At 68.1% G+C, this 49356-nt stretch carries 34 protein-coding genes and 15 tRNA genes; 22 read left to right on the top strand and 27 right to left on the bottom strand.

All coding sequences use genetic code 11. The features are described from left to right. The first annotated feature begins 87 nt into the window (after positions 1-87). Entirely contained in the window at positions 88-1725 is a 1638-nt protein-coding gene (locus R5W23_RS23360) for a sensor histidine kinase (RefSeq protein WP_320688386.1), read from the top strand. Positions 1726-1821: 96 nt separating this feature from the next. Continuing rightward, positions 1822-3123 (top strand): hypothetical protein, encoded by a 1302-nt coding sequence (locus R5W23_RS23355; RefSeq protein WP_320688385.1) that lies wholly within the window; start codon positions 1822-1824, stop codon positions 3121-3123. On the opposite strand, the gene ribD is transcribed toward R5W23_RS23355, so the two are convergent. Beyond that, positions 3096-4205, bottom strand: coding sequence for a bifunctional diaminohydroxyphosphoribosylaminopyrimidine deaminase/5-amino-6-(5-phosphoribosylamino)uracil reductase RibD (gene ribD, locus R5W23_RS23350; protein WP_320688384.1), 1110 nt, complete (start codon positions 4203-4205; stop codon positions 3096-3098). The genes R5W23_RS23355 and ribD overlap by 28 nt on opposite strands. A gap of 148 nt (positions 4206-4353) precedes the next feature. Here ribD and R5W23_RS23345 point away from each other — a divergent pair, with 148 nt between their 5' ends. The 16 genes from R5W23_RS23345 (at position 4354) to R5W23_RS23270 (ending at position 6700) form a co-directional block, all read left to right on the top strand. Continuing rightward, on the top strand, positions 4354-4536 hold the full coding sequence (locus R5W23_RS23345; protein ID WP_320688382.1) for a hypothetical protein: 183 nt from the start codon (positions 4354-4356) through the stop codon (positions 4534-4536). A gap of 100 nt (positions 4537-4636) precedes the next feature. Next, a tRNA-Glu gene (locus R5W23_RS23340) sits at positions 4637-4709 on the top strand. 12 nt (positions 4710-4721) lie between these two features. Beyond that, a tRNA-Trp gene (locus R5W23_RS23335) sits at positions 4722-4801 on the top strand. A 21-nt stretch (positions 4802-4822) separates the two neighbouring features. Then, positions 4823-4895 (top strand) — tRNA-Asp (locus R5W23_RS23330). A 19-nt stretch (positions 4896-4914) separates the two neighbouring features. Further along, positions 4915-4988: transfer RNA gene (locus R5W23_RS23325), tRNA-Lys, on the top strand. Between the two features lie 11 nt (positions 4989-4999). After that, positions 5000-5071: transfer RNA gene (locus R5W23_RS23320), tRNA-Gly, on the top strand. A 27-nt stretch (positions 5072-5098) separates the two neighbouring features. Next, positions 5099-5169, top strand: a tRNA-Gly gene (locus tag R5W23_RS23315). Positions 5170-5225: 56 nt separating this feature from the next. Then, positions 5226-5296, top strand: a tRNA-Thr gene (locus R5W23_RS23310). Positions 5297-5391: 95 nt separating this feature from the next. Next, a tRNA-Leu gene (locus R5W23_RS23305) sits at positions 5392-5465 on the top strand. Between the two features lie 20 nt (positions 5466-5485). Continuing rightward, a tRNA-Tyr gene (locus tag R5W23_RS23300) sits at positions 5486-5570 on the top strand. 41 nt (positions 5571-5611) lie between these two features. Continuing rightward, a tRNA-Glu gene (locus R5W23_RS23295) sits at positions 5612-5684 on the top strand. 53 nt (positions 5685-5737) lie between these two features. Continuing rightward, positions 5738-5812, top strand: a tRNA-Leu gene (locus R5W23_RS23290). A 196-nt stretch (positions 5813-6008) separates the two neighbouring features. Continuing rightward, positions 6009-6090, top strand: a tRNA-Leu gene (locus tag R5W23_RS23285). 59 nt (positions 6091-6149) lie between these two features. Then, positions 6150-6231 (top strand) — tRNA-Leu (locus R5W23_RS23280). Between the two features lie 188 nt (positions 6232-6419). Next, positions 6420-6491 (top strand) — tRNA-Ala (locus R5W23_RS23275). A 120-nt stretch (positions 6492-6611) separates the two neighbouring features. Continuing rightward, positions 6612-6700, top strand: a tRNA-Ser gene (locus R5W23_RS23270). Between the two features lie 370 nt (positions 6701-7070). On the opposite strand, the gene R5W23_RS23265 is transcribed toward R5W23_RS23270, so the two are convergent. The 11 genes from R5W23_RS23265 to R5W23_RS23215 all read right to left on the bottom strand — a co-directional run bounded on the left by R5W23_RS23265 (position 7071) and on the right by R5W23_RS23215 (position 20951). After that, positions 7071-10625, bottom strand: a complete 3555-nt coding sequence (locus R5W23_RS23265) for a sigma-70 family RNA polymerase sigma factor (protein ID WP_320688379.1) — start codon at positions 10623-10625, stop codon at positions 7071-7073. A gap of 732 nt (positions 10626-11357) precedes the next feature. Beyond that, positions 11358-11750 (bottom strand): hypothetical protein, encoded by a 393-nt coding sequence (locus R5W23_RS23260; RefSeq protein ID WP_320688376.1) that lies wholly within the window; start codon positions 11748-11750, stop codon positions 11358-11360. A gap of 18 nt (positions 11751-11768) precedes the next feature. Next, on the bottom strand, positions 11769-12767 hold the full coding sequence (locus R5W23_RS23255) for a beta-ketoacyl-ACP synthase III (RefSeq protein ID WP_320688375.1): 999 nt from the start codon (positions 12765-12767) through the stop codon (positions 11769-11771). Between the two features lie 879 nt (positions 12768-13646). Continuing rightward, on the bottom strand, positions 13647-15056 hold the full coding sequence (locus tag R5W23_RS23250) for a 3' terminal RNA ribose 2'-O-methyltransferase Hen1 (protein WP_320688373.1): 1410 nt from the start codon (positions 15054-15056) through the stop codon (positions 13647-13649). A gap of 59 nt (positions 15057-15115) precedes the next feature. Then, on the bottom strand, positions 15116-16036 hold the full coding sequence (locus R5W23_RS23245; protein WP_320688372.1) for a hypothetical protein: 921 nt from the start codon (positions 16034-16036) through the stop codon (positions 15116-15118). Positions 16037-16038: 2 nt separating this feature from the next. Beyond that, a complete protein-coding gene (locus R5W23_RS23240; RefSeq protein WP_320688371.1) occupies positions 16039-16923 on the bottom strand; it encodes a DUF58 domain-containing protein in 885 nt (294 codons plus the stop codon). Between the two features lie 80 nt (positions 16924-17003). After that, entirely contained in the window at positions 17004-18533 is a 1530-nt protein-coding gene (glpK, locus tag R5W23_RS23235; RefSeq protein WP_320688370.1) for a glycerol kinase GlpK, read from the bottom strand. Between the two features lie 75 nt (positions 18534-18608). After that, positions 18609-19049: an SRPBCC family protein gene (locus R5W23_RS23230; protein WP_320688368.1), complete on the bottom strand. Its 441-nt coding sequence runs from the start codon at positions 19047-19049 to the stop codon at positions 18609-18611. Positions 19050-19643: 594 nt separating this feature from the next. Next, positions 19644-20294: a hypothetical protein gene (locus R5W23_RS23225; RefSeq protein WP_320688367.1), complete on the bottom strand. Its 651-nt coding sequence runs from the start codon at positions 20292-20294 to the stop codon at positions 19644-19646. A gap of 32 nt (positions 20295-20326) precedes the next feature. Further along, positions 20327-20566: a transposase gene (locus R5W23_RS23220; RefSeq protein WP_320688365.1), complete on the bottom strand. Its 240-nt coding sequence runs from the start codon at positions 20564-20566 to the stop codon at positions 20327-20329. Position 20567: 1 nt separating this feature from the next. Beyond that, complete coding sequence (locus R5W23_RS23215; protein WP_320688364.1) at positions 20568-20951, bottom strand: transposase; 384 nt, start codon at positions 20949-20951, stop codon at positions 20568-20570. Between the two features lie 427 nt (positions 20952-21378). On the opposite strand from R5W23_RS23215, the gene R5W23_RS23210 reads away from it, so the two are divergent. Beyond that, on the top strand, positions 21379-22623 hold the full coding sequence (locus tag R5W23_RS23210; RefSeq protein ID WP_320688363.1) for a serine/threonine-protein kinase: 1245 nt from the start codon (positions 21379-21381) through the stop codon (positions 22621-22623). Positions 22624-22709: 86 nt separating this feature from the next. Here R5W23_RS23210 and R5W23_RS23205 read toward each other — a convergent pair whose 3' ends face one another. From R5W23_RS23205 to nusA, 11 genes are all read right to left on the bottom strand, one after another. Further along, entirely contained in the window at positions 22710-25094 is a 2385-nt protein-coding gene (locus tag R5W23_RS23205; protein WP_261189917.1) for a tetratricopeptide repeat protein, read from the bottom strand. 85 nt (positions 25095-25179) lie between these two features. Next, positions 25180-26580 (bottom strand): transcription antitermination factor NusB, encoded by a 1401-nt coding sequence (locus R5W23_RS23200; RefSeq protein ID WP_320688362.1) that lies wholly within the window; start codon positions 26578-26580, stop codon positions 25180-25182. Then, the gene (gene fmt, locus R5W23_RS23195) at positions 26577-27572 is read right to left on the bottom strand and encodes a methionyl-tRNA formyltransferase (RefSeq protein WP_320688361.1); all 996 of its coding nucleotides are present in this window, start codon (positions 27570-27572) and stop codon (positions 26577-26579) included. Before fmt ends, R5W23_RS23200 begins: the two co-directional genes overlap by 4 nt. Before the next feature lie 98 nt (positions 27573-27670). After that, entirely contained in the window at positions 27671-28225 is a 555-nt protein-coding gene (def, locus tag R5W23_RS23190; protein ID WP_261189920.1) for a peptide deformylase, read from the bottom strand. Between the two features lie 125 nt (positions 28226-28350). Beyond that, entirely contained in the window at positions 28351-28677 is a 327-nt protein-coding gene (locus R5W23_RS23185) for a DMT family transporter (protein ID WP_261189921.1), read from the bottom strand. A 63-nt stretch (positions 28678-28740) separates the two neighbouring features. After that, positions 28741-29994, bottom strand: a complete 1254-nt coding sequence (locus R5W23_RS23180; RefSeq protein WP_320688360.1) for an aminotransferase class I/II-fold pyridoxal phosphate-dependent enzyme — start codon at positions 29992-29994, stop codon at positions 28741-28743. Between the two features lie 212 nt (positions 29995-30206). Then, positions 30207-31013 (bottom strand): endonuclease III domain-containing protein, encoded by an 807-nt coding sequence (locus R5W23_RS23175; protein ID WP_320688359.1) that lies wholly within the window; start codon positions 31011-31013, stop codon positions 30207-30209. Between the two features lie 72 nt (positions 31014-31085). Further along, positions 31086-31577, bottom strand: a complete 492-nt coding sequence (gene rbfA, locus R5W23_RS23170) for a 30S ribosome-binding factor RbfA (RefSeq protein ID WP_320688358.1) — start codon at positions 31575-31577, stop codon at positions 31086-31088. 108 nt (positions 31578-31685) lie between these two features. Next, positions 31686-31979 (bottom strand): DUF503 domain-containing protein, encoded by a 294-nt coding sequence (locus R5W23_RS23165; protein WP_320688356.1) that lies wholly within the window; start codon positions 31977-31979, stop codon positions 31686-31688. A 108-nt stretch (positions 31980-32087) separates the two neighbouring features. Then, positions 32088-35663, bottom strand: coding sequence for a translation initiation factor IF-2 (gene infB, locus R5W23_RS23160; RefSeq protein ID WP_320688354.1), 3576 nt, complete (start codon positions 35661-35663; stop codon positions 32088-32090). A 234-nt stretch (positions 35664-35897) separates the two neighbouring features. Continuing rightward, the gene (nusA, locus tag R5W23_RS23155; protein ID WP_320688353.1) at positions 35898-37391 is read right to left on the bottom strand and encodes a transcription termination factor NusA; all 1494 of its coding nucleotides are present in this window, start codon (positions 37389-37391) and stop codon (positions 35898-35900) included. A gap of 428 nt (positions 37392-37819) precedes the next feature. Here nusA and R5W23_RS23150 point away from each other — a divergent pair, with 428 nt between their 5' ends. Together R5W23_RS23150 and R5W23_RS23145 are read left to right on the top strand one after the other, a co-directional pair. Next, on the top strand, positions 37820-38953 hold the full coding sequence (locus R5W23_RS23150) for a WD40 repeat domain-containing protein (protein WP_320688352.1): 1134 nt from the start codon (positions 37820-37822) through the stop codon (positions 38951-38953). Positions 38954-39194: 241 nt separating this feature from the next. After that, the gene (locus R5W23_RS23145) at positions 39195-40673 is read left to right on the top strand and encodes a hypothetical protein (protein ID WP_320688351.1); all 1479 of its coding nucleotides are present in this window, start codon (positions 39195-39197) and stop codon (positions 40671-40673) included. Between the two features lie 800 nt (positions 40674-41473). Here R5W23_RS23145 and R5W23_RS23140 read toward each other — a convergent pair. From R5W23_RS23140 to R5W23_RS23130, 3 genes are all read right to left on the bottom strand, one after another. After that, complete coding sequence (locus tag R5W23_RS23140) at positions 41474-45106, bottom strand: efflux RND transporter permease subunit (RefSeq protein WP_320688349.1); 3633 nt, start codon at positions 45104-45106, stop codon at positions 41474-41476. After that, complete coding sequence (locus R5W23_RS23135) at positions 45103-46332, bottom strand: efflux RND transporter periplasmic adaptor subunit (RefSeq protein ID WP_320688347.1); 1230 nt, start codon at positions 46330-46332, stop codon at positions 45103-45105. The genes R5W23_RS23140 and R5W23_RS23135 overlap by 4 nt, the downstream gene beginning before the upstream one ends. 67 nt (positions 46333-46399) lie before the next feature. Then, positions 46400-47149, bottom strand: a complete 750-nt coding sequence (locus tag R5W23_RS23130) for a TetR/AcrR family transcriptional regulator (protein WP_320688346.1) — start codon at positions 47147-47149, stop codon at positions 46400-46402. Positions 47150-47397: 248 nt separating this feature from the next. On the opposite strand from R5W23_RS23130, the gene R5W23_RS23125 reads away from it, so the two are divergent. Beyond that, positions 47398-47916, top strand: a complete 519-nt coding sequence (locus R5W23_RS23125; protein WP_261188554.1) for a general stress protein — start codon at positions 47398-47400, stop codon at positions 47914-47916. Between the two features lie 87 nt (positions 47917-48003). Here R5W23_RS23125 and R5W23_RS23120 read toward each other — a convergent pair whose 3' ends face one another. Beyond that, entirely contained in the window at positions 48004-49221 is a 1218-nt protein-coding gene (locus R5W23_RS23120; protein WP_320688345.1) for a M20/M25/M40 family metallo-hydrolase, read from the bottom strand. Positions 49222-49356 lie beyond the last annotated feature (135 nt).

The following is a 49356-nucleotide window of genomic DNA, read 5'->3' as shown; positions in this document are numbered from 1 at the left end:
CGGGCGACCGCGGGCGGGTGGCGGGCACAAGCTGCTCGACTTGGACCGCTGCTGTATGCGGTCGTGTCCCGATCTGCGGAACATCCCATGCTCACGCTGACCATCAAGAACAACCTGGAGACGCAGCAGCTCACGCACCAGAGCGGGCCGCTGGAGCTGGGGCGCGGGCCGATGCGGTCCGGCGTCAGCCGGGTGGTGGTGCGCGACGCGTTCGTGTCCCGGGACCACATCCGGCTGGAGGAGCAGCCCGGGCGCAAGGTGAAGGTGGCGAACCTCAGCACCAAGGCGCCGGTCACGGTGGACAACCACGCGGTGCTGAACCCGGGGGCCGACTGCGACTATCTGCTGCCGGTGCGGCTCGCGATCGGCGAGACGGTCATCGACGTGGACTCGGGCGACTCGGAGCCGGTGTCGGTGAACGTGCCGAAGACCATCGCGGCGCCGGTGCGGGCCGTCGGCGCCGTCGGGTCCGGCACCCAGCCGGCGCTGATCGACCGCAGCGAGGGCGCCAAGCCCGAGGAGATCGTCGGCTGGCTCGAAACGGTGGTGAACGTCCAGAAGGCGGGCGAGCCGGACGCCTTCTACAAGCAGGCGGCGGCGGCGCTGGTCGAGCACATCGGCCTGGACACCGGCATCGTCCTGACCCGCGACGGGGACGCGTGGCGGGTGGTGGCGCAGGTGGTGCGCGACGAGAAGCAACCCGGGCGGGCGTTCAGCCACGCGCTGGTGAACCAGGCGCTGACCGAGAAGCGCACGTTCTACGTGGGCGCGGCGGCGGCCGGCGGGGGCGAGAGCCTGGTCGGGGTGCAGGGCGTGGTGGTGTCCCCGTTCTTCGACGGCAAGGACCGCGTGGTCGGGGTGGTGTACGGGAGCCGGATGCAGCGCGCCCGGGGCCGCGAGATCGGGCCGCTGGAGGCGCAGGTGGTGCAACTGCTCGCGACCGCGGTCGGGGCCGGCCTGCAGCGCCTGGAGAAGGACGACGAGACCAACCGGCTGCGGGTGGCCAAGGAGGCCGCCGAGGAGGCCGACCGCACCAAGAGCGGGTTCCTGGCGACGGTGAGCCACGAGCTGCGCACCCCGCTCACCACGATCATCGGCTACTCGGAAATGCTGCTCGAACAGGCCGCGGTGGACAACCTGCCGCAGTACACGGCCGACCTCCAGCAGGTCCACAGCGCGGGGCAGCACCTGCTGGCGCTCATCAACGACATCCTGGACTTCTCGAAGATCGAGGCGGGCAAGCTCGAGATCGCTAACGACCCGTACGCGCCCGCGAGCCTGATCCACGACCTGATGGTGTCGGTGGAGCCGCTGGCGAAGAAGAACAACAACCGGATCGAGCTGGACTGCCCGCCGGACCTGGGCCGCGCGATGGGCGACCCGACGCGCATCCGCCAGTGCGTGCTGAACCTGGTGGGCAACGCGTGCAAGTTCACGCGGGACGGGCTGGTGAAGGTGACCGCCCGGCGGGCGCCGGTGTCCGGGGTGGACTCGGTCCAGGTGGCGGTGTCCGACACCGGCATCGGCATGACCCCGGAGCAGGTGGGGCGGCTGTTCCAGGCGTTCACCCAGGTCGATTCGACGGCCGGGCGCAAGTTCGGCGGGACCGGGCTGGGGCTGGCGATCAGTCAGCGGCTGTGCGCCGCGATGGGCGGGCAGATCACCGTCCGGAGCGAGCCGGGAAAGGGCAGCACGTTCACCATGACCATCAAGGCCGTGCAGTGAGTGCGGAATTGCGTTTCGAACCGCGCACGATTCGGATACTATATCGGCCATGTGTCTGGCGGATCGTGGACGCAATCATTCCAACGGAGTGACGCCATGCGTATCTGTTGCGCGGCCGCGCTGCTGCTGCTGGCCGGGGCCGTTCGGCCCCTGGCACCGGTCCGGGGGGAGCTGCCGGCCAAAGCGAAGGACGATAAAGGCGAGTTGCACGTCGTCGGCATATATGAGGGGTTCACCAAGACGGACGGGAAGTTGCACGGCGGCAAGGCCCGGGTGCTGCTCGACCGCCCCAAGCAGCGCGTGACGCTCGTGCTCGTGACGTACGACCGGGTGACCTGGGAAGTCAGCGTCGGCGCCGACACCAAACTGGAGCGGGTGATCCTCGGCGGGGCCGATCGCGCGGACGTGAAAGGGCTGCCCGCGGGCGTCGAAGTGGTGGAAGGGTTCCGCGGCAGCAAGGACGCGACCGTGCCGTTTTGCGCGTACACGACCGAGGCGCCCGAGTACCACAGGCTCCTTGAGGGACTGGCCGACAAGTTCGGGCACAAACGGCTGGCGAGCTTCACCGGCACGTACCGGGCAAAAGCCGATGCACTGATCGAGGTGAACACGGTTCAGGCCGAAGACCGACTGTCGGTCGATTACCCCGTACCGGCCCCGGCCGCACACCTACCCAAGCTGTCGTTTTCGGCAGTTCACAGTACGTTCGGTAAGCACCCGCACGAGGTATCGCGCTCGTTCGGCGAGTTCACTCTGACCGGGCCGAAGGCGGACACGCTCAAGCCGCTTCCGCGCAATGTGTCGCGCGTTGTCTACGACCCAGTCGGCAAGAAGCACTACGGCATCGCCAGACACGCGCTCGCGGAGATCGATTTCGAGAAGCAAGAGGCTACAGAGATCGACATCGGGTTCGCCGTGCCGAAAATCAGTTGGCCGAACAACGTCACGTTCGACACCAAACGGAACCGGGTGCTGCTGACCACGTCCGGCGGCGGCGGCATCCTGTACTCGTACACGCCCAAGACGGGCAAGTGGGAGGCGCTGGCCGAGAAACCGCCAGCAGTGGTCACCTACCATCCCAAGACGGACGCACTGTACGGGCTGAAGGGCGATTTGCGCGGCCTCGACCCGGTCGAACTCCAAGAACTGAACGCCGCCGGAATTGTGGTCAACTCGGTGAAACTGGACGGCGCGTTCTTGCCCGGTACGCTGACCACCGGACCAGGAGTGACCGGGGTCCAGATGAGCGCGGCCGGCGATAAACTGGTTCTGCTACTCACGCCGGGCGAGCGGCTCAACAGTTCAGGGCAGCCCTCGAAGTGGTCGTACACGTATCTCGTTGACCAGAAGACCGGGAAGGCCCAACTGACTCATAAGGGTATGGTGGGCGAGAAGTAGACGGTCCGCCCCGGCGCGAACCCGTGGGCGTACACGTCCGCCCCGGACGACTCGAACGTGACCCCTTCGAGCGCCAGCGCCTCTGCCATTCGCGCGGCGCCCGTACCGCCGACGGGCGTCAGCGCCGCACTTCCGCCGACCACCTTTGGCGCGATAAACACGTGAAACTCGTCGATCGCGTCCGCATCCCGAGCCGCCCCCAATAGCCCCGCGCCGCCCTCCAGCAGCACGTTTGTGAAGCGCCGCCGGCCCAGATCCGCGAGAACGGCGTCGAGGGTCAGCTCACCGAAGCCGACCACCTCCGCACCGTCGGCGGCCCACCCGTCGAGCTTTCCGGGGTTGGCGGTGTACACCAGGACGGGCGCCTCGCGCGCGGTGGTGCGTAACTGGCACGCCGCCGGTAGCTCCCCGGACGCGGTCAGCACCACCCGCGCGGGCACGCGCGCGCCCGCGGGTCGGGCGGTCAGGAGCGGGTCGTCCGCGACGACCGTTCCGCGCCCCACGAGGATCGCGTCGAGCCGCCCGCGCAACTCGTGGACCCGCCGGCGTGACTCCGCCCCGCTGATCCATTTGGAGTCGCCGGTCCGGGCCGCGAGCTTGCCGTCGAGCGTCATGGCCCACTTCGCGTGGACCCACGGGCGCCCGGTGCTCAGCAACTTCAGGTACGGCGCGTTGAGCGCCCGCGCGTCCGCTTCGCACAACCCGACTTGAACGTCCACCCCGGCGGCGCGGAGGAGCGCGAGCCCCCCCCCGGCGACGCGCGGGAAGGGGTCGGCCATCGCCGCGACCACACGCGCCACACCGGCCCGCAGCACCGCATCGGTGCAGGGCGGCGTTTTTCCGTGGTGGCAGCACGGCTCGAGGGTGACGAAGAGCGTTCCGCCGCGGGCACGCGCGCCGGCCGCTTGGAGGGCGAACACCTCCGCGTGCGGGCCGCCGAACTTCTGGTGCCACCCCTCGCCGACCAACTTTCCGGCCGGGTCGAGCACCACCGCCCCGACCATCGGGTTCGGCTCGACGGCCCCGCGCCCCCGAGCCGCGAGCGTAAGGGCGTGTCGCATCCAGCGTTCCAACTCGCTCACCGTTCGGTTCCCAACACGGGGACAAAATAAAATCGGTTTCGTGCGAACCCGTTTATAGGTTCCGCGTCTATCTAGCGTACACCGCGAGTGAGGGACAACAATCCCCGCGGTCAACAACAACGGTTCACAACTTACACACGATACAACCATGACCCTCTGGCACACGAGTACCGAACTTCAAGCGACGGCTGATGCCGCCGCCGCGAAGGCGACGTATCTCGCGGCCGGTTGGGAAGCGGGTTATGCGTTAGGTCTGGGCCGTGATACGGCGACGTATCTTGAAGCCGAAGTTGAAGCGGCCCTGAGCGGTCTGAGCGATACGAGCGGATGAACCCCTGGCGAGCCATGTGAGTGGCGACCGCGCCGGCCGGGGGTACAAGCGACCCCCGGCCGGTTTCGTTTTGTGGCCGGGGCGCGAACGACACGGGAACGCCCCGTTCGACTTCCGGTGAGGTCGGCGGTCTTTCAAGCCGCTTAGGTCGGGTTCGACTCCCGCACGGGGCACTGGGAATTACAGGTGGTGAACGCGTCTGGGAACGCGCTCGGTCTCCAAAACCGACGGCTCCGTCCTGTGGGGTTCGATTCCTCCGCCACCTGCTGGTCGAAGTGACGTGTACGGTCCAGAAGCTCCGTTGGTAGAGCAGCCGCCTGTCGAGCGGAAGGGTGCGGGTTCGACTCCCGTGTGGACCGCTGCCCGCGAGGGCGAGCCGGAAGTGTGTCCGACGTTGGCTAGGGGCCTGCCTCTTAAGCAGGTGTACGTGGGTTCGATTCCCACCGCTTCCACTGGTTCGCGTGCGTCCGTGGTGTAGTCAGCAACACGCCACTTTGCCACGGTGGCGACGCGGGTGCGACTCCCGCCGGACGCTCTGGTTGATGACCTTGTGATGATAAACGCGCCCATGATGTAGCGGTAGCCTATCGCCTTGCCATGGCGGATGTGCGGGTTCGACTCCCGCTGGGCGCTCTTCCGAATTCGGAGCGAGGGGTTCGGAACATGAAGTTGAAGACGTGATATGTGCGGCCCTTGTGATGTAGTGGCAGCTTGCCGTTTTGGTATGACGGACGCGCGGGTTCGATTCCCGCCGAGGGCTTGGTGGGGCGGGTGTATCAGCGGAGCGAGCAGACCGGCGTCGTGTCCGAGTCCTTGGTTCCGAACTCCGCGTTCCGAATTTCGCAACGATCGTGTGGCACGGTACGCCAACCGGGAGTGCGGCCAAGCTCAAACCTTGGTGCGTGTGGGTTCGAATCCCTCCCGTGCTACTCCGACGACCGACGGTTACGCCTCCGGACGCGCGGTGGGCCGCCAGGCTGCCTGTAAAGCAGCCGTCCTCACGGACAATGTGGGTTCGATTCCCACCCGGGGCACTTGTGAGATGAGACGGTTGTGATGTGAGCGTGTGATATACGGCCCGTTCGTCTAGCGGTTCAGGACAACAGGTTCTCAACCTGTAAACGGGGGTTCGATTCCCCCACGGGTCACTGCCGGCGCGAGAGCGACCGGCGCGGCGGTCGAGCCGCCGCAAGCGGGGTGAGGTGATGTAGACCAACTGGCAGGAGTCGCCACGCCCAGAACGTGGACAGTGTGGGTTCGAATCCCACCGTCACCACTGGACCGAAACGATTGCGGGCGGGCCGGAGCTCGGCCGGGTCTCATAAGCCTGGCTGCTCAGTTCGACTCTGAGGCCCGCAACTGGACGAGTTGATGTTTCGCGGGCGGGCAGGCGCTCGGCTGGGTTTCATATGCCCGGTTGCTGGGTTCGAGTCCCAGGCTCCGCGACTCCGCGCCGCAGCGGCGCGAACGTTGGCCCGGTGGTGGAACTGGTAGTCACCCCGGTCTCAGAAGCCGGTGCCGTAAGGCGTGAGGGTTCGACTCCCTCCTGGGCCACTGTTGGTGGCGGTGCGTCGTGAACGGACGGTTCGTTCACGACACCGCCCGCGACGAATGACCTCGTGCTGTAACTGGTAGCCAGAGTCGGTTGAGAGCCGGCTGCCGCGAGGCGTGTGGGTTCGACTCCCACCGAGGTCACTCAGCGGGTTCCAGGTTTCAAGTTGGGGCGCGAATCGGCGCCGCTCTCAACTCGGAACCCCAACTCGAAGCTCGTCAAACGGGATCGCTCGCGGGCGAGGGCTGTGCCTTGCAAGCACGGCCACGGGGTTCGACTCCCCGCGGTTCCACTGGAGTTCGGGGCGCATCGGGCCGGACTCCTTTGCTGTGGGCTCGTGGTCTAGGCGGGATGACGCCGGTATGGCATGCCGGCAGCCCGGGTTCGACTCCCGGCGGGTCCACTCGATCGGTGCGCGTGCGGCGGGCGCGGGGCGCGGCCTTACCAACGGTCCGGCCGACTGGGGCTCGTTCCGCACCCCGCACCCGCACCGATCACCGCCCGCTCGAGTGAGCGGGCCGACGGACGGGAGCCGGATACGGCTTGGCCGGGCCGCTCTGCTAAAGCGGTTGCCCTTAAACGGGTATGTGGGTTCGAATCCCACCCCCTCCGCCTGATGTTCTTTGAAAACCCCGCTGCCGACAACGGCAGCGGGGTTTTGCTTGAAATCGACACTTTCGCAGCGAGAGCGCAGGGATTGAGGTTCCTTGCGTGGAAGGGGCCGACACGCCGGCCGACGATGTCAAGGGAGACACGATCCAGGTGCCAACGTGTTCGCTCATGAGGCCCGCGTGTGCTTGGCGCACGGGGCCGCCGGTGACGGCAAGGGCACCGAACCGGGGGCTCTCAAGGCCCACCTCGATGACCTGTTCGCCCTGTGGCCGTCGTTGCGGGTGCTGGCCGGCGACGCCTTATTCGGCCCGCGTCTGCTGGCCGCGCCATCATCGACGGGCGGCGGTCGTGCTCCGGCGCGATTCGCAGGTTACGGTTGCCCGAGCCGCTTGAGCGCGGCCGCGGCGTCGCGGGTGAGGGGCGCGCCGGCCGCGCCCTGCGCGAGTTCGTTCAAGAGCTTCCGTGCCCCCGGCGTCCACAGCCCTTCCAACAGTTCCACGGCGCGGATCTGCCGGACGCGGGCCGCGGACGGAACGGGCTTGTCGTGCTCCTTGAGGAACGCGTTCGCACGCTGACGCGCTTCTTCCGACGGGTTGCCGGCCAGGCGCTTTCGCACGCCCGAAACGGCCGACTCGCCGTACCCGTCCAGCTCCTTCGCCGCCCTCTCGCGGTCCGCGACATTCCCGCCGCCCAGCTCGGCGAAGATTCGATCCAGGGCCGCGTCGGTCGGCGCGGCCGGAGCCGGTTTGACGTGTCGGCGGAGCACCTCCAGCGCCGCATCAGGAGCCGACGCCAGTTCGGCCAGCGCAACGAGCGCGGCCCGCGCGTCGTTCCCGCCGCCGGCCTGCCAGAGCTTGTCCGCTTCGGCCGCGGACGGCGGTTCGGTCCGCGGCGGCGCGGCGCCGGCGAGCGTCACGTCCCACACCAGCGCCGTCCCGTCGCGGCTCCCGGAGATCAGCCGCCGGCCGTCGGCACTGAACGCCAGCCCGCCGATGTTGCTCCGGTGCCCGACGAGCGTGCGCCTGGGGTGCCCGGTCGCCACCTCATAGCCGATGATGTCACCCGTGTTATAGGACACGTACAGCGTCCGCCCGTCCGGCGCCAGCGCGGACGCGCCGCTGTAGCGGAATGCCACCGTTCCCGGCACGCCCGGCACCTCGAAGGCACGCACCACCCGGCCCGCGATCGGGTCGAGCAGGGTCATCTCGCTCGCGAAGGATTCGCCCTCGGCTCCGTCCGGCTGGACGATGATTCCGCCGCTGCCGATCAGCACGAACAGCCCGTCCGCGGTGAACATACCGGACCGAAACGACCCACTGCCCTCGGCCAGGCGCCGCACCCGTTTGCCGGTCCCGAGGTCCCACACGTCCGCGACGCTGTTCGCCCCGTACCCGTACCGGAGGCCGTCACGCTCCCGCTGCCAGTGCCGGTGGGCGACGGTCACGAGCGACTTCCCGTCGGGCGACACCGCCACACAGTCGCACTGGCTCTCGCCCTCTGTCGGGTTCGGCTCCGCCCGCGTGCCGGGTTTCGGGAGGTCAATGGTCCGAACGACCTTCAGTGCGGGCCATTCCAGAACCGTTACCTTTGGTCCAATCGCGGCGATCAGGTGCTTCCCGTCCGGGGTGAAGGACAGGTGCTCCCCTTTCGCGTCCGCCGACAGGTTCGCGGGCGTGGTCTCGCGTCCGGTGGCGCGGTCCCAGGTCCGCAACTTGCCGTTGTCGGTGGCCGCCAGCACCGTCTGGCCGTCCGGACTGAGGGTCAGCCCGCGGAAGCCGTTTTTCACCACGATCGAGCGCTGCTCCGTGCCGGTCGTTACGTCCCACCAGCGCACGGTGTCGTCCCAGGAACTGGTGACGGCGCGGGTGCCGTCCGCGTCGAGGGCGACGCTCCACACGGCGTATTTGTGGCCGGGGAGCGGGCACGCGTCGGCCCCGGTCGCCGGGTCCCACAGCCGGATCAGTCCGTCTTGACCGGAGGACGCAAGCAGCTTCCCGTTCGGGGCGACGGCGAGCGTTTCCACCCAGTTGTAACCCGCGAGCGCGTGCCGGAGCTTGCCGGAGGTCACGTCCCAAATTTTGGTCACCTCGTCGCGGCCCCCGGTTACCAGCGTTTGACCGTCGGGTGCGAACGCCACGCAAAAGGTGCCGTACCCGCCGGCCGGTTTCTTGCTCCGGTGGTCGGTCGCCAGCGTGCGCTCCTTGCCGGTGGTCAGGTCCCACAGGCTCGTGCCGCCGTCTTCCAGACCGATCGCGAGGGTGGTGTTCGAGAGGGCGACCGCGGGGCGCCCGTTCGCGGCCGGGCGCGGCGCTTTGAACCGCGCCTTCTCCCGGCTCGTTTTCACGTCCCAAACGGTCACGAGTTGCTCGCCCTCCCACTTTTCGCCGCCCAGGTGCTTCGCCTGGGTGAAGACGACGAGCCCCTTCCCGTCCGGGGTGAAGTAAACCGCGCCGCAGTTGCCCGGATGGATGACGCCGCCCTTGAGGGGCTTGAGGGCGTCCAGCGCAACCCCGGTCTTCAACTCCCACAACTGCACCTCGCGGGCCGACTCCAACTGGCCCGCCTTGCCGATCGCGAACGTCTTTCCATCCGGGCTGACGGCGAAGCACGCATCGGATTCGAGGTCCTGCACCGGCCCGCCGATGGCGGCGAACTTGATGCCCCCTTGGTTCCGCGGTTTCACCTCCGGCTTCGCCGCTTTCTCGTCGGTGAACTCCCACAGCCGCCAAACCGGGTCGTCGGAGCTCGACCGGGCCAGGGCGACGCCGCGCCCGTCCGGGAGCCACGCGAGCAGATTGAGCTGCACGCCCGGCAGATCGACGCGGCGCAGCGCGCGACCCGTTTTCGTGTCCCAGATCACGAGTTCGTTGACCGTGTGCGAGTCCCCGCCCCACGAGGCGAGTTTCGTTCCGTCCGGCGAGAACGCCATGCGTTCGACGGCGCCGGTGCCCCGCAGGCGGGTGCTCCCGAGCCGCGCGACCGCGGCCGGCGGGAGCGTTTCGCCCGGCCCCTCCGCGCCAGCCTTTGCGCCTCCCGCGGGAGCGGCAGCCTTTTCGGCCGCGGGGGGAGGGGCGGGCGAAGGTGGGTCCTCGCTCGCGGGCCGCGCCAGGGACGCGAGTGCGACCCCACACGCGAGCAGCCCCGCCGCCACGAGCGCGACCGTCTTGGCCCCGAACCCGCCTCGCACCGGCCCCAGAAGTGCGGCGGCACCGGGCGGGACGGCGCCGCCCGAGACGAGCGCCACCGCCGCGCGGGCCGTGGCTTCGGCCGCTGCCGTGCCCACGGCAACGTCCGACGCGAGCAACCCCGTGCCGACGGCCGGGAGCGTGATCCCGCGGCGCGTGAGCCGGTCCCGGAGCAGCGTCCGCCCACGCTCGAGCCGGCGCTTCAGTTTTGTGAGCGAGCATCCGAGCGCGTGGGCCGCTTCGTCGCGCGTGCGGCCCTGGAGGTAGCAGAGCACCAGCGGCCCCTGGAGTTCTTCGGGGAGCGCCGCCAACTCCTCGTCCAGTGCCCGACAACTCTCTGCCCACGCTAGCGTTGCAACCAGGTCCGCGGGCGGTGAGGGGGGACCGCTGGGGGGCGCCACCGGCCCCCACTTCGAGCGGCTCAGCGCCTTCCGCGCGAGGCGCACGACGGTCGCGTGCAGCCACGGCCCGACGGTCGGCGCCCACCGGACCGCGGCGGCCTTCCGGGCCAACACCAGGAACGCGGCCTGGCACACGTCCTCGGCGACGTGCGCGTCGCGGACCCAGCGCTGAGCGACCCCGCGCACCATCCCCCCGTGCCGGGCAACGATGTCGGCGAACGCCTGCTCGTCGCGGCTTTCGGCGAACCGCGCCAGCAGTTCCGCATCGTTCGATTGAGTCGCTGCCGGGTCGGTGCGCAGCAGCTTTGTCGCCACACGACGGGCGGTCGGTTGAGACATGCGTTTCCTCCTGGTCGGTACGACGTTCCCAGGGTAATGCCGGGGGGCGCCAGAAGTGGCGCAAAAACGCAGCCCGCGAATCCGCGCCCGGGGCCGCCACGTGACTAAGAACTGGTGGTGAAGTGAGTGAGGGAAGTGGTTTCGCGCTCGCGCGGACCTCGTATTCACAATGAAGATTTTGACAGGATTGACAGGATGAACAAGATGAAGGCAGATCCTGTTTATCCTGTCAAAATCTTCTGGGGCGCTCCGTCGCACTTTCACACGCCGCCGCGTGCCATCGGCCGTGTATGGCACCCGGCTCCGTCGCGTGTCCGTTCGCGGCGCAAAGGGGAACGGACACGAACGCGCCGCGGATCGGAGCGCTCGGCACCGATTGGAAGCGTTGTGCGGTACGGACCGCGGCGCAGGCGGTAGTTGAAGCTTGTCCGGAGGCGTCGCTCCCGACCCGCCGGCGCTGTAACGGGGGGTACACCCCGCACTGGCCACCACCGACGGGGCGCCGACTGGACATTCGCTACCGTCCGACTGGTCAGGAGCTGGCAGTTCGCTGGTACGCTGCTACCACCGAATCCCAGGTATCAGGAGCCAAGAACAGGGTCCCGGTCAGCCAAAGTGAGTAGCGGCGACGGACACGAGTTGGATAGCAAGACGTTGCAAAACAACACCTTACGCGCGGAGTGACTCATGCGAGCAATTTTGCCGATCGGACGAGAGGCGCGGCCGGGCGCGTCACATTACGACCGCGAGCCGGAAGCGGACGCCGGCGCGGTCCGCCGCTTCCAGTTCGTCTCCCAGGTTGGACAGTTCGGCCATCACCTCGGCTGGCCGGGAGAACGCTCCGGGGTGCGATTCCAGGTACTCGTACAGAGCGTTGACCGCCGCGACCCCGGCCGCCGCCGGGAACCACACCGCGGGCGGCAGTTCGGCCAGCCGTTCGTCGTCCATCAGGCCGGCCACGTCCTCGGGAGCGTAGCTCTCGAACGCCAGCAGCGACGGCAGCCCGTTCTTCGTCGCCAGCCGGTCGAGCGACTCCCGCGTGCGCAGCAGTTGCGGGTTGTCACCGCCGAGCGTGCCGTGGGGCGGAACCGCCGTCTCGAACACCGCGCTGAAGGTGGCACTCACGCCGACGCCCTGGGCTGGTTAAAGGGTCACGAGCGCGCTGCTCCACGTCAGCCCGCCGCCGAACGCGACCAGGAGCACTGTGTCCCCGCGCTTGCACCGGCCCGTCCGGAGCGCTTCGTCGAGCGCGATCGGCACGCTGGCGGCGGACGTGTTCCCGTACCGGTCCAGGTTCACCATCACCTTGTCCCGCGGGAACCCGGTGGATTCCAGCGCCGCGTCGATGATCCGCTGGTTCACCTGGTGGGGGATCAGGACGTCGATCCCGGGCAGTCCCAGCTCGCGCACGTCGTGTTCGGCCCGCTCGATGAGTTCCACCATCCGCGTCACGGCGAACCGGAACACCTCGCGCCCGCTGATCCGGATGTGGTCGAGCCGCGGCAGGGACGTGCCGGGCGGCGGGGTCGGGGTGACCTTGCTCGGCACCTGGATCAGCTCCTGGCGCGAGCCGTCGCAGTAGAGGTGCAGCGCGCGGACGCTGTCGTCGGCCGGCGGGGCGGCGCCCAGCACCACCGCCCCGGCCCCGTCGCCGAACAGGATGCACGAGTTGCGGTCGGTGAAGTCGAGGGTCCGGGACAGCACGTCGGCGCCGACGAGCAGCGCGTGCCGGGCCGCGCCGGTGCGGATGAACTGCGCCCCCACCGACAGCGCGTACAGGAACCCCGAGCAGGCGGCGGTGAGGTCGAACGCGGGGACCGCGCGGGCGCCCAGTGCCGCCTGGATCAGCGCGGCGGTGGCGGGGCACATCAGGTCCGGGGTGACGGTGGCGCACACGATCAGGTCGAGGTCGGCGGCGGTCAGCCCGGCGGACGCGAGGGCGGCGCGGGCGGCGGCGGTGCCGAGGGTGGCGGAGGTGTCGCCGGCCCCGGCGAACCGGCGCTCGCGGATGCCGGTGCGGGTGCGGATCCACTCGTCGGACGTGTCCAACCCCATGACGTCGGCGAACTCTTGGTTGGGGACGACGCGGGCGGGCAGGGCGCTGCCCGTGCCGCGGAGAGTTACCCCGAACTGTGGAGTCATCACGGAACCAGGTTGTTGGGGGCGGGCCGAACGCCGAAGAGTTGGTGTAGCAAAAAGGCGCAACCGACGCTAGGCGGGCAACTTGGTCCGCTAGTCGCGGGCTCGCCCCTCGACCAACGACGGCTCACGGGGGCGCAGACCAGGGCCATTGACCGTTTCGCCGTAGTGGTGAAGTGCGGGGTTGATCGCCTCGTGTACTCGGGCGGTCAACCTGCGTATGGCTCGCGCGTGGTTGTCCGCTTCGGCGTGCGCGAGCCGATGAGCGCACACGTTGATCCACGCGGAGGCTGCGTGGGCCATCGTCGCCGCCGTAATCGTCGGCCTGTGGGGCGATCGCTCCGGGCGAATGTCGCCCCACGGGCCGACGCCCCGCAGGGCGAGTACGGGAGCCGAAGGGAAGGATCAGCCCTCGTTATCTCGTGGGCCGGGGCGGCTGCTAACGCATCCAATCGAACAGTTTGCTCGGGCGAGCCCAATTCAGCGCCCAAGCGACCAGATGAACGGAGAAAACGAATGCCATTACCCTGGCGGTCGCGGCTCGTCAAAACGCGCAGCACAACCACGGCCACTGGCTCAGGTGCAAAACCGGCTGTAGCGCGTCCACGTCTTTCGTTTCGGCTTTGCATCCATTACGCCTCAGCCCCTTCTGAGCCTGATCGCGACCTGGCTCAGCGCTACGCCCGCCCCGCTCGTCGCGACCTCGCCACTGGACACGCGCTCGTGAGCCGAGCGGCGGCTTCAAACACCTCCCGCGTGCCGCGTTCACGGAGAGCCCGAACGGCCCCCAATACACCTCGTCGTCTTCGTCTGCCTGTGGGCGGCGCAGCGCGAGCGAGCTCAGGTCGTGCGTCGGTGCCAGCGGATCGAGTGGCGCCGCACTCACGCTCCGGTTGTGCGGGTGAACGTCGCCATCTGGCTCGGCGCCCCGACCTCCGCGTCGGTGGTGCCGAGCGGGTCGATCCGGACCGCGTACCCGTGTGCCGCGCACACCTTGGCGCACCACCCCGCGAACTGCTCGCGGGTCCACTCAAACCGGTGATCCGCATGGCGGAACTTACCCGCCGGCAGCCCCTCGAAGCGCACGTTGTACTCGCGGTTCGGCGTCGTCAGGATCACGACGCGCGGCTTTGCGCCCCCGAACAGCGCCCGCTCGAACGCCCCCAGCCGCGGGAGGTCCAGGTGTTCGATCACCTCGACGACCGCCGCGGCGTCGAAGCCCACCAAGCGCACGTCCCGGTACGTGAGCGAGCCGTGGAGCAGTTTCACGCGGGCGCCGAGGTTGTCGGGCAGGCGCTGCCGGTCGAGCCGCTGGCGGGCGATTTCCAGGCTCCGCACCGACACATCGACGCCGACCACCTCCGTGAACCGCGGATCGGCGGCGAGCAACCGGAGCAGTTTCCCTTCACCGCACCCCAGATCAAGAACGCGCTTCGCGCCGGTGGCCTGGAGCGCGCCGAGAACGGTCGCCAGCCGGTGCTCGTGGAGGCTCACGCGGGATTCCAGCCGCTCCTCGGCGAGATCCTGTGCCGCCAGCGCCTCCGCGGGCTCCTCGGCGTCGTTCGGGTCGAGCGCCGCCAGGACCGACCGCACCAGCTTGCTCTGGCGCCGCAGGTAGCGCTCCGCGATGCGCTCCCGCTCCGGGTGCGAGTTGAGCCAGCCCTCGCCGTGCCGCAGGAGCTTCTCAACCTCGTCGTTGCTCACCCAGTAGTGCTTTTCGTCGTCGAGCACGGGGACCAGAACGTAGAGGTGCGAGAGCAGGTCCGCGAGCCGAATCGTGGCTCGCAATTCAACGGTGAAGTACGGCGACTCGCCCCACTCGGGGAACTGCGCGTCGAGCGGGTGGCGGGTGGCAGTAACGACGTAGCCGAGCGGCTCGAACAGCCGGCGCAGGAACCCCTCACCCCCACGGCGGCACGGAAGCACGCTGAGCCGGGCCACAAGGGGTAACGGCTCTTCTGTGAGTTCCGGCCGGGCTTTACAACTGCCGTTCAGCGCGCTCCCGAGTACCTGCGAAAGGGCGACGCTCAGAAACGACGACGCGACATACGGGCGGTCGTTCACGTACTGCGCGAGCAACTCGTTTCCGGTGTTCCGCCGCTGGCGGGCGAGTCCGACGGGATCGACTTCGAGCAGGAGGGCGGCGGTACAGCGTTCCTCGCGTGCTTCCGGGTAGAAGACGTGAGCCTGCCCGAACGTGAGAGGGAATGATTGCGCCTTGTCCGGGTGCTTGTGTAGCAGCCACCCGAGGTCGGTGGCCGGCGTGCGGGTCGTGGAGATCGTGAGCAGCATTCGTTGCGCCCGTTGGGATGCGGGTCAGATTGGTAGGAGGCGCGTGAGCCGGTGCAGGTTCACGCACCGGGTTCCGGGTCGGTGCGGTCGAGCCAGTCGCGTGCGGCGCCGATCAGCTTGGCGCAGCCCTCAACATCAGGGGCCGTGCCGGCGAACTTCGCGAGGTCGCACTCGTCGAGCAGCCCGCGCAGCACCCGTGCCCCGCCCACGGGCCATCCGCCGATTGTGGTGGCTTCGTACAGTTCGGGGGTGGTGAGGCGTGTGGCCGGGATCGCGAACCGGCGCTCCACGTACCGCCGCAAGACGCTCGCGAGCCGCTCGGCGAAGTCCGGACCGCCGACGTATTCGGCTTCCAGCGCCGCGAGGGCGGTCCGTGCCCACGCGCCGGGAGGGACCGATTTCGGTCGTCGCACGCGGCGACAGACGAACACGAGAAGCATCGCACAGACCGCCGCAACGGCCGCGGCCACTAGAACCGTGCCCGGCGAGCGGTCCGCGGACGTACCCGGCTGCGGCGGAAGTTCTTCGATCGTGGTGACCGGGAGCGATTCGGGCAGCGGGGTATCGTCCCCACCGGTGCGCTCGACCGTCACCTCAACCGCGAGGGTCTGGGCGAGCGGCTTGCCGTTCACGCCGACCGGCGCGAGTTCCGCGCGGAGCGGCTTCCCCGGCGCGTGCGGGTCGAGCCGGAACGTCTGCGTCCACCGCTCGCGCCCGTCCGGGAGCGGGAGCACCTCGGCGTCGCCCTTCGGGCGGATGCGCCAGTCGCCGTTGGTGGCGTCGGTGAGCAACTGCTTCGGCAGTTCCACGGCGGCGCGCATCGGGGCCGGGCCGTCCACTGTTAACGTCACCTGGACCGGCTCCCACAACTTGATCCGGTCCCGGTCGGCGCGAACGGCCGCCTCGTACTTCGGCGGCTGCGCGGCGCCCGGTCCGGCGCTGGCGGCCAGAGCGAGCGCCGCGAGGAGCGTGTTCCACATTTCTACCCGTGCCTCCGGCGCCGGTCCCGCCGGCGGAAGAAGTTCAGCAGCGCGTCGAAGTGGTCGCCGTCGGTGCCCGCTTCGATGAGGTCGGCCTGGCACCCGCGGGCGAGCTTGGCGAACGCCTCGTCGCGGGCCTTGGCGGCCGCGGCGAATTCCGCGCGGACGCCCGCGTCGCTGGTGTCGACGAGCCGCTGGCGGCCGGTTTCGGCGTCCTGCAGCCGCACGAGGCCGACCGCGGGCCAGTCGCGCTCGCGCGGGTCGCTCGTCCGCACCGCGATCAGGTCGTGCTTGTGCGCCGCCCGCCGGAACGCGGCGGCGAAGTTGTCGCCGACGAAGTCGCTCATGAAGAACACGATCGCCCGGCGGCGCTGCACCTTGTTCAGGTGGTCGAGCGCGCCGGCGAGGTCGGTGCCGGTGTGCTTGGGCTCGAACGCGAGGATGTCGCGGAGCAACCGGAGGACGTGCCGCGGCCCTTTGTTGGGCGGCACGAACCGCTCGACCTGGGACGTGAACGCCAGCAGCCCGACGCGGTCGTTGTTGCTCACGGCGCACAGCGCGAGCAGCGCCGCGAGTTCGGCCGCGGCGGACCGCTTGGTGAGCACCCGGGTGCCGAACGCCTGGCTCGCGGACACGTCCACCGCGAGGATCATCGTGAGCTCGCGCTCTTCGACGAACCGCTTGATGAACGGGTGCCCGACCCGCGCCGTCACGTTCCAGTCGATGGTGCGCACGTCGTCGCCGGGCTGGTACTCGCGCACCTCCTCGAACGACAGCCCCGCGCCCTTGAACGCGGAGTGGTACTCGCCGCCGAGCAGCGTTTGAACGAGCCGCCTGGCCCGCAAGTGCAACCGTCGAACCTGGCGCAGAACGTCGGCGGGTAGCACGATCAACCTCAGGTGTTCGGTCAGCTCATTTTATGCCCGGTCGCGCGCCCTCAAACGGATACGGTTCCGGGCTGCGGCTATCAAGCCCCGCCCGCGTAGAACGCGACCACCGCGCGAACGGCCTTGCGCCACACGGCGAGCTTGGCGGCGCGCGCGGCGGCCGGCAACTTCGGCTCGAAGTGTGTGGCGCCCGCCACCACCTTCCCGAGAGCCGGTTGGTCGGTGAGGCCGGCGCCAACAGCCGCGAGGAACCCGGCCCCGAGCGCGGTCGATTCGCTCTGGGAGGCGCGGGCGACCGGTCGGCCGAGCGCATCGGCCTGGAACTGCAAGAACCAGTCGTTGTTCGCCATCCCGCCGTCGACGCGCAGCGGCCCGGTCCCGGCGCGCTCCCCTCCGGGGAATGAACGATCCCCCCGCGCGTCTTGTTCCGCGGCTTCGATCAGATCCGCGACCTGAAACGCCACGCCTTCCAGCGCCGCCCGCCCCAGGTCCGCGGCCGTGGTGGCCCTCGTGAGGCCGAAGATCACGCCCCGCGCTTCGGGCACCCAGTGCGGCGCGCCCAGCCCGACGAATCCCGGCACGAACGACACCGGCTCTGACGGGTTCGAGGCGTGCGCGAGCCGCTCCACGTCCGCCGCCGACGCGAACAGCCGCAGCCCGTCGCGGAGCCACTGCACCGCCGCCCCGGCGATAAACACCGCGCCTTCGAGCGCGTATTTGGGGCGGGAATCGGTCATCGCGGCAACGGTGGTGAGTAACTTGCTCCGCGACGCTACGGCTACGTCACCCGTGTGAAGCAGGTAGAACGCGCCGGTGCCGTATGTGCATTTCGCCTCGCCCGGGTTGAAACACCCCTGCCCGAAGAGCGCGGCCTGCTGGTCGCCTGCGACGCCGCGAATCGGCACCCCGTCCGGCAGGAAGTCGAGCCCCTTCGTAGTGCCGAACTCCGCGACGCTGGGCTTCACGTCCGGCAGCGCGGCCCGCGGCACGCCGAAGTAGCTCAACAGTTCGTCGTCCCACTGAAGGGTGTGGATGTTGAACAGCAGCGTGCGGCTGGCGTTGGTGGCGTCGGTGGCGTGAGCCCTTCCCGCGGTGAGCCGCCAGATCAGAAACGTGTCGATGGTTCCGCACGCGAGTTCGCCCCGTGCGGCTCGCGCCGCGAGTTCAGAATCGCGGGCGAACAGCCAGTGCAGTTTCGTACCGGAGAAATAGGGATCGAGGACGAGGCCGGTTTTGGCGGCCAGTGCGGGCTGGTCCGCCGCCCGGGTGCGGCAAAAGTCGGTGGTGCGGCGGTCCTGCCAAACGATCGCGCGGTGAACGGGTCGGCCGGTGGCGCGGTCCCACACGACGACCGTTTCGCGCTGGTTGGTGATGCCGACCGCCGCGACGCTCTTGGGATCGTGCCCGGCCTTCGCGAGCGCCTCGCGCACGGTCCGCGCGACCGAATACCAGATGTCTTCGGGCTCGTGCTCGACCCAGCCGTCATGCGGGTAGTGCTGCTCGATCTCCTGTTGCGCGGCCCCCAGAACCGCGAACGTTGAGGCGTCGTACACGACGGCGCGCGAGCTGGTGGTCCCCTGGTCGATGCTGAGCAAAACGGGAAAGGTCACGTCACGAACTCCGGCAGGGAGAATCACGGTGAGAGAAACACACGAGCCATCGCCGCGTATTCGGTGCCGTCGGCCTTAGTGCCGCCCCATCACGGCGAACACCTGCGCGAGCCGCCGCTTGACGATACCGCTCCCGAGCACCCGTCCGGGCCAACCCAAGGGTACGCGGTACTCGATGCGGTCTTCGAGGAACGAGTGGTCCGGGCCGTTCGGGATGAACTCGTGGTTGTGGTTGAAGGTCGCGAACGGCCCCTCGAGCTGCCGGTCGCGGAACCCAAGTCCCGGGCGGAAGTCGTAGGACTCGGCGAGCCACGTGCCGCTAACCGGTCCGACGACGTTGGTGCGCAGGGTGACGCGGAACCCCTCCGTACCGAACGCCCCTTCCTGCGTCACGACCCGCGTATCCTCCCAGGGCGGCGCGAGCCGCCGGAACGCGAGCGGGCGGGCGTGCCAGGCGTACAGTTCGTCGGCCGACACGGGCATCGGCGAACGCAGGGTGAACACGTCATCGGGCATGAGCGGACCTCAAGTTCGGCGCGGCCAGTTGGTGAACCGCAACAGGCGCGCCGGCCACCACCGAGCACCGGCCCACGTCGTCGCAAGTCGGTCATTCCAGCTCATTTGTCCCTCACGGTTCCGAGCCGAAGCTCGGATTCGAGCGCGGGAAATATCAACTCGCTCGTAAAATGCGAATGCAAAGCTAAACACGGCAACGTGTTGCATCTCATTTCCTGATTAATACTGGGGCCACGTTCCGAGTGTTGAAGCGTGGAATTCGTGGTAGCGGGCACCCAGCGAATTGCCAGTCCGCGGCCCGCCCACCGGCAGCGAATGTCCCGTCAGCCCCCCATCAGTGCCCCCGTTGCTTGCGGATGGTGACACGCCGTATACTCCGCTACGTCCCCGGTGGATTCAGCCGCTCATCGCACAAACTCCGCCGAAATCATCGGGCATTCGGGCTGTCCAAGGGTGCGGTTGCGACCGGTCGCGGCCTCACATCAAGCCGCTTCATGCACCGGATGCTGATACCGCCGTTGCCGCGACGCGCTGCCCCATTCGGCAGATGGCACCGCGGGCGGCGCGTCACGTGACTGGGGGTATCGACTCGAGTTAACTTTTGCCCAGTACCAAGTCTACCACCCAGCACCCGCGGACGTGCGGCCCCGGCCCGCGGCAGTGCGCAAGAACGATCTTGCTGTCGCACCCGGCGTCTTGAAGGGCGTCGGCAAGAATCGGCATCGCGCTGAAGTCGCGCGAGTGGTACATCTCGCGCGATAGGGCCACCGCGGTGTCGGTGATCCATTCCGGGGAGAGCGCAGCCGGGTTGAACAGGTCACCGAAGATGTCGCGCAGCAAACCGACCTGGGCGCGCCGCTCCTCGAGCGGACCGCTCCAAGAGGCCTGAGAAAGCGCTTCGACCGCCCCGACGATTTGGGTCAGCGTCATCAAGGGGTTTGAGACATCCGATGACGCTCCAGCCAGATGGATCAGCCGGTCGTCGCGTTCCGCAACCGCGTCTTCGAACGCTTCTTCGGCCGCGGCCGAGAGCCGATCGAGTTCGCGTTCCGGCAGCGAATCATCGGCGTACCGTTCAGACGCCTCGATCGCTTCGCGGCACCGCCGGTCTTCGATCTCGTCCCAAAGCCGGCGACAGGCCGCACATCCGAACAATCGGATTTTCCGTCCGGTCACGACTTCGGACATCGCCCCGTGCAGCATGAAGCGACGGTCTTCACACGCCAGCCACTCGGCTTCCGTCATCGCGTCACCCCGGATGACTCATCTTGCTCGCCTCAATCCCACACATATCGTTCGTCCCATTCCTGTTCGTGCCGGGTCAGGAACTCGCGGTACTCGTCCTGGTAGTTCTGCTTGCGGTGGTGCTCCTCCTGGCGTCCGATGTAGGCCCGCACCGCCTCGACGTTCGACTTGCTGACCGCGAACGCCCCGTACCCGGCCTGCCACGCGAACCGCACCGCGGGGAACGTCTCATGAACCCACGCGGACGGGGCCGCCTTCAGGTCGCGGACCAAATCAGCAACGCACCCGCCCCCCGCACCGACCAAGCGACACGAGCAGGTGGATGTGATCGACGCCCCCGCCGACCGCGATGAGCGGCGCTTCGGCGATCCGGGCTGCACCGAAGTAGCTGTGAAGCCGTGGGGCCAGGTCTGGGGTGATGAGGGGTCCGCGGAAATCCGCATGCTTGAGGTGGTCCCACCCACCCGTGTCCCACGGGTTGAGATCCGGAGCTGGCCCCGGCAACCGTTCGACCTCGATCCCTCGACCCTCGGGGCTGTGCAAGAAGTCCATCACGAGCGCACGCCGATGAATCGGCGAGCCGTCCCAAATCACACACAACCGCGATCCCGCGTGACGTACCACGTGCCGCAAGAATTCCAAACTTGCCGCTCCCATCTGACAGGTCAAAGGTGTGCTTCGGGCTGAAACAGCGCACGTTCTCCACAGTTAGCGACAGGATGCGTGCCGGCAGGCGCTCGGGATCGGCTCCAGACGACGGGGCACCGTTGGTCGGTGGCTTCGGAGAGGTGCTTTCTGCCGAGCCATATTCGTGCGGGTGCTGAAAGAATTCGGGGGCGCGACGGCATTCACTTTACCGCGGCGCCACAGGGGCGTCGAGTTGGCAGGCGGCGGGATTCCTTCGGCAAACGTTTGACTTCGATCCCTCGTTTTGGCATGCTGGCTTTTATTGCGGGTTTCACTTTCCATCCGTCCGGTAGCCAATTAAAATCTCCGCGGGTTTGGTCGGCCCGCGCCCGGGATCGCCATGTCTCCGCCGGGCTCGCGATTCGCGGCGCGCCCACTGCCTTCAGGGTCACACCGAATGCCCGAACCACCTCGCACCGGTGACGCCGTCCTCGAACTCGTGCGGCGCGCCGAGATCACGGACGACGACGCACTCAGCGGGTTCGTCAGCCGGTCCGGGCCGCTGCCCCCCACCGCCTCCGACACCGCGACGCGGTTGGTACAAGCGGGCATCCTGACCCCGTTCCAGGCAAAGCTCATCCTCCAGGGCAAGCACAAGGGCTTCAGGCTGGGGCCGTACCGCATCCTGAACCAGATCGGCGCCGGCGGCATGGGAACCGTGTTCCTCGCCGAGCACGCCGCCCTCCGCCGTAAGGTCGCGCTCAAGGTGCTGCCGGGGCGTCAGGCCCTCGACCCCGTCAACGTGGCGCGGTTCTACCGCGAGGCCCGCGCCGCCGCCACCCTCGACCACCCGAACATCGTTCACGCCTACGACGTCGCCTGCGACAAGGGCACCCATTTCCTCGTACTCGAGTACATCGACGGCGAGACCCTCGACCGCACCCTTACGGCGCGGGGGCGGTTGCCCGTCGGCGAGGCGGTCAGTTACGCCGTGCAGGCCGCGGCCGGGCTCCAGCACGCGCACGACAAGGGCGTCGCCCACCGCGACATCAAGCCCGCGAACCTGCTCGTCGGAGGCGACGGCATCGTGAAGGTGCTGGACCTCGGCCTCGCAGAGTTCTTTGAGGAATCGGGAACGAAGCTGGCCCGCAACAGCGGGTTGCTGGCGACCACGGACTACGCGGCCCCCGAGCAGCTCCGCAATTGCGAGAGCGCGGATCATCGGGCCGACATCTACAACCTCGGCGCTACCCTCTATCACTTGCTGACCGGCCGACCGCCGTTCGCCGGAACGACCGCGGCCAAGATGATCGCGCACCAGCTCACGCCGGTAATCCCGCCGTGCGAGCTGCGCGACGAGATCCCCGAAGCGCTGTCCGACATCGTCGAAGTCATGCTCGCCAAGGAGCCCAGGGACCGTTACACGACCGCCAGCGAGGCGGTGCAGGCGCTGCTGCCGTTCGTGAACGTCCCGGACCGGCACGGGCAGTCGTCCGGAAAGCTGCCCCCGCTAGCGGCGGCGGCGGTGCAGGAAAGCACCGGCGGGCTTGATGTGGGGCCGATCCGCGAAGCGGCTGCAGCGGCCGAAGCGCTGGCGCGGGCGCAACGCACCGCACGGCTGGCGGTCACGGGGATGATCGCGGGGGTGCTTTTCGGGCTGGTGTGGCTCGCGGTCGCGGTCGTGATCTACTTGGCCAAGTAGTTTCGTGTCCGGGCGCGCGAAACGGCAAACGGTCAGAGCTGGGGTGGCTCTGACCGTTTGCCGTTTCGCGCGCCCGGACACGAAAACTAGTTCGGTTCCGGGGCGAACCACTTCGTCAGCCAGTACTCACGACTGTACTCGCCCGCTGGCTGGAAGGCCGACGGCGGCAGCTTGTCGAACGCTTCCCTCATCCGATCCCGGGTTGCCGCCATGCTCACCGGGTCGTTGTTTTGCTTGAAGGCGTGGTACATCAGGCTCAAGATGATAAGCTCGTCGACCGTGCCCTTGTGCTGATCCAGCAGCCGGCCGGCCTCCCCCAAGAGATCGTTCGGCTTGCCCATCTGCTGATACGCCTTCAGGATTCGGAGCGATGCCTGGAGCCGCAGCCACTGCTCGCCATCCTTCAGCTTTGTGTTCCGCTGCTCGGCCCGGTTGCAATCGGCCACGATCTGTTTGAACGCGGCCACCGCCTCCTCACGCCACTTCGCCGCGTCCGCGGGCTCCGTGCCCGGCGCCTCGGCCTTCTGCAACAAGCACACGCCCAGGAGCAGCCGTGCCAGCGGCGCCTCGGGGCCGTTCGGGTAGACGCTCAGTTGCGTCCGCACGCGCGCCTCGGCGTCGTTGAAGTTTTTTTGCTGTATCAGGTCGTTGGCCAGTTCGGTGAGCGCCCGCTCGTGGTACTCGCGCTCGGCCGGGGACACGTTCTGCTGCTTCGCGATCTGCTCGAACAGCGCACGCCCCATGGGCACCAGCCCCTTGTGCCCCGAGTCCACGAACTGGCGCGCCAGGCGGTACCGCGTGGCGGTGGACGCGTACCCCTCGGTGGCCATCACCTCGTTGAACACGCGCAACACCCCGTCGGTCTGCTTCGCGGCGAGCATCGCGTCGGCCAGTTCCAGCCACACCGGGCCGATGAGTTGCGCGGGGATGTTCGGGAGCTTCACCGCCTCCTGCAACCGCTGCACTGCTGCCCCCGGGTCGTTGGCGCGGCGGTACAGTTCCGAGGCCCGGCGCAGCAATTCCAGTTTTCCGTCGGTACCGGGCTGAAACGCGACCAGTGCCGCGTACTCATCGGCCGCGGCTTTCAATTTCGGCCCCGCTTCGGTCGGGGTCTGGGACTTCATAATCGCCGTGCCCCACGCGGCCAGCACGTCGGCCCGCTTCTCACGCTCGCGGCCCGCCGCCGCCACCGCGGCGTACGCGTCCGCGACCGTCAGCGCGGGCTCGAACGCGCCGTCCGTGAGCAGCGTGGTGACCGCAAGCTCGAACGCGGCCTGCACCTCAGCAACCGCCACGAACTCGTTCCTGAAGTCCGCGGCGCTCTTGGAACCCTTGACGGCGTCTGTGAGCAGCGGCACTGCGGCCTTATGCCGGTTCTGATCCTGGGACCGGAGGTGCAGTTCGGCCAACTGAACCGCCGCGGCGACGGCCTCCTCACCAGTGCCCTTCACGGCTTCTTCGAACAACTTCGCGGCGGCGTCGGGCTCGCGCAACCGCATCTTGCACACGCCAAGGTCGTAGGCCGACCCCACGCGGTACGCGGGCGGCAGCCCGGGCGCGGCGCGGAGCGCGTCCAGTTCTTTCGTCGCCCCGACGTAATCGCCCTCGGCCATCAGCACGCGGGCCATCTCCGCTTTCGCGGGCGCAAATACATCGACGGGTGCGTCCGCGCCGATCTGCCCGAGCCACTTGCGGGCGTGCTCGTATTCCTTTGTGAGGAGGAAGATGGCCGCCAGTTTGAGCCGGGCGCGGGCGAGTGACGCGGCGGGCGTGACCGGACCCGCAGACCGCACGTAGTCGTTCAACGCGACTTTCGCGCCCGCTAGGTCGGGCGGGTTTTGGCGCAGGGCCAGGTCCGCAATGAGGCGCTTGGTGTCGCCCCCCTCTTCGCCCGGCGGGGGAGCGTTCAGTACGGTGGTGAGGAGCGCGAGGTCGGCCGCCGGTGCGTCCGCCGGCAGCCCGACCGCGGCCCGCACTTTTGCCTTGCGGAACGACAGCCGCGGGGCGTCGTTCGGGTCACGAATCTGGTTCTCATCCACCCGCTCGAAGTGCTGGCGGGCGAGCGTCCAGTACCCCCGCGACTCGTCCAGCGCGGGGGTGATCTCGGCGAGCCGAACGTACCCACTGCCCAGGTGGAACCGGGCGAGCGGAGCGTGTTCGGGGAAGGTGTCGATTTCGGTCGCCACCCTGGTGAGGTTGGCTTTCAGCTCCTCAGGATCGGGGGCGTGCTTCTCGTAGCTGCCCCGGAGCGCGTCGACGGAACGCCGGAACGCGGACGCGGGGTCACTCTGCCCGGCCGGGAGCCACCCCTGCCACGCGGACACGAACACGCCAACGCCGATCAGCAGCACCGGCAACTGCCACAGGTGCGTCGTGGGGTCGGCGGCCGGCGTTTGAGCACCCCCTCCCCGCGGCGCGGGGCCAAGGGCGCCGCCGGGGGCGGGCGAAGGCGGGGCCGTGTCCGTGGCCATAGGCGTGTTCCGGTTGGTAATCGCGAGAACCCGAACCGAGAGTAGACCCGCCCCGGCCGGACCGCGTCAAGGCCAACCGCGGCGGCTACGCTTTCGCCTTCCGAAGTCGTGCCCAGTACCCGCCGTCGGACGGCCGCCCCGGGACCGAGTGGTGCTCCGCTTCGAGCGTCAGCCCGCGCATCCCGCGTAGCACCGCTTTCACGACCCCCTCGTTCTCATCGGGCTCGATGCTGCACGTGGAGTACACCACCGCGCCGCCGGGCTTGACGCGATCGGCCGCGAGGATCAGCAGTCGCGTCTGAAGGCGGATGAGGTACTCGAATTCGTTGGGTTTGAGACGCCACCGTACCTCCGGGCGGCGCCCGATCACGCCCGTGTTGCTGCACGGCACATCCACCAAGGCGGCGTCGAACGGTCCCGCGGGGAACTCCTCGTTATCCTTCAGCAGAACGGTTTCGATGCCCGTGAGCCGCATCCGCTGTGCGAGGGCGGCGACCGTTTCGAGCCGCTTCGGGTCGATGTCGCACGCGGTCACGTGCCCGCGGCCGTCCATCAGTTCCATCAGGTGCGTGGTCTTCCCGCCCGGCGCGGCGCAGGCGTCCAGAACCCGCATCCCGGGCTGGACACCCAGCGCGGACGCTACCAACATCGACGAATGGTCCTGCACCGCGAAGTCGCCTTCGGCGTACCCGGGCAGGTCGCGGATGCTGTGGTGCTGCGGGAACCGCAGCGACTGCGGGTGCTCGCCGGCTTCCGCCTCGATCGTTTGCGCCGCGAGCTGGATGCGGTAGCTCTCGCGGCTCGCGCGCAGCTTGTTCACTCGCACCCACAGTGGCGGTGCAGCATTGAACCAAAACCCCAAGCGGACGCACTCGTCGGCACCGTACCGCTTCAACCAGCGGTTCGCGAGCCACTGTGGGAACGAGAACGCCGCGGCGAAGTATGGTGCCGGATCGGTTACGGGGTCGGGGAGAACGGGTTTGGTGAGTCGGCGGTAAGAACCTCTCCCCCCGGCCCTTTCCAAGTGCGTCGGGGCGCTTTCGACCAGCGCGAACGGCACCGCAGCGGCCCCAGGCGCGTCCGTGAACTCGTCGGTGGTCAGCTCCGCGATCCGGCGCAACACACCGTTGACGAACCCTTTTGCTTTCGGCGCGCCGACGTGCTCCGCGAGTTCGACCGTCTCGTGAACGGCCGCGTGCTTCGGAACGTGTGTGAGAAACGTAAGCTGGAACGCCCCGAGACGCAGCAAATCCCAAACGCGGTCCTGAACCGCGTGCGTCGGCAGGTGGATGAACGGTTTGAGCAGCGCGTCCAGGGTGCCGCCCCGGCGGATCACCCCGAACACCAGTTGCGTAACGAACCGACGATCCTGCGGAGAGAGGTTCGCGGCGTTAACGGCGTCGTCCACGAGTTCGGCGGCGAACCCGTCGCGCGACCGGGACCGGTTCAGCACATCGGCCGCGACCTGTCGTGCGGTGATACTCATGACAGCACTTCCGGTCCGAACCGCATACCTTCGACGATCGGATAACCACGAAGGAACTCCTCCGCGGTCATTTTCTTCTTCCCCGCGGGTTGGAGCTCCAGAAGCTGAAGAACGGTGTGGTGCCCGCCGCATTCGACGTACAATTCATTCTGTCCGTTCAGCACCTGCGGTGTTCCCTTCGGGGGCCCGGGGCTCCACGCGCCGCCGACAAGAGAGGCGCCCACTTTGCTCACGATCACCCGCATCGGCTCCTTACCGGGGCGGTGCAGGAACGTGTACGCGGTCGGCCACGGCTGCATCGCGCGCACGAACCGTTCGACGTAGCCCGCCGGCTTCGTCCAGTCGATGAGCCCGAACTCCTTCTTGATCTTCGGCGCCTTCGTTACCAGCGCTGGGTCTTGCTTCGCCCCCTCGACCGGGCCGCCCGCGGCGTACTTCTGCGTGGCCTCGACCGCCATCCCTGCGCCGAGGGTTGCGAGGCGAGCTTCCAGCGTGCCGGTGGTATCAGTGGGGAGAATGTCGAGCGATTCCTGAAGGACCATGTCGCCGGAGTCGAGCCCGGGCGTCACCTTGATGATGGTCACGCCGGTTCGGGCTTCGCCCGCGAGGATCGCGTAGGCGACGGGCGCGGCCCCGCGGTACTTCGGCAGCAGCGAGGCGTGAACGTTGATGATGCCGCGCGTCGGTGCGTTGATGACGTCCTTCGACAGGATCTGCCCGTAAGCCGCAACCACGAGCAGGTCGGGCGCCATCGCCTGAAGTTGTGCCAGCCCTTCCGGTGTGTTGATGCTCTCGGGTTGGGCAACCGGAATGCTCGCCGCGCGGGCGATGTTCGCCATACCCTTGCCGGTCTGGCGCGTGCTGCCGCGCTTGTTGCCGGTGTCGCGCTCCGGTTGCGTCACCAGCCCCACCACGTCCGCACCGAACGCCGCGATCAGCGCCTCGAACGTCGGCTCGGCGAACGTACCCGTCCCCATCATCACGATGCGCATGAAGTTGTCGGTTCTCGGCGGGCGGGGCCAGTCAGCGGAGCGAGTGCCCGGTGCTGTCAGCGCTGACTGATAGCTGACAACCGATTACAGGCCGAACTTCACAGCGCCTGGGCCATGTCCGCGGGCAGATCGCCCTTCTTCTTGTCTTTCTCGAAGTCGGCGATGAACTTTTCTAGATCCCTCTGGCTGCGCGACAGACCGAGCGACCCCATCTTGTCAATGAACAGCGTGCCCTGAAGGTGATCGATCTCGTGCTGCCACACACGGGCCGCAAGGTCGTGCGCCGTTGCCTGAACCAACTCGCCCTTCAGGTTGTAGAACTTGACCGTCACGGTCTTGTACCGGCGCACGTTCTGGTACAGCCCGGGGAAGCTCAAGCACCCCTCGCGGTCGTTGACGGTGGCGCCCTTCGACTCCACGATCACCGGGTTGATCGCGACGATCTCCTGCTCCGGCTGATCGGCCTCGCCCAGCGGGTTCAGCACGATCATTTGGTAATCAAGCGTGACCTGTGGCGCGGCCAGTCCAAGGCCCTCGCTCCGGTACATCAGCTCGACCATCTGCGCCGCGGCCTTCTGGATGTCCGCGTCGATGGCGGTTACCGGTTTGGCTTTCACCCGCAGCGCCGGGTGCGGGTACCTCACGATCTTCATTTCACCTGCTCGTGGAGCTTCGATTCTCGGGATGTTAAATCTGATTATAGCAGAAGCTGTTCGGGGGGCGGGGCGCCGGAAAATGACCGCAGGAAGCCCCCTGGAGCGAAAACAGGCGACCCGCCTCACTCTTTTTCCGGCGATACGATTTTCAACCCAATAATACAGCCGATCAGCCCGGCCAGAAAGAACAGCCGCCAGAACGTGGCAGGGTCTTTGAACCACACGATCCCGATGAGCGCGGTACCCGCCGCACCGATGCCGGTCCACACGGCGTAGGCCGTGCCGAGCGAGATCTTCTGAGCCGCCAGCGTGAGCAACCCGAAGCTGACGATCGACAGCAGCACGAATGCGAGCGCCCAGCCGAGCTTGGTTAGCCCTTCAGAGAGCTTTAAGCAGGTGGTGAACCCGCACTCGCAGCAGCCCGCGAGGATCAGATAGAGCCAGTGCATGGTTTGGCCGCGTGTGTCGTCGGCGCCTCGTTTCGGCGCCGGTTCGCCCTGGAGGCTCGGAAATCATGCCGCGGCCACGGCGGCCGGTTCGGGAACGGCGGTCGCAACCGCCAAGGCGGCGAGTGCGTCGAGCAACCCATCGATCTGTGCCGGCGCGTGGTTCGCGTTGACCTGCATCCGCAGGACCCCGTGCCCGTGCGGTACCGCCGGGAACACGACGGACTGTGCGTAATAGCCGTGTTCGTACAGGAACCGCCCGGCCTTAAGGGTCGCTTCCTCGCCGCCGATCAGCACGGACACGATCGGCACCAACCCACCCAGTACAGTGAACCCTCTTCGCGCGGCGCCCTGCGCGAGCTTCCGCACGTTCGCGTCGAGTCTGGCCCGCAGCGCCGGGTACTCGGGCGACATCAGAATGTCAACGACGGCGCAAACCGCTTCGAGATACGGCGGCGGCACAGGGCCGCCGAAAATGAGCGAGTTCGATCGCAGCTTGAGCACGTCAACAGCCGCATGGGAACCGGCGACGAACCCGCCCAGACACGAGAACCCCTTCGATAGCGAGCCCACCGTCAGCACGTTGTCGTAGTGCCCGAGCGAGGCCAGCACCGTACCGCGGCCGTGCTCGCCGAGCACCCCGCTCGCGTGCGCGTCGTCCACATACAGGCACGCGTTGTGCGCCCGGCAGATGCGGTCGAACTCCTGAAGCGGCGGGAGTTCGCCGCTCATGCTGTACACGCCGTCCACCGCCACCACCGCGTGCCGGAACGGCTGCAAGCCCCGGAGCGTTTCTTCGAGTGCCGCGGGCGAGTTGTGCTCGAACTTTGCCGTGCGCACCCCTCGAGCCTTCGCGAGCTTCAACCCCTCGTCAATGGAGTTGTGCGCGAACTGGTCCGCGACCAACACGTCCTGCCGGGTGACGAGCGCCGGCAGAGCCCCCACGTTCGCGAGCGTGACGGACGGGTAGATGAGCGCCGCCTCGGTCCCGAGCCACTCGGCGAGTTTGCGCTCGGCACGGACGTTCGGTTCAGCACTGGAAAACGCGCGCGAAGTGCCGTTGTGTGTGCCCCAGGTCCGCAACCCCCGTTCGAGGGCCGCACACACGCGCAGGTCTTGGTCCAGGCCCAGGAAGCTGTCGGAGCCGAAGTTGGTGACCCACCGCCCGCCGAGCTTGATCGTGCGGTCGGGGTTCACGGCCTCGACCGTCAGATCCTTCATCAGGAGGTCGGGGTAGTCGTCGAACATGCGGCGGAAGAACCGGGTCATTCCGGTCCCCGCGAGCGATCCCACGAGCCGATCGAGCGGCGCGGACGTCATAGAGCCTCGACGGATTAGGCGGCTGGCAACAGGCTTGATCGGCCACGCGGGCCGTGCGGGTTGAGCAATTTGTGCGGCCCGGCCCCATTGGGCGGACGGTGCTGGAACTCGGGCTTGCGCTTGTTAGATTGGGAGAAGTGGAGAAAAGGAGCGGCAAAACGTGACGTGTCCGCGACCGGGGACATGAGCCCCCGGTTTGCCAGAAAACGCGCTCAACGAGACTTCTTCGGTTTCGGCTCGGCCTTCTCTTTGTCTTTGTCGGCCTTCTTCGACAGGAGTTCGATCCCGGTGGGGCAGTCGCCCTTGAGCACACACTGGCCGCACAGCGGGGTCTTCTCGATGCAGGTCTCCTTCGCGTGGAGGCTCATCAGCTCCGTGAACTCCTCGCCGCGGGCCTTCGGGATCACGTGCTCGATGCCGCCGCGGAGCGACTCCATGTCCTCGGCCTCGGCCTCCTCGACCACGTTGAGCCGCCGCAGCACGCGGAAGGTCGGTCCGTCCAGGGGAATCGCGTGCCCGCCGAGGGACCGCTGGACCACCCACGCCACCGCGAAGTCGTTCACCCGCTTGAACCGCTCGATCTGCTTCGCGGCCTGTTTGAGCCCCTTCGTTTCGAGGTCCTTGGCGTTGAAGTAGCGGGAGATCTGCTTGGCCGCGTTCTTGAGCCCCTTCTTCTCCATGTCGCCGAGGTCGTAGGAGTAGTTCATCTCGAACACGGCGTGCAGCACGCCGATGATCCACCCCGCGCGCGGCCCCGGGTTGGGCAGCGGCCGCAGCGCGTCGGCGACCTCCTGAACGGTGCTGACGCGGATCTCGTTCCAGTCCACGAAGACCTTCCGGATGCGCGCGTAGGCCTCCTCCGCGTCCTCGGTGGTGCTGCCCTCTCGGCAGATGGCGAAAATGAGCTCTTCGAGCAACTGGCGCGGCTCGCCCGGCTCGGGGGCGGGGAGCGGGTACCTCTTCTTGAGGGCGGCCTGCGCCTGCGTCAGGAGTTGCTGCTTGTTCGTGATGGCCGGCATGCGGTGGGACTCCGGTTCCGTTGGCGTTCGCCCGTGGGGGTGGCTACGAAGCGGGCGCGGCCCGCACCGCGGCTACGGTTTCGGGCGGTCCGTCGTTCCTTCGGCGGCTTCGGTCGTTTGTCCGTGTTCGGCTTCGTCCGTCGGTTCGGGATCGCTCTCGGGCGTGTCGGTCCCCGGCTCACCTTCGGGGGCCGGGTTAGCCGCGCCGCGGTCGGCTTCGAGCCGCTCGTTCTCCTCGCGGATGATCCGGGCGATCTCGATGCTCTTCTTCACCCCCTCGTCCAGGATGAACGTGACGTGTGGGACGTACCGCGACGTGAGCCGGTCGGCGATCTTCGTCTGCACGTAGGCCGCGGCGCTCTTCAGCCCGTGCATGGTCAGCGACTGCTGCTTCTCGCTCCCCATCACCGAGACGAACACCTTCGCGTGCTGGAGGTCGGCCGACACCTCCGCGCGCGTGACCGTCACGTTCTTGACCCGCGGGTCCTTGATCTCGAACAGGATGGCGTTGGCCGCGGTTTCGCGGACCACCTCCGACACGCGTGCTAACCGGTGCGATTTCATTTTTGTTGTGTCTGGCGTCTGGTGTTTCGTGTTTGGAGAACGGGTTCGGGCGCCGGGATTCATGCCCCGGCCTGATAAAACACCAAAAAACGAACCACCAAACACAGGCTAAACTACTTCCGACCCGACCGTGACCTCGCTACCGAGGTACTCTGCGACCGGGTGGACTCGCAAAGCGTCGGCGACCTTTTGCAACGCGCTTTGAACCGCGGCGGTCTCGAACCCCACCGCGGCGAACGCGAGCGTAACTAATTTTACGTCGTCGTGCGTGTCCACCTCCGCAGCGGAGACGTTGAACGCCGCCCGCATCCGGTCGAGGACGCTGCGCACGACCTGTCGCTTATCCTTCAGCGTCCGGCTGTCGCGCACGAGCAGCCGGACCGATAACGAGCCGATGACCATCTTATGGTAATCCGGAGTGCGGAATTCGGAACACGGAATCGAAGACAATAAAGCTGTTGTGCCTCTTAGTCTTTAATTCCGCGTTCCGGATTCCGCGATCCGAATCGGTTACAGGGTACGGGCACGGACCTCGATCTTGAACGCCTCGATCACGTCGTCGACACGGATGTCGTCGAAGTTGGAGACCTTCAGACCGCACTCGAAGCCCTCGCGGACCTCCTTGGCGTCGTCCTTGAACCGCTTGAGGCTGTCGAGGCCGACCACCTTGTCGGCGGGCGGGAACACCACGACGCCGCTGCGGATGATCCGCACCCGCGCGGACCGTTCGAGCACACCGCTGGTGACGTAGCACCCGGCGATGGTGCCCACCTTGCCCACCTTGAAGGTCTGGCGGACCACCGCACGGCCCAGGTGAACCACTTCCTCGATCGGCTTGAGACGGCCTTCCATCGCCGCCTTCACGTCGTCCACGAGGTTGTAGATGATCTGGTACTCGCGGAGGCTGACCCCCTGCTCGTCGGCGAGCCGCAGGGCGGCGTCGTCGGCGGTCACGTTGAACCCGATGACGAGCGTGTCGTCGGGGCTGATACGGGCGAGCTGGACGTCCGACTCGGTGATGGCCCCGATGCCGGCGTGCAGCACCCGGGTGGTCACCTCTTCGTGGGTGAGCTTCTCCAGCTCCTTCTTGATCGCCTCCACCGAGCCGCGGGCCTCGGCCTTGAGGATGATCTTCAGCTCCGTGACCTTCAGCTTGCTCTTGGCCGCGGTCAGCGAGTCCAGGTCCTTGACCGCCTGGAACCGGTTGAGCGACGCCTCGCGGTCCTTCTTCTCACGGGCCTCGGCGATCTTCGCCGCGGTCGTGAGCTCGTCCACCGCGTAGAACGGGTCGTCGGCGTTGGGCACGCCGCCCAGGCCGGTGATGCGAACGGGGGTGCTGGGGCCGGCCTCCTCGATCGCGACCCCGTGGTCGTTGTACATCGTGCGGACGCGGCCGTAGTTCGCACCGCACAGCACGATGTCGCCCGGGCGGAGGGTGCCCTGCTGCACCAGCACGGTCGCGTTCACGCCCTCGCCGGCGGTCATGTACCCTTCGAGGCAGGTGCCGAACGCCGGGCGGTCCGGGTCGGCCTTGAGCTCGTCCGCGAGGTTGAACTCCGCCTCGAGCGAGATCGCGGTGAGCAGGTCGTCGATGCCCTGGCCGGTGAGGGCGCTGGTCTCGACGAACTGGATGTCACCGCCCATGTTGTCCGGCAGCAGGTTCAGGTTGTAGAGCTGCCGCTTGGTGCGCTCGACGTTCGCGTTCGGCGCGTCAACCTTGTTGATCGCGACGATGATGCGCACGTCCGCGGCCTTGGCGTGGTTGACCGCCTCTTCGGTCTGCGGCATCACGCCGTCGGTGGCGGCCACCACGATGACCGCGATGTCGGTGACGTTGGCGCCGCGGGCGCGCATCTTGGTGAACGCCTCGTGGCCGGGCGTGTCGAGGAACGTGATCTGCTTCTCGAGCAGCTCCTCATTCGGGTCGTCGGGGTTGAGCACCTTGTGGGTGACCGACCACGCGCGGATCACCTGCGTGATCCCGCCCACCTCGCCGGCCGCGACGTTCGACTTCCGGATCTTGTCGAGCAGCGACGTCTTGCCGTGGTCGACGTGGCCCATGATGGTGACCACCGGCGGCCGCGGGCGCAGCTTCTCGGGGTCCACGTTCTCCATCATCTGCTCGAACTCTTCGATCAGCTCCTCTTCGGCCGTCTTCTGCCGCTTGATCACCAGCTCGATGTTGTTGTCGACGGCGATCATGGCGGCCGTGTCGAACTCCACCGGCGAGTTGTTGCCGTAGAGCTGGTTGGTCTCCTTCATGAGGCGCTTGATGAGTTCGCCCGCCTTCACCCCCGTCGCCTCGGAGAGGCTACGCACGGTGATGGGCAGGGTGATCTCGATCTTGCCCTCTTTCTTGACCGGCGCGACCTTGCCGCGCATGGCCTTGCGCATGAGCGCGGCCCGCGGCCCGCGGCGGGAGCCCCACTGCTGCTCCACGATCTCGACGCCGCCCGGTCCGAGCACGACCGACCCGCGGTCCACGCGGGGGCCGCCGGACGAGCGCCCCCGGTCGCCGCCGCCGGTGCGGCCCTTGTGCCGGGAGTCGCGGCCGATGACGCCGGTCTTCTTCTTTTCGTCTTCTTCTTCGTCACCGCCGACCGGGCGCGGCGCGCCCGGGGCCGGTGCGCCGCCGGTGCGGGCGGGACCGCCCGGACGGGGCGGATCGCCGGGCCGGCCCGGCGCCCCAGGCGCCGGCGCGGACGGGGTCTTGGCGACCTCGTTGATCGACAGCCGCTGCCCGCGGGCGCTGGCCGCGCGGAGCCGCTCGATCATCTCCGGGGTGAGCTTCACCGATTGGCCGGGGCCGCCCGGCTTGGCCGGGCCGCCGGGACCGGAGCGGTTCTGAGCCCCTGGCCCGCCTTGTCCCGCTCCCGTGCGCGGCGCCCCGGGACCGCCCGGACCGCCAGCCCCACCAGGACCAGGGGGACGCGGCCCGGGTGAGCCGGTGGCGCCGGACGGCGGCCGCTGGCCGCTCGGCGGCGGCGCCTGCCCCACCGACGTGCGCGACGGGGCGATGTGCTTCGGCGGCGGCGGCGCCGGGGCGCGGCTCAGCACGCTGGGCCGCTGCGGCTGGCCGAGGTTCGTCGGGATGATGTTCTTCGGCGGCCCCGGGGGCGCGGGCGGGGGCGTCGGACGGGCCGGCGGCTGTTGGGCCGCAGCGGCCGGTGCGTTGGGCTTCGGAGCGGCGGGCGCGGGCGGAGCCGCAGGAGCGGTCCGAGTCGGCGCCGCAGGCGCCGGCTTCGCTTCGGCCGTGGGGGCCGGTTTCGTTTCTGCCGCGACTGTCGGCTTTGCTTCGGCCGCGACGGGTGCAGGTTCTGCAACCGGTGCGGGTGCCGCGGCGGGAGTCACCGGGGTAGCCGGTGTGGTAGCGACCGGGGCAGCGGGAGCCGCCGCAACGGTAGTCGGAGTGGTAGTCGCCGGGGCAGCGGGAGCCGGGGGCGCCGCCGGTGTCGGTGCCGGTCGCGGGGCGCTGAGGTTCGCGGGGCGGCCCTGGTTCAGGTTCCGCATGCCGCTCCCGCCCAGCGACGGGATCACGTTCTTCGGGGGCGCGGGCGGCGCGACCGGTTGTGGCGCAGCGGGGGCCGGCGCCGGCTTGGGCGCTTCGGCGACGACCGCCGGGGCCGGCTTCACTTCCGCCGCAGCGGGAGCGGGCGCCGGCTTGGGCGCTTCGGCGACGACCGCCGGGACCGGGGCAGGCGCTGCGGCCGGCGCGGGCGCAACAGGGGCGGGAGCCGCGGCCGGGGCTTGCACAGCCGGTGCGGGCGGTTCGGCCGGTTTGACCGCCGGCTTCGGAAGCGGTTTCGGAATCGCAGGAATGGGCTTGGCCAGTGGAGGAATGACGTTCTTCGGCGGCGCGTTCGGGGCCGGCGCGGGCGCGGGGCCGGTTTTCGGCCCCTTCTTGACGCGCTCTTTCAGCGCGTCCGCCTGCTCCGGCTCCAGGCCGTTGAGCTGGTTCTTGATGTCGGCGAACCCGAGTTCCTTGCAGTAGTCGAGGAGCACTTTGCTCTCGACGTTCAACTCTTTCGCCAGGTTAAACACCCGGACTTTTTTGTCTTTCGTGTCTTTCGACGTCGGATTCGACAAGCGGAACTCCTCTTGGGGGTGCCCCGAGCAACCCCCGAACCGGCCCGCGCGAGCGGGCATACCGGATCGACCGATCGCGCCCCGAATGAGTTATATTCTAATCCCGCCGGCCCCATAGAAAAGGGGGACTCTCGGCGGGATAGCCGGAGGCACGAGAATGAGCGGGTCGGGGCACCGAGCCAAATCCGACCGTCGCATCAACGACTCATACTTCGCTCCCGTTCGTTACTGGCGTCATTCGGCTGGTTTGTCCGCGTCGGAAGGCGCGTCCGCCGAACGATCGGTCACCTCACCAGAGGTAGAGGCCTCGGCCACCACATCGGGTTCGGCCGCGGCATCAATTTCGCCAGATTCCGCACCCGCGGCCACTTCGACCGCTCCGTCGGCCTCTCCCGCCCCGCCGAGCGCGTCGGGGTTGAGCGCGCCTTCGGTCAGCCCGACCTCGGCCGCGGCCTGAGCCTCTTCCTCGGCTCGCGCCTGGGCGTCCGCGTCGGCCTGCTCCTGCAACCGGGCCTCCTTCGCGGCCAGTTCCGCCTGCCGGCGCTCCTCCTCGACGCTCCGCTCCATGACGTCCGCGTACTCTTCCGCGTACATCACCACCTCGTCCGACGCCTCCTTGGACAGGCCGGTGAACTCGGCCAGTCCCTCGTCGTCGGTCATGGTGATGTCGTTGTACGACAGGAACCCCTCTTCAATCAGAGCGTTGGTCAGTTCCGGCGAGGCGTGCGGCAGTTGGCCGAACCAGCGCTCGGCGCGCTCCAGCGCCTCGGCCAGCTCGTCGTGGGTCATGATCTCGATGTCCCAGCCCACGAGCTTGGACGCCAGCCGCACGTTCTGGCCCCGGCGGCCGATCGCCAGCGAGAGTTGGTCGTCGGTCACCAGCACGATGGCCCGCCCCAGCTTGGGGTAGGTGAACACGTCGGAGATCTGGGCCGGCTGGAGCGCGTTGGGGATGAGCACCTGGAGCGCGTCGTTCCAGCGGACGATGTCGATGCGCTCGCCGTTCAGCTCCTCGATCACGTTCTTGATGCGGCTCCCGCGGACGCCCACGCACGCGCCGACCGCGTCCACCTTCATGTCGATGCTGGTGACCGCGACCTTCGACCGGTACCCGGCCTCCCGGGCGACGGCGCGGATGTCGATGATCCGCTCGTCGATCTCCGGGATCTCCTCCTCGAACAGCGCCTTCACGAACTCGGGGTGCGCGCGGGACAGCACGATCTTGACGCGGTTGCCCTGCTTGCGGACCTCCATGATGATCGCCTTGACCCGCTCGCCGACGTGGTGCGTCTCGCCGGGGATCTGCTCGCTCCGCGGCAGCAGGGCCTCCGACTTGCCGAGCGACACAATGGCGGTGCCCGCGTCCACGCGGGTGACGGTGCCGACCAGGAGCTCGTACTTCTTGCCGGTGAACTCGCTGAAAACGGTGTCCGACTCGGCCTCGCGGATCTTCTGGATGATCATCTGCTTGGCCGACTGCGCCGCGATGCGCCCGAGGGTGATCGGGTCCAGCTCCTGGTCGCCGTACTTGGCGACGATGTGGCCGGTGGCCTCGTCGATGCTGACGAACACCCCCTCTTCCACCTGGAAGTGGCGCTCCGCGGCCACCTGGATGGCCGACGAGATGCCCTTGAAGATCACATCCTTGGCGATCTTGCGTTCCTCGTGGAGCTTGTCCACCAGTTCGAGGATGAGCGTCCCGGTGTCTTTCTCTTTCTTGATCGCCATGTCGCTTGACCCTCGGCTCACACCGCGCCGGTAAACGCCGGCACCGGCCCTGGAAGCGCCCACGCCGCGGTTGCCGGGCGACCCGCCCGGTCCGCCGGTGGGCGGTAGGGGACAAGCGACCCGACACCCCGACGCGGGCGGCCCGAAGCCGGTGCATCGTTAGGTGTGGTTGTCGGAGTTATTTTTGCGCACGTCCGGTACAGAAACAAGAGGGCTTGAGGAATTCGGGCTTTTCCGCCCGCGATTCCGGTTCAAAAGCGCGAAAAGACGGGTTGGGCGAATCGCCGGAGCGGATGTGCGATCGTCAATTCTCATAACATCTGGATCAGGGCAGGCTGGCGCTGCTGGTGCGCGACCGTACTACGCTCACCGCCGCCACCGCGATACAAAGACAGAAAGTCGTTGCAAAATGATCGCCGAGGGTGGTTATGTTGACACCTTTTGTATCTCCTTACCACACACTCGCGTTAATATTTGCCGCACTGGGCGGATCTGCGAAATTATTCCCAGGTGTCGCGCCGGTCGTACCGCTGAAGGATTACATCAGCACGTGCGAGGGGATCCGGGCTGTCGCGTTCAGCCCGGACGGGCGGTACTTGGCTGTTGGCGGATACGGCGAACTTCGGAAGAGCGGCGCGTTAACTCTCTGGGACACCCAGTCGCAGAAGCGGGTGGCCGTGTTCGCGGGGCACACGGGACCCGTTCTGACTTGCGCCTTCAGCCCAGACGGCAAGACGCTGGCATCGGGTTCGCGGGATCGGACCATCCGCCTGTGGGACAACCGAACCGGGAAAGAGTTGGCGGTGTTGAAGGACGCGATGGAGAGCATCTCGTCGGTCGCCTTCAGCCCGGACGGAACCGTCGTTGCGGGGGCGGTGTGGCCCTTGCGAGAACTCCCGCGTGGCTCCGAGCTCGATTACACAACACCGGGAGTCGTCCTCTTGTGGGATACGAAGACGTTCAAGGTGCGAGCCAAACTCGAGGGCCACGTGGGGCCGGTGGGAGCTATTGCGTTTAGCCCCGATGGCACAACGCTGGCCGCTGCGAGCGGCAAGTGGGACAAGAAAAAGGATCGCGCGATCAGTGGTGAAGTTCGGTTGTGGGATGTTGCCCGCGCTAAATCGACTGGCGTCATCACCGGTCACACAGACCGAATCGAGGCCTTGGCATACCGACCCGACGGAAAAGCACTAGCAACCGGTAGTGCCCGCTGGACCGATGCTGACGGAGATGACTTGGCGGGCGAGATTAAGCTGTGGGACACGACGAGCAACAAGACCATTGCCACCTCAACCGTACACAAAGGGACCGGTATCTCCTCCCTGTCGTTCAGTATGGACGGGAAGGTGCTCGCGTCTGGTAGCGGGGTTCTAACGGTACCGAGTGATCTCGGGTTTGGGAGCGCCGGTGAACTCGTTTTGCTTCGGACGAATGATCTGAAGGAACTTGGCAAGATTACGGACCTCAGTACAGCTGTTTCTACGGTATTCAACCCTCGGTCCCACACCTTGGCCGCGAGTGACAACGGTCGTGTCCGCATGTGGAAAGTGACCGACAAGTAATAGACTCGTTGCGCATAAGCATTGGTCCCAGCGGCCTCCGGCCACGTGGTCCGAATTACGCCTTATCCGTACACGCGGTTGTGGAACCCAGCCACGTTCTTCATCATGTCTCTGCGTGCCTGTGGCCGACAGGGAAGAGGCCAGCGGCGTAACACAGTGCGGGAGCCCTGTACCCTGAAGACCGGTTCCGAATCGGCCGCGCACTAAAATCACCGCAGACCCGCACCACCGAGGACACCCGATGTACCGCTCCCTTGCCGTCGCGGCGCTGCTCGCGTGCGCGCCGGCCGCCGGCGCCGGCCCCTACGACGACCTGCTCAAGCACAGCTCCGCCAACACCAACGCCCTCGTCCTTATCGACGTGAAGGCCGCCGCCGCCAGCCCGCTCGCCAAGCGGGACAAGTGGGCCGAGAAGGTTCAGCAGAGCGGGCACGGCGGACTCGGGTTCTTCCCGCCCGACGCCGACCTCGTCGCCATCGCCGGTGAGGTCAACTTCACCACCATGAGCCGCGACTTCCAAGTCGGGCTCGTGAAGGTGAAGGGGCTCCCCAACTTCAAGACGCTCGCGGCCCAGGAGGGCGGCGCCACGGACGAGATCGCGGGGCAACTGACCGTCGTGTCGCCGCGCGAGGTCTACTTCACCAGTTTCCCAGGCGAGACGCTCGCGGCGGTGTACCCCGCCGACCGGCAGTACGTGTCGCGGTGGCTCAAGGCCCACCGCAGCGGCACGCTGCCCCCGCTGGTCCCGTACCTCAAAACGGCCGCGGACGCCGCCGGGGGAGACACGGTCACGATCGCGCTCGACCTCGAAGACGTGCTGGAGCCGGCGCTCCTCCGGTACGGGCTGAGCGTCAGCCCGGTGCTGGTCAAGCACAAGGGTGTGAACCAGCCCGCGCTGGCGGCGTTCCTGAGCCGCGTGAAGGGGCTCACGTTCTCCGCGAAGGTGACCGACGCCGTGGCCGGGAAACTCGTCGTCGAGTTCCCCGAGGACGTGAACCGGTACAAGGGCGTGCTGAAGGACCTGTTCCTCGAAATGATCGACGGGTACGGGGTCTCGCTCGCGGGCCTGGAGAAGTGGGAGGCGACCTTCACCGATAAGACGATGACGCTGTCGGGGCCGCTGTCGGGCGACGACCTGCGGCGCATCGTGTCGCTGTTCGCGTTCCCGCGGCCGGAGGGCGCCGACGCCCCCGCCGCGTCCGGGGACGCCTCGAGCGCCGGCGCCACCCAGCGCTACCTGCGCGCGGCCGACGCGATCCTGACCGACATCAAGCACGTGAAGGACAGCAGCGACTACAGCAAGACCGCGACGTGGCACGACAAGGCCGCGGCCCAACTGGAGCAACTGTCGCGGCGCAACGTGGACCCGGCGGCCGTGGACGCGGCGCACCAGGCCGCCCAGGGGCTGCGGACCATCGCGGCCAGCCTACGCGGGGTGCCGGTCGATGTGACCGCGGCCGCGTCGAAGGGCTACTCGTACACGCAGTGGGGGGTGTACCCGAACTGGGGCTGGCCGCATTACGGCGGGTGGTGGGGCGGGTACCGCGGGGCGATCGTCGCGCCCCAGGGGGTGCAAACCAACCTGCCCCAGGTTCAGGGCGAGATGGCGAAGGTGGTCGCGGACGACCACAAGCGCCGGATCGCGACCTGGAGCAAGATCGATCAGACCATGTCCGACGCCCGCCGCAAGCTCAGCGAAAAGTATAAAACGGATTTCTGACCACGATACCGGTGCCACGGCGCGGGCCGTTGCACTCAAGGCCCGTAGTACCAAGTGCGATCGGTTCCCGTTCGCGCGGCCCTGGCGATCGGCCGGTATCCCCGGACACGCCGAGGCCACGACCACCTGCCGATGCCGGCGGGTGGCGCGCGCAATCCGTGACTCTTCATTTGCGACCGGCGCAGCTTGCGCCCGTCACGCAAATCGTGCCCGGCGGCCTCGATTATACCGGTGCCCCGGCCGGCTCTCCGGGCGCTACACGGAGGAGGTAGCGACAACTGCTCGCGGAGGCGGGTGGTTGGGTCCTCGGTGGGAACTGTGTAACGCGACGGCCCCGGGAGCGATCCCGGGGCCGTCTTTGTTGCGCGCAGGCCAGAGTGCGGCCGGTTGCGTTACCCATCCCCAGCATCAGGTTCGGTCCCCAGCACCCGCGCACAGGTGGCTCATTACCCCGACAGTGCTCGAACACCTCCCCACGATCGCGCCCGGCGTCCTGAAGCGTGTCCGCACTGACGCGGGGGAACGAGGGCCGTGCCACGACCGGACGGCCGCCCCGCCCATTCGGCGGTGGTCGTGAACCGTAGGGTGAGTGGCTGCTACCAATCACCGGCCCTGGTCACGGGGTCCGCGCGCGGTCCAGGCGCGGAGCGGATGACGCCAACCCGGCCGCGCGGCCCCGCGGCCCCGCGGCCCTTGAACTCCCGGCCCCTGGTGTGGTCGGGTTGCCCGGAGCAAGGCCGCGCCGCCCTACCGCCGACTGCCCGTTGGCCGCCCCAACGTCCCGTGGAAGACACGAGCCTCTACTCGATGGCGCCATCAGCCGGCTCCGGATCGGCCGCCCGCGCGGGTGCGGGGGCCACCGGATGGGGATGGTGCTCTCGGGGCATACCGTGTTCGTCCAGTGGCGGCGGTCCCGCGGCGTGCGAACCGGCCGCGTCCCAACGCACGAGCCCGAGGTCTTCGACGAAGATCACGTAGAGGACCGGCACCAGCAGCAGCGTCACGGCGGTCGCCACCAGCAGGCCGATGATCTGCACGTAGCACAGCGGCTCCCAGAGCGGGCCGCCCTTGAGCGCCAGCGGCACGAGCCCGCCCACCGTCGCCAGTACCGTCACCAGCACGGGCCGCAACCGCGCCAGGCCGGCGTCCACCACCGCCTCGCGCACCGCCTCGCCCTTCTCGTGCGCCTCCTCGATGTACTCGAACAGCACGATCACGTGGCTCACGATCACGCCCATGAGGCTCGACAGGCCGAGCCCGGCGAAGAACCCGAGCGGCACGTCGAACAGCAGCAGCCCCATAAGCCCGCCCACCATGCCGAACGGCACCGCCGCGTACACCAGCATCGGCTTCGTGACGCTGTTGAACTGCACCACCAGCGCCAGGTAAATGGCCAGCATCGACACCAGCCCGGCCGTCGCGATGGACTTGAACCCCTTTTCCTGTTCCTCCTTCTCCCCACCGACCACGAACCGGTAGCCCGGGGGCCACTCGGCCGAGAGCGCGTTGAGCCGCTCCTCCACTCGGGCCACGACCGCGCTGGGCAGGGTGCCCGGGAGGGCGTCGCACTTCACGGTCATGCACCGCTCGTTGTCGCGCCTCAGCACCTTGGGTGGGACCGCCTCCAGTTGGAACTCGCTCACGTGGTCCAGCGGCACCCGCGCCCCGGTCTGACTGTTAAACACGGTCAGGCGCCCGAGGTCGTCGGGGCGGGCGCGCTCGTCGGGCCGGAGCCGGGGCGTGATCGGGATGAGGCGGTCGCGGTCGCGCAGGTAGGTGGCCGCGGTCCCCGAGAGCCCGGTCTGGGTCACGCTCGCGACGTCTTCGTTGGTGACCCCGCTGACGGCCGCCCGGTCCGGGCGCACCCGCAGCCCGAACTGGAGCGCGTCGGGGTCCCAGTCGTCGTGAACGTTGTCCGTACCGGGGACGGCGCGCATCACCCCTTTCACCTGCTCGCCCAGCCGGCGCAGCTCGCCGATGTCCGCCCCGTACAGGCGGATCTGCACCGGCACCCCGATGGGCGGGCCGCTCTCGAGCACCTCCACCGTCAGCCGCCCGGCGGTGTGCGGGGGCAGCGCCAGCTTGAGCCGGTTCGCCAGGGCGGCCGTCTCGCGGGCGTTGCGGGTGTGGACGAGGAGCTGCGCGTAGTTGGCGGCCGGCTGCTCCGGCACCACGGACAGCCAGAACCGCGGCCCGCCCTGGCCCACGAAGGTGGTGTACCCCGCCACCGCGTCGCCCGCCTCGGCGTCGATCACCTTCGCCACCCGCTCGGCCTCGGCCGCGGTGTCGCGCACGGACGTGCCCTCCGGCATGAACAGGTTGACCGAGAACATAGTGTGCAGGTCTTTCGGGAAGAACGCCGAGCCGATCAGCGGCACGAGGCTCAGGCCCGTGAACAGGGCCGCCGTCGCGGCGAACAGGGTGAGCCAGCGGTGCTCGATGCACAGGCCGCACACCCGGGTGTACAGCCGGGCGAACCCGGCCCGCTGGCCCGCCCGCGCGCCCGCCAGGCCGCGCTGCCCGCGCAGGATGTAGTACCCCAGCAGCGGCATGAACGTCATCGACACCACGCGGCTGGCCACGAGCGACGCGGTCACCACCACCGGCAGCGAGTAGATGAACTCCCCGACCGCCCCGGAGATGATGAGCAGCGGGAGGAACGCGACGATGTTGGTCACCGTGGCGTACAAGATCGCCCGGGCGAGCTTCTGCGGCCCGAGCCACGCGGCCACGTCCCGCGGCCGCCCCTCGGCCAGCTCGCGGTTGATGGCGTCGCTCGCCACCACCGGGTCGTCCACCAACAACCCCAGGGCGATGATGAGCGCGGCGATCGAGATCTGCTGGATGTCGAGCCCGACCAAGTGGCACATGCCCAGGGTCATCGCGACCGCCAGCGGGATCGAAGCGGCGACCAGCAGCGCGCTGCGCCATTCCATGAACACGAGGGCCACCGCCACCACGATCACGATCGCTTCGATCAGGCAGTCGGTGAACTGGTGGATCTTCCGCTCGACGAGCGCGGGCTCGTTGCTGGTGCGCTCGACCCGCAGGTCGTCGGGCAGTTCGGCGCGGAGGGCCGCCACCTTCGCGGCCACGTCGGCGTCGAACTCGGCGATCTGCGTCCCCTTAATGTGACGCACCGCGAGCGTCACGGCCCGCCGCGGGCCGGGTGGGTCGTCCCCCCGAACCGTGCGGTAGTGGAGCTGGCGGGGCGGGTCCTGGTACCCGCGCACCACCTCGGCCACGTCGCGCAAGTAGAGCGGGTACCCGGGGCGGGCGTCGAGCGGCACGGCGCCCAGCTCCGCCTCGGACTTGAACTCGCCCGACGGCTTCACCGTCAGCGTCTGCCCGGGCAGCTCCAGTTGCCCGCCGGGGAGGTTGATGTTCCGGGCCGCGAGCCGCTGGCTCATGACGGCCGGGTTCAGCCCCAGCTCGCTCAGGCGCCGGTTGCTGTAGTACAGGAACACGGCCTCGTCCTGGGCGCCGAGCTGGTCGATGCGCCCCACGAACTTGGACTGCCGCAACCGGTCCTGGATCAGGTCGGCGAAGTCGCGCATCTGGCGGAAGGTGTACCGCGCCACGCCCCCCGGGACGGTCCGCACCTTATGCGTCAGGGCCGGTCCGAGGTCGGCCGGTTCGGCCACCAGCACCCCGGGCCACACGTCCGGGTGCCCGGCGCCGGTGCCGATCGCGTCCCGCTCCCACCGCTCGACGGCGGCCCGGGCGTCGGCCGCGGAGCGCCCCGCCCGGAGCTGGAAGTCGATCGCCCCGGCCCCGAGTGCGGTTACGTACTGCCCGTCGTCGGCCACGCCGGCCTCGGTCACCGCGCGCAGCACCGAGCGCCCCATCCGCTCCACGAACGCGTCCGGCACCCCGGCCGGGTGGACGAGGACGCCGCTCAGCCGCGGCCCCGGGCGGCCCTGGCGGGCGGTGGCCAGGGCGGCACCGATGACGCGCGCCCGCTCCTCGATCTCGAAGTCCGACACCGGCGGGCTGCTCACCGTCAGCATCACGGCCACGGTGTCGCCGAAGTCCTTGTCCAGCTTCGGCCGCAGGGGCTGGCCGCCGACCGCGGGCAGGTCGTCCATCGCGTCTAGCTTCGCGGCCAGGTCCTGCCACACCTGCTCGGCGTTCTTGACCGACTCGAACAGCGTGACGAACACCACCGACTGCCCCTGCCGGCTGATCGAGTTCACCCGCTCCACCGCCGGGTTCTCGGTCATCTTCTTTTCCACCTTCCGCGTCACCTGCTGCTCGACGTCGGTCGCGTTGGCCCCGGGATAGAGGGTGAGCACCAGCCCGTTGCGGATCTGGATCTGGGGGTCCTGTCGCTGGGGCATCTGCGCGTAGGCGAACACCCCCCACAGGACGGTAACGATCAGGAGCGCCCAGGCTACGGGCCGCTTGTAGACGAAGAACTGAGAAGCGGTCATCGGCCCACCTCCGCGGCGCCGGCGGCAACCGGTTTCACCGCCGCGCCGTCGTACAGGCGGGGCGCCCCACCGGTCACCACCTCGTCGCCGGGCCGGAGCCCGTCCGGGGTGTCGGGGCGGATCGCGGCGCGGGCGTCGACGACGCCGTCGAGTTCGACCGGGCACACCCGGGCGGTGAGCCGGTCGCCGTCCCGCACCACCTTGTACGCGACCAGCCGCCCCGCCCCGGTCGTCTCGCGGGTGACCGCGACCAGCGGCAGCAGCGTGGCGGACTTGCGCTCGGTGAGCGTCGCCGTCGCGATCATCCCCGGGCGGAGCCCCCGCGGCTCCGTCACGCGCACCTCCACGAGGTACGTGCGCGTCTGGGCGTCGGCGGTCGGCGCGATCTTGGTGATCGTCCCGACGAACCGCTCGTCCGGCAGGGCGTCCGTGGTGACCCCCACGGCGCCGCCGAGGGCGAGCCGCCCGACCACCGTGTCGGACACGCCGAACGCGATCCGCACGCTCGACAGGTCCACGATCTGGAACAACTTTTGGCCCGCGCTGACCCGCTCGTTGGCCTCGACGGAGCGGCCCGCAACCGTCCCCTCCGCGTACGGCATCGTCAGCTCACAGTACCCCAGGTTGGCGTCGGCCTGTGCCAGTTGCACCTTCGCGGCGTCCACCTCGCGGGCGGCGGAGCTGACGCTCGCCGCGGCCACCTCGGACCGCGACTTGGCGCTATCAAAATCGCTCCGCGAGCCGGCCCCGCCCGCGAACGTCCGGCGGGCGCGGCCGAACTCGCTGTCCGCGCTCTCGGCGTCCGCGCGGGCGGACACCAGTTTCGCCTCGGCCTGCGACAGCCGCTCGGCGGCCAGTGCCCGGTCCCGCCGGTAATCGGCCGGGTCGAGGCGGGCGAGCACGGTGCCGTGGGGGAACCGATCCCCTTCGTGCAGGTCGCGCGCGGCCCGGTCCGTGCCGACACGAAGCAGCTCGCTCACCGTCCCCCCCACCCGAAACGACAGTTCGACCCGCTGCCACTCCTTCACCGTGCCGCTGTAGTTCAGCGGGCCGACGAGCGTTACTGGAACCAAGCGGTCCGTGAGCACGGTCACGGGAGGCGGGGCCGCGGCCGGCGGGGTGCGCGATTGCGCCAGTGCCGCAAGCCCGGCGCGGGCGAACATCCCAACGCACACCACGATCGGGACGAAGGCTAGCCACGTCGCCAATTTTTGACGATTCGTCATAATTGCTTCCAAAAAAATGCCGATTGCTCGGCTTTGCTTCTTACCCTTCCCTCTAATCAAACGAGAACTAATCGAGGCACCCTGCCTGCTGAGACTCCTCTGGAAAGACCTCGTTGAGGATTCGCTGACGGGTGCTCGCGTGGTTGTACTGGTGCGCAAGTGGCCGCCAGCCGAGCCCGTCGAGGTGAACCGCAATATGGTCCCGGAGCGCGCGAAGCGGATGAGTTACGTTGGCTTGGCGGAGCAGTTCGGGCATACTGTTGATGACGGTGAACATGCCGACGTGAAGCGAAACCAGTCCGATCACGACATCACCCACCGTGCGGTGCGGCGGCAGCGCCAAGTCGCCGACACGCATCGCGTCATCGACGACCAACCGCATCAGGCCGAAGCAACGGGTTTCGAGTGTTTCGATCTCGGCACGTCGTTCGGCAGACGCGCGGCTCGCGAAATCATCTACTTTTATCAGCAACTCGGACCGAAAATGTTGCGGCTGGAGTGTGACGAATATTTCTTCCGCAACGGTCAGCGCCTGGATGCGCTCGCGCGTGCTCCCGCCAAAGCGCACAGCCCGCTCGAACCAGCTTACCCTTCGCGTCAGACTTTGAACGGCGAGCGCGCTGACGAGATCCTCTTTCGAACCGAAGTGCTGATAGAGGGTTCCCTTTGAATACTCCGTCGCTTCGGCGAGGCGGTCCATGTTGAAGTTCGCAAGACCACCTTCTGTAATCATGCGCCGCGCGAGGTCGAGGAACTCGACCTCGCGTTGCTGAAATTCGCGCTCGCGTCGGCTGCGGGTTTTCATATCGTCAATCATTGACGAATCGTCGAAAATTGTCAAGTGGCATCGAGCATCCCTTGCCGATTTGGAGGACTGACCGCATTGTGACAGATTGACAATTGCTAATGCGATTGATAGTCGCAATTCACCGCACAAGGCCGATCGGGATTTCTGGAAGTGAAGCGAACATTCGGCACCGCGTGTGCTTCTCCCTTTCCCGTCTGCATCGGGTTCGGGTCGGCGGGGAAACCCATGCCTGCCCTTTCTCAGTCGGGAGAACGGACATGAAGAAGGCAACAGCGAACGCGGTGGTGGGCGTGTTCTACACCCGTTCTGAGGCCGAAACGGCGGTCAGCGAGTTGCGTGACGCCGGCTTCAGCGACGACAATATCGGGATGATCGCCCGCGACGCCGACGGTAACATGGTGAACGAGCGCAACAACGAGACGCTCGCGGGCGAAGGCGCTGCCGCAGGAGCCGTTGTTGGTGCCGGTGCCGGTGCGCTAGTGGGGCTGGGTGTCCTCGCCGGCACCATTCCGGTGATCGGGCCGGTGCTGGCGATCGGCACGCTGGGCACGGTGTTGCTCAACGCCGCGGGCGGCGCCGCGATCCTCGGGCTGGTGGGCGCACTCATCGGCCTGGGCATTCCCGAAGACGACGCCCGGTACTACGAGTCCGAAGTTCACGGCGGGCGGTTCCTGGTGACCGTCGAAGCCGGGAGCCGGACCGCAGAAGCGTGGTCGATCCTGCACCGCTCCGGCGGGTACAACCGTACCATCCCGCCGCTCAACGCCGCGGTTTAATCGCTACGCTCGTGATGAAATGCGACGAACCCGGCGGTTAGCCGGGTTCATTGCATTGAGCCTAAGGCACTGAACCGTTCTGTTCGTTTATTCGGCGGTCGCGAGCGCCAGTGCCAATTGGCACGCGCTCTCGAACTCGCGCAGGTCCACGAACTCCTTGACCGTGTGAATCTCGTTCTGTCCGGCCCCGAAGGTCACCGTCGGGATGCCGTGCTTCACCATCCAGTTCGCGTCCAGCCCGCCGTTCGTCGTGCGCAGGTTCGGCGTGCGCCCGATCTTCTGAATTGCCACCTCGGCCAGTTTCACAACAGGCGCGTCGGACTTCAGCCGGAACGGCACGTAATCGAGTCGCGAAGTGAACTTCACTTTCGCGGCCCGGCCCTCATGGTCTTTGACCTTCGCGGCGGCGTTGGTGAACGCGGTCTTATAAGCGGCGGTGATCTCGCGCACGAACTTCGCGTCGTGGCTGCGGCTCTCGCCCTTCACGTGTACGAAGTCCGTGACCACGTTGGTCGCGTCCCCGGCACTCTTTCCGTCGGCGGTGCCTACGAGCCCGACGTTACTGGTCCCCTCGCGGCCGTCCTTCGTCACCTTGCCGAACCACCCGCCCTCGTACACCTCGGCCATCGCCAGCGCGAGCACCATTGTGGCGGAGATGCCCTTTTCCGGAGCCACCCCGGCGTGCGCGGCCTTCCCGCGAATGTCCACGAACCAGCGGTCGGCCCCGATCGCGCCGACGATCACGTCCGCGGCGCTGCGGCCGTCGAAGTTGAAGCCCACGGCGGAACCGCCCAGGTCCGCGGGGTTGAGGTGCTTCGCGCCGAACAGGCCGCTTTCTTCGCGCACCGTGAACAGCATCGTGATGGGCGGGTGCGGGAGGTTCTGCTTGATGAGTTCTGCGGCCAGGGTCACGAGAACCGCACACCCCGTGCGGTTGTCGCCGCCCAGGGCGGTCGTGCCTTCCAGTTCGTTTACGATCCGCTTACCGGCGATTTTCGGCTTCGCCCCGGCGCACAGCGGGACCGTGTCCATGTGCGTCATGAACAGGATCGGCTTCGCGCCCTTTTTCCCGGTACCGGGAAGTTTCACGATGAGGTTGCCGATCGGCGTCGGTTCGGGAATGCGCGTGTGGGCGTCGTCGAAAGTGATGGCCTTCGCCGGCACGCCGACTTCCTGAAGTGCCGCGGCGAGTTCCTTGCCGATGGGGCCTTCGTGGCCGGTGATCGCGTTGACCGACAGGAAGCGTAAGAGCCGCTCCACGGCGGCGGCGGTGTCGAGAGCAAATGCGGGCGCGGCGGCAGGCATGACAACTCACTCGGCGAGGGTATGAAACAGGGGTGAGTATATCGACGCGGGCCTGGCACGCGGGCCGCCGACCCGCTTCCTGACACAACCGCAACCACCTTCAGTACAGCGTGCGAATCACCTGCCACACAAAGC

Source organism: Gemmata algarum (assembly GCF_034097035.1).
In the GTDB taxonomy this organism is placed as follows: Bacteria; Planctomycetota; Planctomycetia; order Gemmatales; family Gemmataceae; genus Gemmata; species Gemmata algarum.
This window is presented reverse-complemented; position numbering and strand designations above follow the sequence as displayed.

Coding starts and splice junctions, on each gene's coding strand:
- R5W23_RS23145 (WP_320688351.1), top strand. CDS start 39,195: ATGTACCGCTCCCTTGCCGTCGCGGCGCTGCTCGCGTGCGCGCCGGCC.
- R5W23_RS23265 (WP_320688379.1), bottom strand. CDS start 10,625: ATGTCTCAACCGACCGCCCGTCGTGTGGCGACAAAGCTGCTGCGCACC.
- R5W23_RS23355 (WP_320688385.1), top strand. CDS start 1,822: ATGCGTATCTGTTGCGCGGCCGCGCTGCTGCTGCTGGCCGGGGCCGTT.
- R5W23_RS23255 (WP_320688375.1), bottom strand. CDS start 12,767: ATGACTCCACAGTTCGGGGTAACTCTCCGCGGCACGGGCAGCGCCCTG.
- R5W23_RS23165 (WP_320688356.1), bottom strand. CDS start 31,979: ATGGTCATCGGCTCGTTATCGGTCCGGCTGCTCGTGCGCGACAGCCGG.
- R5W23_RS23215 (WP_320688364.1), bottom strand. CDS start 20,951: ATGGGAGCGGCAAGTTTGGAATTCTTGCGGCACGTGGTACGTCACGCG.
- R5W23_RS23140 (WP_320688349.1), bottom strand. CDS start 45,106: ATGACCGCTTCTCAGTTCTTCGTCTACAAGCGGCCCGTAGCCTGGGCG.
- rbfA (WP_320688358.1), bottom strand. CDS start 31,577: ATGAAATCGCACCGGTTAGCACGCGTGTCGGAGGTGGTCCGCGAAACC.
- R5W23_RS23200 (WP_320688362.1), bottom strand. CDS start 26,580: ATGAGTATCACCGCACGACAGGTCGCGGCCGATGTGCTGAACCGGTCC.
- def (WP_261189920.1), bottom strand. CDS start 28,225: ATGAAGATCGTGAGGTACCCGCACCCGGCGCTGCGGGTGAAAGCCAAA.
- fmt (WP_320688361.1), bottom strand. CDS start 27,572: ATGCGCATCGTGATGATGGGGACGGGTACGTTCGCCGAGCCGACGTTC.
- R5W23_RS23175 (WP_320688359.1), bottom strand. CDS start 31,013: ATGCCGGCCATCACGAACAAGCAGCAACTCCTGACGCAGGCGCAGGCC.
- R5W23_RS23205 (WP_261189917.1), bottom strand. CDS start 25,094: ATGGCCACGGACACGGCCCCGCCTTCGCCCGCCCCCGGCGGCGCCCTT.
- R5W23_RS23180 (WP_320688360.1), bottom strand. CDS start 29,994: ATGACGTCCGCGCCGCTCGATCGGCTCGTGGGATCGCTCGCGGGGACC.
- R5W23_RS23135 (WP_320688347.1), bottom strand. CDS start 46,332: ATGACGAATCGTCAAAAATTGGCGACGTGGCTAGCCTTCGTCCCGATC.
- R5W23_RS23120 (WP_320688345.1), bottom strand. CDS start 49,221: ATGCCTGCCGCCGCGCCCGCATTTGCTCTCGACACCGCCGCCGCCGTG.
- R5W23_RS23185 (WP_261189921.1), bottom strand. CDS start 28,677: ATGCACTGGCTCTATCTGATCCTCGCGGGCTGCTGCGAGTGCGGGTTC.
- R5W23_RS23225 (WP_320688367.1), bottom strand. CDS start 20,294: ATGACGGAAGCCGAGTGGCTGGCGTGTGAAGACCGTCGCTTCATGCTG.
- R5W23_RS23210 (WP_320688363.1), top strand. CDS start 21,379: ATGCCCGAACCACCTCGCACCGGTGACGCCGTCCTCGAACTCGTGCGG.
- R5W23_RS23245 (WP_320688372.1), bottom strand. CDS start 16,036: ATGTGGAACACGCTCCTCGCGGCGCTCGCTCTGGCCGCCAGCGCCGGA.
- R5W23_RS23360 (WP_320688386.1), top strand. CDS start 88: ATGCTCACGCTGACCATCAAGAACAACCTGGAGACGCAGCAGCTCACG.
- R5W23_RS23250 (WP_320688373.1), bottom strand. CDS start 15,056: ATGCTGCTCACGATCTCCACGACCCGCACGCCGGCCACCGACCTCGGG.
- R5W23_RS23150 (WP_320688352.1), top strand. CDS start 37,820: ATGTTGACACCTTTTGTATCTCCTTACCACACACTCGCGTTAATATTT.
- R5W23_RS23230 (WP_320688368.1), bottom strand. CDS start 19,049: ATGCCCGATGACGTGTTCACCCTGCGTTCGCCGATGCCCGTGTCGGCC.
- nusA (WP_320688353.1), bottom strand. CDS start 37,391: ATGGCGATCAAGAAAGAGAAAGACACCGGGACGCTCATCCTCGAACTG.
- R5W23_RS23345 (WP_320688382.1), top strand. CDS start 4,354: ATGACCCTCTGGCACACGAGTACCGAACTTCAAGCGACGGCTGATGCC.
- R5W23_RS23130 (WP_320688346.1), bottom strand. CDS start 47,149: ATGATTGACGATATGAAAACCCGCAGCCGACGCGAGCGCGAATTTCAG.
- R5W23_RS23125 (WP_261188554.1), top strand. CDS start 47,398: ATGAAGAAGGCAACAGCGAACGCGGTGGTGGGCGTGTTCTACACCCGT.